General features: G+C 58.9%; 56 protein-coding genes and 1 pseudogene (2 of these 57 cut by a window edge). 30 read left to right on the top strand and 27 right to left on the bottom strand.

From position 1 onward, the window contains the following. The 4 genes from LT42_RS20610 to LT42_RS20595 all read right to left on the bottom strand — a co-directional run. Positions 1-2,031: the 5' portion of a GGDEF domain-containing protein gene (locus tag LT42_RS20610; protein WP_037017099.1), read on the bottom strand. Its footprint begins 63 nt before the window's first position; the window shows 2,031 of its 2,094 coding nt (coding positions 1-2,031); the start codon lies at positions 2,029-2,031; its stop codon lies off the left edge, out of view. After that, positions 2,028-2,909: an endonuclease/exonuclease/phosphatase family protein gene (locus LT42_RS20605; RefSeq protein WP_037017097.1), complete on the bottom strand. Its 882-nt coding sequence runs from the start codon at positions 2,907-2,909 to the stop codon at positions 2,028-2,030. The genes LT42_RS20610 and LT42_RS20605 overlap by 4 nt, the downstream gene beginning before the upstream one ends. Before the next feature lie 9 nt (positions 2,910-2,918). Next, complete coding sequence (locus LT42_RS20600) at positions 2,919-3,560, bottom strand: thiol:disulfide interchange protein DsbA/DsbL (RefSeq protein ID WP_037017094.1); 642 nt, start codon at positions 3,558-3,560, stop codon at positions 2,919-2,921. A 190-nt stretch (positions 3,561-3,750) separates the two neighbouring features. Beyond that, positions 3,751-4,368: a c-type cytochrome gene (locus LT42_RS20595; protein WP_037017091.1), complete on the bottom strand. Its 618-nt coding sequence runs from the start codon at positions 4,366-4,368 to the stop codon at positions 3,751-3,753. Positions 4,369-4,592: 224 nt separating this feature from the next. Between LT42_RS20595 and yihA the strand changes: the two genes are divergently transcribed. Beyond that, on the top strand, positions 4,593-5,228 hold the full coding sequence (yihA, locus tag LT42_RS20590) for a ribosome biogenesis GTP-binding protein YihA/YsxC (RefSeq protein ID WP_037017089.1): 636 nt from the start codon (positions 4,593-4,595) through the stop codon (positions 5,226-5,228). 238 nt (positions 5,229-5,466) lie between these two features. Here yihA and polA read toward each other — a convergent pair whose 3' ends face one another. Beyond that, positions 5,467-8,232: a DNA polymerase I gene (polA, locus tag LT42_RS20585; RefSeq protein WP_037017087.1), complete on the bottom strand. Its 2,766-nt coding sequence runs from the start codon at positions 8,230-8,232 to the stop codon at positions 5,467-5,469. A gap of 74 nt (positions 8,233-8,306) precedes the next feature. Here polA and LT42_RS20580 point away from each other — a divergent pair, with 74 nt between their 5' ends. Then, entirely contained in the window at positions 8,307-8,597 is a 291-nt protein-coding gene (locus LT42_RS20580) for a DUF2782 domain-containing protein (protein WP_037017085.1), read from the top strand. Between the two features lie 34 nt (positions 8,598-8,631). Further along, on the top strand, positions 8,632-9,582 hold the full coding sequence (locus tag LT42_RS20575; protein WP_037017084.1) for a homoserine kinase: 951 nt from the start codon (positions 8,632-8,634) through the stop codon (positions 9,580-9,582). Between the two features lie 93 nt (positions 9,583-9,675). On the opposite strand, the gene znuA is transcribed toward LT42_RS20575, so the two are convergent. Next, entirely contained in the window at positions 9,676-10,599 is a 924-nt protein-coding gene (gene znuA / locus LT42_RS20570; protein ID WP_208855913.1) for a zinc ABC transporter substrate-binding protein ZnuA, read from the bottom strand. 66 nt (positions 10,600-10,665) lie between these two features. On the opposite strand from znuA, the gene LT42_RS20565 reads away from it, so the two are divergent. The 4 genes from LT42_RS20565 to LT42_RS20550 all read left to right on the top strand — a co-directional run bounded on the left by LT42_RS20565 (position 10,666) and on the right by LT42_RS20550 (position 13,592). Beyond that, entirely contained in the window at positions 10,666-11,148 is a 483-nt protein-coding gene (locus LT42_RS20565) for a Fur family transcriptional regulator (protein WP_037017078.1), read from the top strand. Continuing rightward, positions 11,148-11,948: a zinc ABC transporter ATP-binding protein ZnuC gene (znuC, locus tag LT42_RS20560; RefSeq protein ID WP_037017075.1), complete on the top strand. Its 801-nt coding sequence runs from the start codon at positions 11,148-11,150 to the stop codon at positions 11,946-11,948. The genes LT42_RS20565 and znuC overlap by 1 nt, the downstream gene beginning before the upstream one ends. Beyond that, positions 11,941-12,723, top strand: coding sequence for a zinc ABC transporter permease subunit ZnuB (znuB, locus tag LT42_RS20555; protein ID WP_037017072.1), 783 nt, complete (start codon positions 11,941-11,943; stop codon positions 12,721-12,723). Before znuC ends, znuB begins: the two co-directional genes overlap by 8 nt. Positions 12,724-12,878: 155 nt before the next feature. Then, a complete protein-coding gene (locus tag LT42_RS20550) occupies positions 12,879-13,592 on the top strand; it encodes a PA5502 family lipoprotein (RefSeq protein WP_037017069.1) in 714 nt (237 codons plus the stop codon). A gap of 72 nt (positions 13,593-13,664) precedes the next feature. On the opposite strand, the gene katE is transcribed toward LT42_RS20550, so the two are convergent. Beyond that, positions 13,665-15,824 carry a catalase HPII gene (gene katE, locus LT42_RS20545; protein ID WP_037017066.1) on the bottom strand — a complete coding sequence of 720 codons (2,160 nt, stop codon included), beginning with the start codon at positions 15,822-15,824 and terminating at the stop codon, positions 13,665-13,667. A 379-nt stretch (positions 15,825-16,203) separates the two neighbouring features. Between katE and LT42_RS20540 the strand changes: the two genes are divergently transcribed. The 3 genes from LT42_RS20540 to LT42_RS20530 all read left to right on the top strand — a co-directional run bounded on the left by LT42_RS20540 (position 16,204) and on the right by LT42_RS20530 (position 18,723). Beyond that, complete coding sequence (locus LT42_RS20540; RefSeq protein ID WP_037017064.1) at positions 16,204-17,211, top strand: methionine ABC transporter ATP-binding protein; 1,008 nt, start codon at positions 16,204-16,206, stop codon at positions 17,209-17,211. Beyond that, entirely contained in the window at positions 17,211-17,885 is a 675-nt protein-coding gene (locus LT42_RS20535; protein WP_037017061.1) for a methionine ABC transporter permease, read from the top strand. The genes LT42_RS20540 and LT42_RS20535 overlap by 1 nt, the downstream gene beginning before the upstream one ends. A 64-nt stretch (positions 17,886-17,949) precedes the next feature. Beyond that, a complete protein-coding gene (locus tag LT42_RS20530; RefSeq protein WP_037017060.1) occupies positions 17,950-18,723 on the top strand; it encodes a MetQ/NlpA family ABC transporter substrate-binding protein in 774 nt (257 codons plus the stop codon). A gap of 187 nt (positions 18,724-18,910) precedes the next feature. Here the strand turns inward: LT42_RS20530 and LT42_RS20525 are convergent, their stop codons facing one another. Next, positions 18,911-19,543 carry an SCO family protein gene (locus tag LT42_RS20525; protein ID WP_037017059.1) on the bottom strand — a complete coding sequence of 211 codons (633 nt, stop codon included), beginning with the start codon at positions 19,541-19,543 and terminating at the stop codon, positions 18,911-18,913. 149 nt (positions 19,544-19,692) lie between these two features. Here LT42_RS20525 and LT42_RS20520 point away from each other — a divergent pair, with 149 nt between their 5' ends. Next, positions 19,693-20,343, top strand: coding sequence for a hypothetical protein (locus LT42_RS20520; RefSeq protein ID WP_037017056.1), 651 nt, complete (start codon positions 19,693-19,695; stop codon positions 20,341-20,343). Between the two features lie 24 nt (positions 20,344-20,367). On the opposite strand, the gene LT42_RS20515 is transcribed toward LT42_RS20520, so the two are convergent. From LT42_RS20515 to LT42_RS20505, 3 genes are all read right to left on the bottom strand, one after another. Beyond that, on the bottom strand, positions 20,368-21,897 hold the full coding sequence (locus LT42_RS20515; protein WP_037017054.1) for a SulP family inorganic anion transporter: 1,530 nt from the start codon (positions 21,895-21,897) through the stop codon (positions 20,368-20,370). A 131-nt stretch (positions 21,898-22,028) separates the two neighbouring features. Beyond that, positions 22,029-22,694, bottom strand: coding sequence for a carbonic anhydrase (locus tag LT42_RS20510; protein WP_420806914.1), 666 nt, complete (start codon positions 22,692-22,694; stop codon positions 22,029-22,031). Between the two features lie 303 nt (positions 22,695-22,997). Next, on the bottom strand, positions 22,998-24,056 hold the full coding sequence (locus LT42_RS20505; RefSeq protein ID WP_037017048.1) for a PA0069 family radical SAM protein: 1,059 nt from the start codon (positions 24,054-24,056) through the stop codon (positions 22,998-23,000). Between the two features lie 192 nt (positions 24,057-24,248). On the opposite strand from LT42_RS20505, the gene LT42_RS20500 reads away from it, so the two are divergent. From LT42_RS20500 to LT42_RS20490, 3 genes are all read left to right on the top strand, one after another. Next, positions 24,249-24,902: a dual specificity protein phosphatase family protein gene (locus tag LT42_RS20500; protein ID WP_037017045.1), complete on the top strand. Its 654-nt coding sequence runs from the start codon at positions 24,249-24,251 to the stop codon at positions 24,900-24,902. Between the two features lie 192 nt (positions 24,903-25,094). Then, on the top strand, positions 25,095-26,324 hold the full coding sequence (locus tag LT42_RS20495; RefSeq protein ID WP_037017042.1) for a phosphoinositide-specific phospholipase C-related protein: 1,230 nt from the start codon (positions 25,095-25,097) through the stop codon (positions 26,322-26,324). Positions 26,325-26,383: 59 nt separating this feature from the next. After that, positions 26,384-26,734, top strand: coding sequence for a hypothetical protein (locus LT42_RS20490; protein ID WP_037017039.1), 351 nt, complete (start codon positions 26,384-26,386; stop codon positions 26,732-26,734). Positions 26,735-26,798: 64 nt separating this feature from the next. Here LT42_RS20490 and LT42_RS20485 read toward each other — a convergent pair whose 3' ends face one another. Then, the gene (locus tag LT42_RS20485; protein WP_037017037.1) at positions 26,799-27,086 is read right to left on the bottom strand and encodes a YheV family putative zinc ribbon protein; all 288 of its coding nucleotides are present in this window, start codon (positions 27,084-27,086) and stop codon (positions 26,799-26,801) included. Further along, complete coding sequence (gene prlC, locus LT42_RS20480; RefSeq protein ID WP_037017032.1) at positions 27,083-29,134, bottom strand: oligopeptidase A; 2,052 nt, start codon at positions 29,132-29,134, stop codon at positions 27,083-27,085. Before prlC ends, LT42_RS20485 begins: the two co-directional genes overlap by 4 nt. A gap of 90 nt (positions 29,135-29,224) precedes the next feature. Between prlC and LT42_RS20475 the strand changes: the two genes are divergently transcribed. Then, complete coding sequence (locus LT42_RS20475; protein ID WP_037017029.1) at positions 29,225-29,773, top strand: gamma carbonic anhydrase family protein; 549 nt, start codon at positions 29,225-29,227, stop codon at positions 29,771-29,773. Between the two features lie 8 nt (positions 29,774-29,781). Beyond that, positions 29,782-30,450, top strand: a complete 669-nt coding sequence (locus tag LT42_RS20470) for an HAD family hydrolase (protein WP_037017027.1) — start codon at positions 29,782-29,784, stop codon at positions 30,448-30,450. 151 nt (positions 30,451-30,601) lie between these two features. Here LT42_RS20470 and LT42_RS20465 read toward each other — a convergent pair. Further along, a pseudogene (locus LT42_RS20465) lies at positions 30,602-31,651 on the bottom strand (aminopeptidase); the annotation flags it as partial. 104 nt (positions 31,652-31,755) lie between these two features. Here LT42_RS20465 and LT42_RS20460 point away from each other — a divergent pair. Next, the gene (locus tag LT42_RS20460) at positions 31,756-32,172 is read left to right on the top strand and encodes a PA0061/PA0062 family lipoprotein (protein WP_052075343.1); all 417 of its coding nucleotides are present in this window, start codon (positions 31,756-31,758) and stop codon (positions 32,170-32,172) included. Positions 32,173-32,236: 64 nt separating this feature from the next. Here LT42_RS20460 and LT42_RS20455 read toward each other — a convergent pair whose 3' ends face one another. Then, complete coding sequence (locus LT42_RS20455; RefSeq protein WP_037017025.1) at positions 32,237-32,470, bottom strand: DUF1161 domain-containing protein; 234 nt, start codon at positions 32,468-32,470, stop codon at positions 32,237-32,239. Between the two features lie 133 nt (positions 32,471-32,603). Continuing rightward, positions 32,604-33,035 carry an OsmC family protein gene (locus LT42_RS20450; protein WP_037017022.1) on the bottom strand — a complete coding sequence of 144 codons (432 nt, stop codon included), beginning with the start codon at positions 33,033-33,035 and terminating at the stop codon, positions 32,604-32,606. 284 nt (positions 33,036-33,319) lie between these two features. Here LT42_RS20450 and LT42_RS20445 point away from each other — a divergent pair, with 284 nt between their 5' ends. Further along, a complete protein-coding gene (locus LT42_RS20445; RefSeq protein ID WP_037017019.1) occupies positions 33,320-34,321 on the top strand; it encodes an LLM class flavin-dependent oxidoreductase in 1,002 nt (333 codons plus the stop codon). Positions 34,322-34,401: 80 nt separating this feature from the next. Here the strand turns inward: LT42_RS20445 and LT42_RS20440 are convergent, their stop codons facing one another. Further along, on the bottom strand, positions 34,402-34,626 hold the full coding sequence (locus tag LT42_RS20440) for a DUF1161 domain-containing protein (RefSeq protein ID WP_037017012.1): 225 nt from the start codon (positions 34,624-34,626) through the stop codon (positions 34,402-34,404). Between the two features lie 158 nt (positions 34,627-34,784). Then, complete coding sequence (locus LT42_RS20435) at positions 34,785-35,000, bottom strand: dodecin (protein WP_037017010.1); 216 nt, start codon at positions 34,998-35,000, stop codon at positions 34,785-34,787. Between the two features lie 179 nt (positions 35,001-35,179). On the opposite strand from LT42_RS20435, the gene LT42_RS20430 reads away from it, so the two are divergent. Continuing rightward, positions 35,180-35,503, top strand: a complete 324-nt coding sequence (locus tag LT42_RS20430; RefSeq protein WP_037017008.1) for an ElaB/YgaM/YqjD family protein — start codon at positions 35,180-35,182, stop codon at positions 35,501-35,503. Here the strand turns inward: LT42_RS20430 and LT42_RS20425 are convergent, their stop codons facing one another. Continuing rightward, on the bottom strand, positions 35,504-36,403 hold the full coding sequence (locus LT42_RS20425) for a LysR family transcriptional regulator (RefSeq protein ID WP_037017007.1): 900 nt from the start codon (positions 36,401-36,403) through the stop codon (positions 35,504-35,506). Positions 36,404-36,522: 119 nt separating this feature from the next. Between LT42_RS20425 and trpB the strand changes: the two genes are divergently transcribed. The 3 genes from trpB (at position 36,523) to LT42_RS20410 (ending at position 39,201) form a co-directional block, all read left to right on the top strand. Next, a complete protein-coding gene (trpB, locus tag LT42_RS20420) occupies positions 36,523-37,749 on the top strand; it encodes a tryptophan synthase subunit beta (RefSeq protein WP_037017006.1) in 1,227 nt (408 codons plus the stop codon). After that, positions 37,749-38,609, top strand: a complete 861-nt coding sequence (gene trpA, locus LT42_RS20415) for a tryptophan synthase subunit alpha (RefSeq protein WP_052075342.1) — start codon at positions 37,749-37,751, stop codon at positions 38,607-38,609. Before trpB ends, trpA begins: the two co-directional genes overlap by 1 nt. 76 nt (positions 38,610-38,685) lie before the next feature. Continuing rightward, positions 38,686-39,201, top strand: coding sequence for an anti-virulence regulator CigR family protein (locus tag LT42_RS20410; protein WP_037017003.1), 516 nt, complete (start codon positions 38,686-38,688; stop codon positions 39,199-39,201). 158 nt (positions 39,202-39,359) lie between these two features. Here the strand turns inward: LT42_RS20410 and LT42_RS20405 are convergent, their stop codons facing one another. Then, a complete protein-coding gene (locus LT42_RS20405; RefSeq protein WP_037017001.1) occupies positions 39,360-40,310 on the bottom strand; it encodes a choline sulfate utilization transcriptional regulator in 951 nt (316 codons plus the stop codon). A gap of 114 nt (positions 40,311-40,424) precedes the next feature. Between LT42_RS20405 and betC the strand changes: the two genes are divergently transcribed. Together betC and choX are read left to right on the top strand one after the other, a co-directional pair. Then, the gene (betC, locus tag LT42_RS20400; RefSeq protein ID WP_037016998.1) at positions 40,425-41,930 is read left to right on the top strand and encodes a choline-sulfatase; all 1,506 of its coding nucleotides are present in this window, start codon (positions 40,425-40,427) and stop codon (positions 41,928-41,930) included. 37 nt (positions 41,931-41,967) lie between these two features. Continuing rightward, positions 41,968-42,894 carry a choline ABC transporter substrate-binding protein gene (gene choX / locus LT42_RS20395; RefSeq protein ID WP_037016996.1) on the top strand — a complete coding sequence of 309 codons (927 nt, stop codon included), beginning with the start codon at positions 41,968-41,970 and terminating at the stop codon, positions 42,892-42,894. Between the two features lie 168 nt (positions 42,895-43,062). Here choX and aroE read toward each other — a convergent pair whose 3' ends face one another. Both aroE and hemF read right to left on the bottom strand, forming a co-directional pair. Continuing rightward, positions 43,063-43,893: a shikimate dehydrogenase gene (gene aroE / locus LT42_RS20390; RefSeq protein WP_037016994.1), complete on the bottom strand. Its 831-nt coding sequence runs from the start codon at positions 43,891-43,893 to the stop codon at positions 43,063-43,065. Then, positions 43,893-44,813, bottom strand: coding sequence for an oxygen-dependent coproporphyrinogen oxidase (hemF, locus tag LT42_RS20385; RefSeq protein WP_037016991.1), 921 nt, complete (start codon positions 44,811-44,813; stop codon positions 43,893-43,895). Before hemF ends, aroE begins: the two co-directional genes overlap by 1 nt. A gap of 226 nt (positions 44,814-45,039) precedes the next feature. On the opposite strand from hemF, the gene LT42_RS20380 reads away from it, so the two are divergent. Next, positions 45,040-46,017 (top strand): NADPH:quinone reductase, encoded by a 978-nt coding sequence (locus LT42_RS20380; RefSeq protein WP_037016989.1) that lies wholly within the window; start codon positions 45,040-45,042, stop codon positions 46,015-46,017. A 137-nt stretch (positions 46,018-46,154) separates the two neighbouring features. Here LT42_RS20380 and tsaC read toward each other — a convergent pair whose 3' ends face one another. From tsaC to LT42_RS20365, 3 genes are all read right to left on the bottom strand, one after another. After that, entirely contained in the window at positions 46,155-46,712 is a 558-nt protein-coding gene (tsaC, locus tag LT42_RS20375; RefSeq protein WP_037016986.1) for an L-threonylcarbamoyladenylate synthase type 1 TsaC, read from the bottom strand. Positions 46,713-46,751: 39 nt separating this feature from the next. After that, a complete protein-coding gene (gene dprA / locus LT42_RS20370) occupies positions 46,752-47,864 on the bottom strand; it encodes a DNA-processing protein DprA (RefSeq protein ID WP_037016983.1) in 1,113 nt (370 codons plus the stop codon). A 124-nt stretch (positions 47,865-47,988) separates the two neighbouring features. Then, a complete protein-coding gene (locus tag LT42_RS20365; protein WP_037016981.1) occupies positions 47,989-49,014 on the bottom strand; it encodes a LysM peptidoglycan-binding domain-containing protein in 1,026 nt (341 codons plus the stop codon). A 141-nt stretch (positions 49,015-49,155) separates the two neighbouring features. On the opposite strand from LT42_RS20365, the gene def reads away from it, so the two are divergent. From def to trkA, 4 genes are all read left to right on the top strand, one after another. Beyond that, on the top strand, positions 49,156-49,662 hold the full coding sequence (def, locus tag LT42_RS20360) for a peptide deformylase (RefSeq protein ID WP_037016978.1): 507 nt from the start codon (positions 49,156-49,158) through the stop codon (positions 49,660-49,662). A 131-nt stretch (positions 49,663-49,793) separates the two neighbouring features. Next, positions 49,794-50,753 (top strand): methionyl-tRNA formyltransferase, encoded by a 960-nt coding sequence (fmt, locus tag LT42_RS20355; RefSeq protein ID WP_037016975.1) that lies wholly within the window; start codon positions 49,794-49,796, stop codon positions 50,751-50,753. Next, complete coding sequence (gene rsmB / locus LT42_RS20350) at positions 50,750-52,072, top strand: 16S rRNA (cytosine(967)-C(5))-methyltransferase RsmB (RefSeq protein ID WP_037016972.1); 1,323 nt, start codon at positions 50,750-50,752, stop codon at positions 52,070-52,072. The genes fmt and rsmB overlap by 4 nt, the downstream gene beginning before the upstream one ends. Positions 52,073-52,095: 23 nt before the next feature. After that, complete coding sequence (gene trkA, locus LT42_RS20345) at positions 52,096-53,469, top strand: Trk system potassium transporter TrkA (RefSeq protein ID WP_037016970.1); 1,374 nt, start codon at positions 52,096-52,098, stop codon at positions 53,467-53,469. 159 nt (positions 53,470-53,628) lie between these two features. Here the strand turns inward: trkA and LT42_RS20340 are convergent, their stop codons facing one another. Further along, entirely contained in the window at positions 53,629-54,516 is an 888-nt protein-coding gene (locus tag LT42_RS20340) for a lysophospholipid acyltransferase (protein WP_037016967.1), read from the bottom strand. Positions 54,517-54,591: 75 nt separating this feature from the next. After that, positions 54,592-55,146 carry a DNA-3-methyladenine glycosylase I gene (locus tag LT42_RS20335; RefSeq protein ID WP_037016964.1) on the bottom strand — a complete coding sequence of 185 codons (555 nt, stop codon included), beginning with the start codon at positions 55,144-55,146 and terminating at the stop codon, positions 54,592-54,594. A gap of 81 nt (positions 55,147-55,227) precedes the next feature. On the opposite strand from LT42_RS20335, the gene glyQ reads away from it, so the two are divergent. Further along, positions 55,228-55,794, top strand: partial view of a glycine--tRNA ligase subunit alpha gene (gene glyQ / locus LT42_RS20330; RefSeq protein ID WP_037016961.1) — the 5' portion only. It continues 381 nt past the right edge of the window; 567 of the gene's 948 nt are visible here — the first part of the coding sequence; it begins with the start codon at positions 55,228-55,230; the stop codon falls past the right edge of the window.

Here is a 55,794-nt window from a genome sequence, read left to right as displayed (position 1 = left end):
TTTTAGCACCCCGTCGCTGCGCTCACCCGGACGGAATAACGTGATCCCCATCGAGACCGTGACCGTCACTCGCTCGCCTTTGAAGTGAAACGGGCACTGCTCGATGCCCTCACGCAGGCGCTCCAACAGTGCCATTCCCTCATCCATCGGCGTGGTGGGCAATAGCAGTACAAATTCTTCACCGCCGAAGCGCGCAATGAAATCCGAAGCCCGCAAACGTTGTCGCAGCTGGCCAGCAATGATCTTGAGAACTTTATCCCCCGCCAAATGGCCGTAACCATCGTTGATGCGCTTGAAGTGATCCAGATCCAGGATGCCGAGCAATAAGCTTGAGGGCTTTCTCTGCAACTGATCGATTTCATGCTCAAGCCGTTCATTCCAGGCCGCCCGGTTTGGCAGGCCTGTCAACGTGTCGATCAATGCTCTTTGCCGTTGCTCTTCCAGATGAGCACGGAAACCCAGTGCTTCCTGCTCCATCGTCGCAACACGGCTGGCGAGGGATTGAAGGCGCGTTGCGACCTCCTGTTCGCGTCGATCACGCTGCTGCTGATGTTCATCCATGGTGCCGATCAGCCCCTCAAGCCGATTCTCCAGAACCTGCTTCAAACTGGTGAGATCCGCTGCTTGCTGCACGCTGGTTTGCAAGTCGTCTACGTGTTCGCGCAACTGGTGGTCCAGTTGACGCGAGGCAGACTGCTGATCTGCATGGCCTTCGCTGGCGGCCAGCAAGTTGCTCTGAAAAGACTCGAGGCGCTCGTTGAGCTGCTTGAGATAAGCCTCGAATTCATGTTGCCCGCTGTCGGTGATGGCCAGCATCAACACAGCCAGGTCATCAAGAATCGGCAGCAGTTCGTACCAGTTCAGTCCGTGTTCAAGCCGAGCACGCATAGCCTCAGCTTGTGGACGATGATGCTCGGGCAGCGTCAACTCATCGAGCAGGCCCAGGAGCGTTTCTTCGATGTGGGCGGCGACAGAGCTGTAGCTGGGCTCGGGCGACGAGGGCAGTGCATAGGGGCCTTCCTCTTCGGCGGCATTTTCAGGCTCATTGACGTTCAGGTCATCGTCGTCGAGCTGATCGTCACCCGGGTCATCGTCGCCGGCGTCCGTCTCGGCAGTCGCCAGAGCGGGCTCTTCAACCGACGCCGGAACATCCTGCTCTAACGGTTCGCTTGCTTTTTCAGGCGCAGGCTCTGTCGCGGAGGGTTGAGAAGGGCGGTCTTCGGGGCTGTGCCGTGGATCGGGCGCATCGCCTTGAGCGACGCTCTCCTGCATGCTCATGGCCACGGAGGGTATGGCTTCAGCCGGGCTATCGGCGCTGGCAGGCTCGGGGACTTGAGCCGACGAAAGGCCCACCGGCGCGCTGTCGACAACCACGCCAGCGTCCTGGGCGGTCGGGGCTCCCTCAATGACCGAATCAGATACAGCCACGGCGGGCGAAACGAGCGGGACTGGTTCGGTGATGGCAGCAGGTCGTTCAGCGGTGTGTTCATCATCGCCGGTTGGCTCGCGATGACTGCCGAACAATCGCTGCAATAAACCGGGCCGGGACGCCTCGTCAGGGTGGTCGATCTGGGACAGCGCCTGGCCCTGAAGACCGCTCAACTCGCTCAGCAGGAGCGGCAGCTCGCGTGCCTGAGTAATACGATCCTCAAGACTTTTGGCGAACCGCTTGAGTGGTTTGCTGACTTCCTTTGGCAGCGGCAATGCCTGTAGCTGCGCCACTAGAGAGGTCAACGCGGTGCCCATTTGCTCAACACGCTGTTCCCGACGCTGCTCGGAATCCAGCACGGCTTTTTCCAGCCGCGGAATCAGGGCCGCCAACCCTGCGTCCATGTCGTCCTTGCGAACGATTTCGCGCATTTCTTTCATGCACTGATCGACCGCCTTGTCGGCACCTTCGGCCGCCAGGCTGCTGCGCACCAGGCCTCGACGCAGCAAATCGAGCCGCGCGTTCCAGCGCCGCTCCAGTTTGTCTTGCTGCTCGATGCTCTTGAGGTACTTTTCTTTCCAGCGCTGCGCTTCGTCGGTCATTCCACAGGTCCGCGAGGAGATGTGCTTGTTATCGGCAGGGAGTCACCGATTAATGAGGCCGGCAAGCGAATCTCCACCGCGACGGGCAGATGATCGGAGATGGGCTGAGCCAGCACCTGGACCTTTTCAAGGGTCAGAGTGGGGCTCAGAAGAATGTGATCAAGGCACCGCTGCGGGCGCCAGCTTGGAAAGGTCGCTTCGATTTGCGGAGCCAGCAAGCCCAGATCCCGTAGCGGCGAGGTTTCCAGCAAATCAGTGGCATGGGTGTTCATGTCACCCATGAGCACCTGATGCCGGTACCCGCCAATCAGCTCGCGAATGTAAGCCAGCTGCAGCGTTCGGGTCCGGGCGCCGAGCGCGAGGTGCATGACGACCACGACCAAAGCATCAGGACCTTCACCGAAACGAACCAGAATGGCGCCTCGCCCTTTGGGCCCGGGCAACGGGTGATCTTCGATGTCCCAGGGACGCAGTCGGCTGAGCACGCCGTTACTGTGCTGGGCCAGGCGCCCGAGGTTGCGGTTCAGCTGCTGATGCCAGTAGGGAAAGGAGCCGAGTTGAGCGAGGTGTTCGACTTGATTGACGTAGCCTGAGCGGATGCTGCCGCCATCGGCTTCCTGCAACGCGACCAGATCATAATCACGCAGCAGATCGCCGATCTTCTGCAGGTTGCCGGCTCGACCGTTGTGCGGCAGCAAGTGCTGCCAACCCCGGGTCAGGTAGTGCCGATAACGCTCGGTGCTGATGCCGACTTGGATATTGAAGCTGAGCAGGCGAAGCCGGCCGTCCGCCGGCAACCCTGTTTCGAGAAGATGACGCTCATTGATTTTTGCTGCGTGCCGGGCAACGACACGTTCAGTAGTTCCCCAGCGCGCCATGGCCAGCGCTTACTTGGCGGTCAGCGTCGCGCGCTCTTTGGCGATCAATTGATCGGCCACCTGCAGCGCTTGCTCAGGACCACCGGCAGTGCCCAGGTCAAAGCGGTATTTACCATTGACGATCATGGTCGGAACGCCAGTGATCTCGTACTTCTTGGCCAGTTCCTTGTACTGAGCGATCTTGCCCTTCACAGCGAACGAGTTAAACGTTTCGAGGAACTTGGTCTTGTCGACGCCTTGAGTAGCGACGAATTCGGCCATGTCGTTCGGATCGGTCAGACGCTTGCCGCCTTTCTGAATCGCGTCGAACACGGCAGTGTGAACTTTCTTTTCCACACCCATGGTGTCGAGGGTAATGAAGAGCTGACCGTGGGCGTCCCAAGGGCCACCAAACATGGCAGGAACGCGGATGAAGTGGACGTCAGCGGGAAGTTTTTCGGCCCATGGATTGATGACTGGCTCGAATGCGTAGCAGTGCGGGCAGCCGTACCAGAACATCTCGACAACTTCGATTTTGCCTGGCTCGGAAACAGGAACAGCGCTTTTCAGCTCGACGTACTGTTTGCCGGCTTCGATAGGCTCTGCTGCTTGAGCGGTCAGACCGAACAGGCTGGTAAAAATCAGAGCGGCGCTGAGAATCAGATTACGCATGCTTAACTCCTGGGCATGGAAGGTCACCTCGGTGGACGCAGTTCGACCGGCCGAGGCGATACGAGGTCGCAAGTGTAACGCCTGCGGCCATAAAAAAGAGCAGCCGTTCGCTACCCTTTTTGGCCCGTCCGGGCAGGACTGAGTGGGATTATGTGACAAACCGTGTGCGCAAGACCCGTTGCTCGACCGGTCATTCAAGACCCTGAATAAAAGCTGCCAAGGCTTCGATGTCTCCGTTGCTCAGCTTGGAGGCAATGGTGCGCATAACCTGAGTCTCGCCATCATTGGAGCGCTCTCCATCCCGAAAGGCCGTGAGCTGTTTTTTGATGTACGCGGAATGCTGGCCGCTCAACTGGGGAAACCCCGCGCTCGGGATGCCTGCTCCGCGTGGGGAATGACAGCCGATGCAAGCCGGCATGCCCTGCCCAAGCATGCCGCCGCGAAAAAGCGCCTCGCCTTGCGCAGCGAGATCGGGGTCAGCCTCGAGGCGCTTTGCCTTCTGACCAGCGTAGTAAGCGGCAATGTCAGCAAGGTCACGTTCCGTAAGCGAAACAAGCAGGCCGGTCATCTCCGGTACGACACGCTTGCCGTCCCGGATTTCGTGCAGCTGCTTGAGCAAATAGCGCTCACCCTGGCCTGCGAGGTTCGGGAAAACAGGCACCAAACTGTTGCCGTCGGGACCATGACAGGCGCCACATACGACTGTTTTAGACTGCCCGGCAACGGGGTCAGCCGTTACAGACTCACCTGCCTGCACGAATCCGCTCATGCACAGAATCAACAGCAGGCTCGAAAGAGGTAAGTTCATGGGCTGATCCGATGCGACCAAAGGCGCCGCCTTCGTGACTGCTTGTCGCGAGCGGCTTTTCGGTGAAGGTTTTGATGCAAATGCCGGACGCGGTTCGCTTCAGCAGCACCTTTGCGGGGGTGACGAGGCATACATGAAATCTGCGGCATTATATACTCGCGTCCATTGAACGGAAAACGACACCCCGTTGCCGCGCACGCCGCAACGCCCTCACCGGATATCCCATGCAACTCAAAAACCCAATTCTTGGCCTGTGCCAACAAGCCAAGTTCATGCTCAGCGCTGCCAAAGTCGATCAATGCCCGGACGACGAAGGCTTTGAAGTCGCCTTCGCCGGCCGCTCCAACGCGGGCAAGTCCAGCGCGCTGAACACCCTGACTCACGCCAGTCTCGCGCGAACCTCAAAGACACCAGGGCGTACTCAGCTGCTGAATTTCTTCAGCCTGGACGATGACCGCCGTTTGGTCGATTTGCCGGGTTATGGTTACGCAAAGGTGCCTATTCCGCTCAAGCAGCATTGGCAGCGCCACCTCGAAGCGTATCTGGGCAGCCGCGAGAGTCTGAAGGGGTTGATCCTGATGATGGACATTCGCCACCCGATGACCGACTTCGACCTGCTGATGCTCGACTGGGCCATCGCCAGCGGCATGCCGATGCACATTCTGCTGACCAAGGCGGACAAACTGACTTTTGGTGCCGCTAAAAATACGCTGCTCAAGGTCCAGTCGGAGATCCATCGTGGCTGGGGCGACGCCGTCACCATTCAGCTGTTTTCCGCGCCCAAGCGCATGGGGCTCGAAGAGGCCTACACCGTGCTGGCGGACTGGATGGAGCTGGAAGACAAGGCGCCCGCGGCTTGAATCGCGGGCAAAAAAAACCCCGGACTTCATGTGGGGAGGGGAAGTTCGGGGTCTAAGTCCAGCCCCCTCGGAAGGGTTCCGGATATCTGCCAACACTTAACACAACATAGGAGCTTGAATGGCTGCTTCAGCCATTCGCAACCTCAGACCGGGATTAGTCCCCCGAAGTTCAAAACCGGCGGAAATTTAGTGCCTGGCGCAGTTCCGATTCCGCGAAGAATCGGAACGACAAGCCGTTCTAGTGGGCCTCATCCCAATTATTGCCTACGCCCACTTCGACCAACAGCGGCACGTCCAGCTCGGCCGCGCCGCTCATGTGTACGCGGATGTCCTGGCTGATCTGCTCGACCAGATCCTCGCGCACCTCCAGAACCAATTCGTCGTGCACTTGCAGAATGACCCGCGCATCCAGACCTGAAGCGTCCAGCCATCCGTTCACGGCGACCATTGCGCGCTTGATGATGTCGGCCGCCGTGCCTTGCATTGGTGCGTTGATTGCCATGCGCTCGGCACCTTTGCGCAACGCCTGGTTCTTGGCATTGATGTCCGGCAAGTACAAGCGGCGACCGAAGATGGTCTCGACATAACCTTGCTCGGCAGCCTGAGTCCGCGTGCGCTCCATGTAATTCAATACGCCGGGGTAGCGCGCGAAATAGCGATCCACATACGCCTGCGATTGCTTGCGATCGACGCCGATCTGCTTGGCCAGCCCGAATGCGCTCATGCCATAGATAAGGCCGAAGTTGATCGCCTTGGCGCTGCGGCGCATGTCGTTGGTCACGTCAGGTAACTCGACGCCGAAGACCTCGCCCGCCGTCGCACGGTGTACGTCCAGGTCGTTGCGGAAGGCATGCAGCAAACCTTCGTCCTTGGCCAGATGCGCCATGATCCGCAACTCGATCTGCGAGTAGTCCGCTGCCAGCAGCTTGTAGCCCGCCGGGGCAACGAATGCCTGCCGAATGCGGCGGCCTTCGGCCGTGCGAATCGGGATGTTTTGCAGGTTTGGGTCGCTGGACGACAGACGCCCGGTGACCGCCACCGCCTGATGATAGGAGGTGTGGATTCGGCCGGTGCGCGGGTTGATCTGTTCCGGCAGTCGATCGGTGTAGGTGCTTTTCAGTTTGCTCATCGAGCGGTACTGCATCAGCACCTTGGGCAGCGGATAATCCTGCTCGGCCAGTTCCGCGAGCACCGCTTCAGCCGTTGACGGCTGGCCGGTGGCGGTTTTACTGATGATCGGCATGCCAAGCTTTTCGTAAAGAATCACACCGAGTTGCTTGGGCGAGCCGAGGTTGAATTCCTCACCGGCGATGGCAAACGCTTCGCGCTCAAGCTCGGTCATCTTGTTGCCCAGCTCGACGCTTTGGTTGCCCAGCAGGTTGGCGTCGACCAGCGCGCCTTGCCGTTCTATACGCGCCAGCACAGGCATGAGCGGCATTTCGATATCGTCGAGCACCGGCGCCAGAGTCGGCGTCTTGGCCAGCTTCTCTTGCAGCACCTCGTGCAAACGCAGCGTCAGGTCCACCTCTTCAGCTGCGTAGGTGCCGGCCTGCTCCAGTGCGATCTGGTCGAAACTCAGCTGTTTCGCGCCTTTGCCTGCGATGTCCTGGAAGTTGACCGGCGTGTGAGCCAGGTACTTGGCAACGAGGCTGTCACGGTCATGGCGCGTCGCCGTAGAGTCGAGCACGTAGGATTCGAGCATCGTGTCGAATTTGACGCCCTGGACGTCGATGCCCTGGCTCTGGTCGCCGTCGATGGCGCAGTTGGCCAAAAGGTTGATGGCAAACTTGGCGTGCTGCCCGACTTTGATCTTGCTCGCGTCTTCCAACATTGGCTTGACGGCTTTGAGCACCTCATCACGATCGAGCTGTTGCTGCACACCCATATAAGAATGGGTGAGCGGGATGTAACACGCCTCGTGGGTTTTGATCGCGAAGGACAGCCCGACGATTTGAGCGCGCTGTGCATCTACCCCATTGCTCTGCACCACGAAAGCGAACAACTGCGCCGCCTCAAGCTTCATCAACCAGTCGTCAAACTGCGTCTGCTCAAGAATGAGTTCGTATTTGGCCTCGATGATCGGCGCCGGCTCGGCAGCAGGCACAATTTCGGCGCCTTCTTCTCGCGCTTCACGCTGCAGGTCGGTGATCCAGCTTTTGAATTCGAGCTCGGTATACAGCGCCATCAACGCTTCCCGATCAGGCTCGCCGCAATGCAGAGCGTCGAGCTCGATGTCCAGCGGCACGTCAATCTTGATGGTCGCCAGCTGGTAGGAGAGGAAGGCCATCTCCCGATGCTCTTCCAGCTTGGCGGGCAACGACTTGGCCCCCCGAAGCGGCAATGCCGGAATCTTGTCGAGGTTGTCGTAGAGCTCTTTCAAACCTCCATTGATGCCGACCAGCAGGCCCGCCGCGGTTTTCTCACCCACGCCGGGAACGCCAGGAATGTTGTCGACCTTGTCGCCCATCAATGCCAGGTAATCGATGATGTGCTCGGGCCCGACGCCGAATTTCTCTTTCACTCCGGCAACGTCCAGCACGCTGCCGGTCATGGTATTGACGAGCGTGATGTGGCCGTCGACCAATTGCGCCATGTCCTTGTCGCCGGTCGAGATCACCACCGGTCGATCCGCCGCCGCACTACTGCGCGCCAGTGTGCCGATCACATCGTCGGCCTCAACACCTTCAACGCATAACAGCGGATAGCCCAGGCCTCTGACGCAGTTGTGCAGGAAGTCGATCTGCACGCGCATGTCATCCGGCATGCTCGGGCGGTTGGCTTTGTACTCGCCGTACAGCTCATCGCGGAACGTTCCGCCCTTGGCGTCAAAGACCACGGCAAACGGACTGTCAGGATATTGCCTGCGCAAGCTCTTGAGCATGTTGAGCACGCCCTTGACCGCACCGGTTGGCAGGCCCTTGGAGGTCGTGAGCGGCGGCAGCGCGTGGAAAGCGCGGTACAGGTAAGAAGAACCGTCCACCAGGACGAGGGGCGCGAGACTCATGTGCAAGATCAACCTTTTCGGCGGGGTCGGCGCTAGAATGCGTGGACCGTTAACGACAAAGGCACAAGGTTATCATGCGCGCGCTCAATCGCCTGTTACTGGTCGGCGGGTTGCTCGCCTGCTCGTCGCTGGCGCTTGCCGCAGATGACGAGGCGCCCTCGGCCGAGCCAGACGTCACCATTCGTCAGAGCGGCGATGATTTTGTTCAAGAGTACCGCGCGAACGGATTCGTTTACGCGGTGAAGATCACGCCAAAGCACGGCAAGCCTTATTATCTGGTGCGTGCCGACGGTACAAGCGGTCAATTCATACGTTCGGATCAGCCGGACATGCTGATACCCCAGTGGGTAATATTCAGCTGGTAACGCCTTACATTCACTCTCTTGCTGGCAGTCTTCTATGTCCGTTTTTACTCCTCTGGCTCGCCCCGAGCTGGAAGCTTTTCTTGCCCCTTACGGGCTTGGCGCCCTGCGGGATTTTCAGGGCATCGCCGCTGGAAGTGAAAACACCAATTTCTTCATCAGCCTGGAGCAGGGCGAGTTTGTACTGACGCTGGTCGAACGCGGGCCGGTTCAGGAAATGCCCTTCTTCATCGAGCTGCTGGATGTCTTGCACGATGCCAAGCTGCCCGTCCCCTACGCGCTGCGCACCACCGAGGGCAAGGCCCTGCGCGAGCTGAAAGGCAAACCCGCATTGCTTCAACCGCGCCTGTCCGGCAAACACCCTGCCGAGCCCAACACTCAGCACTGCGTGCAAATCGGTGAGTTCATGGCGCATATGCACCTAGCGACTCGCACTCAAACCATCGAGCGCAAAACCGACCGCGGCCTGGACTGGATGCTGGAGGAGGGCAGTAACTTCATCTCGCATCTGGACTCGGCACAGGGCGCGCTGCTGACCAAGGCGCTCGAAGAGATACAGCGTCGCAAGCCGGCCATCATGGCGCTGCCAAGGGCCAACCTGCATGCCGACCTGTTCCGCGACAACACGTTGTTTGAAGGCACCCACCTGACGGGAGTGATCGATTTCTACAATGCCTGCTCCGGCCCGATGCTCTATGACATCGCCATTGCCGTGAATGACTGGTGTTCGTTTGAAAACGGGACCATAGACGCGCCGCGAGCGCGGGCTTTTCTTGGGGCTTATGCCGCACTGAGGCCATTCACTGCCGCCGAAGCCGAGCTGTGGTCGACCATGTTGAGAGTCGGCTGCGTGCGCTTCTGGCTGTCGCGGTTGATTGCGGCGGAGACCTTCGCCGGCCAGGACGTTTTGATTCACGATCCCGACGAATTGCGCAAACGCCTGGAGCAGCGCCAGGAAACGCACATTCCGTTGCCGTTTGCGTTGTAAGGGTCTTAAAAGCCTCGTGAGCAAGTTCACTCCCACAGGGTCAATGCTTCAACTGTGGCAGAGAGCTGGCTCGCCAAGGCGTTGGCCCAGAAGTCAAAGACTCTCCAGGCACCCCGCCAGGTCATCCGCCAACTTGCTCAGCAACTGCTCGTAACCCTGCGCAGTGGCGGGGGTGTAGCCGCCTAAACCGTCCAGCTCGGCCAGTTTCACCGGCAGGCCGGCACTCAATGTGTCGGCAAGACGAGGACGCAGGGGCGGCTCGCTGAACACGCAGGTTTTACCAAACTCCGTCAGACGCGCACGCATGGCAGCAACGTGCTGAGCGCCCGGTTGAACCTCGCTGCTCACTGCAAACACACCTGCATGTTTGAGCCCATAAGCCTCTTCGAAATAATCGAATGCTTCATGGAACACGAAATATTGCTTGCCCGAGATACCTGCAACCCGCTGTTTGATCTGGGCATCCACTGTATCAAGGCGTGCATCAAACGCTTTTACATTGCTCTCGTAACGGGCCGCATTGACGGGGTCCGCTTCGCTCAAGTCAGCCGCCATCTTCGCAGCGATCACTCGCGCATTGGCGGAAGACAACCACAAGTGCGCATCGACGCTACCCGGCTTGTGGTCGTGGTCATGCTCGTCACCTTCGTCATCATGGTGATGATCATCGCTGGCCGTGAAATGCCGCAGATGCATGCCCGTCAGCGACTCGACCGGAACGGAAGGCTTGCTGCGCCCGGTCAGGACGCGAGGCAGGAAGGTCTCCATATTCGGGCCAATCCAGTAGAGCAAATCAGCGTCTTGTACCCGCCGTACGTCGGAAGGGCGCAGCGCGTAATTATGCGGGGAGGCGCCCGGCGGAAGCAGGACTTCAGGGACTGCAATGCCATCCTGCACTGCAGCAGCGATCAGCTGCAGCGGTTTGATACTGGTCAGCACGCGGACATCAGCCTGGGCGGGGGCGATGGAGGCGAAACCGGTAATAAATACGACAAAAAGTAAAAAAAGTCGGGACACGATAACCACTCATGGGGGCAGGAACGGGTAACATAATAACGTCTCTCTCAAAAGCCGTCGCCGCTCATGTCTAAAACACCCCTGGCCAGTCGCCCCCATGATCACTCTCACTGCGTGCACAGTGCACTCACTGAAGCCGACTCGCTGTGCGCGGGCAAAGGCTTGCGCCTGACCGCCTTGCGCCGTCGCGTATTGGAGCTGGTCTGGCAAAGCCACAAGCCTTTGGGCGCCTACGACATCCTTGCCGTGCTCAGCGAAGAAGATGGCCGTCGCGCTGCGCCGCCTACGGTGTACCGCGCGCTGGACTTCCTTCTGGAAAACGGCTTGGTGCACCGCATTGCGTCATTGAACGCGTTCGCCGGCTGCAACCACCCGACCCATGCCCATCAGGGGCAATTTTTGATTTGCCGCGAATGCCATGCCGCTATCGAGCTGCAACACGGCGCCATCAGTTCGGCCATTGTGGACGCTGCCAACGAGGTCGGGTTTGACGTCGAGGCTCAGACTGTCGAAGTCGTCGGCGTTTGCGCCGGGTGCAAGGCCGCCTGATGAGCGACGCGTTGATCCGCCTGAAAGACGTCAGCGTGAGTCGCGCCGGTCAGAGCGTGCTTGAAAATATCCAGCTGAGTGTCAGTTCCGGCGAAATAGTCACGCTGATCGGTCCTAACGGCGCAGGCAAAACCACGCTGGTGCGTGCAGTTCTCAGTCTGCTCAAACCCGACTCGGGCGAGATCTGGCGCAAGCCTAAATTGCGCATCGGCTACATGCCGCAGAAGCTGCACATCGACGCCACTCTGCCGTTGTCAGTCCTGCGCTTCCTGCGACTGGTGCCCGGCGTCGATCGGGACACCGCACGGGCGGCGCTGATCGAGGTGGGCGCAGAACGGGTCATCGACAGTCCGCTGCAAGGCATTTCGGGCGGCGAGATGCAGCGCGTCTTGCTGGCGCGAGCGCTGCTGCGAAAGCCGGAACTGTTGGTGCTCGATGAGCCCGTACAGGGTGTGGATGTCGCCGGGCAGGCCGAGTTGTATGCCCTGATCACTCAGTTGCGTAACCGTCATCGGTGTGGCGTGCTGATGGTGTCCCATGATTTGCATCTGGTCATGAGCACTACCGATCAGGTGGTCTGCCTCAATCGCCACGTTTGCTGCTCCGGGCATCCCGAGCAGGTCAGTAACGATCCGGCATTCGTTGAGCTGTTCGGCCACCATGCGCCCAGCCTGGCGATTTATCACCATCATCACGATCACGCGCACGACCTGCATGGCGAAGTCTGCCAACCCGCTACGACTCACGATCACGTTCATAACCATAATCACGATCACGGGGACAGCTGCAAGCATGGCTGATTTTCTTCTTTACGCCTTGCTCGCAGGCCTCGCGCTGGCCGTAGTAGCCGGCCCTCTGGGGTCGTTCGTGGTGTGGCGACGCATGGCTTATTTCGGCGACACGCTGTCCCATGCCGCTTTGCTCGGCGTGGCACTGGGCTTTTTGCTGGACGTCAGCCCGACAATCGCCGTGACTGCGGGTTGCCTGCTGCTGGCGGTCTTGCTGGTCACCCTGCAGCAGCGTCAGCCGCTTGCTTCGGACACGCTGCTGGGCATTTTGGCGCCCAGCACCTTGTCATTGGGGCTGGTGGTCCTGAGCTTCATGCGTGATGTGCGGATTGACTTGATGGGTTATCTGTTCGGCGACCTGCTGGCCATCAGTCCAAATGATCTGGCGTGGATTCTGGCAGGCAGCGCCTTGGTCCTGATTCTGATCTGTGCGCTTTGGCGCCCCTTGCTGGCAATCACCGTGCATGAGGAGTTGGCGACAGTCGAAGGGCTCCCGGTAGCCGCTCTGCGCATGACATTGATGCTGCTGATCGCCGTGGTCATCGCAGTGGCCATGAAAATCGTCGGCGTGCTGTTGATCACCTCGCTGCTGATCATTCCCGCTGCTGCGGCACAACGTCACGCCCGCTCTCCCGAGCAGATGGCGCTGGGGGCGAGCCTCATCGGGGTGGTCGCAGTGTGCGCCGGACTGGCATTGTCCTGGTTCAAGGACACACCGGCGGGCCCGTCTATCGTGGTTTCGGCAGCTACGCTGTTTCTGCTTAGCTTCCTTTTGCCCAAGCGGTAGAACCTTGGGTGGCAAGCAGAGTCATACTCCGCAATAATCGAATAGCGGCAATGTGCAATGACGCTTGCCCAGCCCCGGTGCTGATCAGTTATTTTCGGTGCAGGTCACTTATGTGTAGACTTGCTCGTTTTTTGCGCAAATAGAGAATCGCAGGAATGAAGCCGTACGCATCCCGTTATCTGCTGCTTGCTGCATTTTCCATCCTGATGAGCGCTTGCCAGAGCAAGCCTGTGGAGCAGCCTGCACCTGTGGCTGCGCCCGACGCCTATCAGCAGCTGGAACAAAATATCGCAAGCAGCGAACTGGCGACTGCCGAAGATCAGTTGGCCGCGCTGCAAAGTAAATCCCCGGATGATCCTCGACTCGAGCAATACCAGCGTCAGCTGGCCGAGGCGTATCTGAGCCGCAGTCAGATCGTGCTGCAGAAAGGCGACATGAACGCCGCCGCCACTGCACTGAGCCGTGCTCGAGCATTGATGCCCAAAGCGCCCGCGCTGACCAGCGGCGTCAACGGCGCTATCGCCAATGCACGCAAGGCCGAGCTTGAAAAGGCAGAAGCCGAGCTGCGGGCAGCGGAGGCGAAACGCAAAGCCCGGGTGATCGACCCGAGCGCGGAGAGCACCACCATCGATCTGAAGATCAACGACATGAAGCAGTTGCGCCGGCAGCTCAGCGACATTGCCGAAGATGTCACTGCGTTCAACTGCGCCGTTACAGTGCAGGTACCTCGAACGGACGATTACCCGTGGTTGGCTACGTTATTGACCAAGCGCGTCGGGAAGATCAACCCGGATTTCGAGCTGCAAATGCAACGTGTAATCGAGCGCACCGAGCCGGCGAAGATTGTCTTGAAGCCCGCTCAGCTCTGATCGATTTTTGATCAAAAGAAAGGCGTTGCCCTCGCGGGCAACGCCTTTTTTGTTACTCGCTACTCCTGCAAGTTACGCAGGAATGGCCTTCGCTTTTGGCTCACGAGCCCACACCCGGTGTTGCTGGATGGCTGTGAAAAACGCTTTGAACGAAGCGCTGTCAGAAACGGCCAGCAAGCCGGCATCAGCTTCCAGGCGCAGCAGGTCAATCAGCTTCTGTGCGTCACCTGCGTAAGCAATGGCTTTGAGGTGCTTGTAGGCCTCAAGGACATAGTGCAGCGCTACGCCGTCGCCGCTCAGGGCCTGAATCGATGCATCGCCACCCGGGATGAACACCGCGTCAAACGCGACAGATGGCAAACCTTCCATGGAAGCATCAACCGCCAACGGAGCGCCGCTCGCCGTTTTGACCGGTGCGGACGTCGGGCCGAGGACCTTGGCGTGTGCGCCTTCGGCTTCCAGAGCCGCCTTCATGGTAGCTACGGCTTTATCGTCCACACCATTGGCAACCAGGATGGCCACTTTGCGCGAAGCAATGTCGGCGGGCAGCAGATTCGCCTGACTCAGGAGTGGCGACTTGTCGACAGTCAGTTTGCCCGTGCTTTGCGCTTGTACGGTCGGTGCCGATGGCGCTGGCAGACCAAGGTTCGCAGCGACGCGTTGAGCCAGGGTAAGGTCGATATTCGCGAGAATCTCGTTCACCTGACGGGCACGAATGTACTCACGCTCCACCTTGCCCAACTCGAAGCTATAGGCCGCGATGATGTGCTCTTTCTCGTGCTCGCTCATGCTGTTGAAGAACAGCGTGGCTTGGGAGAAGTGGTCGCCAAAGGAAGGACTGCGCTCACGCACTTTGTGCGCCTCTACGCGCTCCGGATACGTCTCAAAGCCACCATCCTGCGGACCGGCAGGGGTTTCTTTCGGCCAGCCGCCGTCAATCGAGTTGGGCTCGTAGGAAGCACGACCTTTATCGATGGTGGTGCGGTGCTGCGCATCACGCTGGTTGTTGTGGTTCGGCGACACCGGACGGTTGATCGGGATCTCGTGGAAGTTCGGCCCACCCAGTCGGCTGATCTGCGTATCGGTGTACGAAAACAGACGCCCTTGCAGCAATGGGTCGTTAGAGAAGTCGATACCCGGCACGACGTGGCCTGGGCAGAAAGCGACCTGCTCAGTCTCGGCGAAGTAGTTGTCCGGGTTGCGATTGAGCACCATTTTGCCCAGCGGCGTTACCGGGACCAGCTCTTCCGGGATGATCTTGGTAGGGTCCAGAAGGTCGAAGTCGAACTTATGTTCGTCTTCCTCGGCGACGATCTGCACGCCCAGTTCCCATTCCGGGTAGTCGCCCATCTCGATGGACTCCCACAGATCGCGGCGATGGAAGTCGGTATCTTTACCGGCAAGCTTCTGCGCTTCGTCCCACACCAAAGAGCAAGTGCCGTACTTGGGCTTCCAGTGGAATTTGACGAACGAGGATTTACCTTCGGTGTTGATCATGCGGAAGGTGTGGATGCCGAAGCCCTGCATGGAGCGCAGGCTTTTCGGAATTGCACGGTCAGACATTGTCCACAGCACCATGTGCGCGGATTCAGGTACCAGCGAGACGAAATCCCAGAACGTGTCGTGCGCCGAACCACCAGTAGGAATTTCGTTGTGGGGCTCAGGCTTCACGGCGTGTACGAAATCAGGAAACTTGATCGCGTCCTGAATGAAAAACACTGGCATGTTGTTGCCGACCAGGTCGTAGTTACCTTCGCCGGTGTAGAACTTGACCGCGAAACCGCGTACGTCACGCACTGTATCGCCAGAGCCGCGTGGGCCCTGAACAGTGGAAAACCGGACGAACACCGGGGTTTTCTTGCCCGGATCGCGCAGGAATTCGGCTTTTGACAGCGCAGAATGGTTCTCGTAGGTCTGGAAGTAACCGTGAGCCGCAGTACCGCGTGCGTGAACAATGCGCTCAGGGATGCGCTCATGGTCAAAATGCGTGATTTTCTCGCGCATGATGAAGTCTTCGAGCAGCGATGGGCCGCGCGATCCGACTTTCAGGGTGTTCTGGTTGTCGGAGATCTTTACGCCCTGATTGGTGCGCAGAGCCTCGCCGGTCGCATCAGAGCGAAACGTCTCAAGGCTTTCGACCTTGGCGTTGGTATTGCCGCGGTCCAGCGTGTCGGTGCCGGCCAGCTCACTTTTGGCATTCGGGCTGACAGGGGGATTGGTGTTGTTACTCATCAGGCAAAGCTCCTCGGTTCAGGCGGCTCCTTTTTCGCCTCCAGGCGGAGGCAACAGGAGCTCGTTGACGGAAATGCCTGACGTACATAAGCCAGGCGAAATTCACGCGCTATGTAAGTGACTGACGATGAAAACAGCCGTTCCGTTTGTTTTCCCGATTCCATGATTTACGCCTTCAAACTGACAGTCGGCCATCGATATGACCGTTCGGCAGGTGCAGTGTGAAATAAATGCTAAGAAGGCTGGGCCCAATCAGGATTCCACAGGCTAAAATGCGCGCCCGGTTTACCCAGCCGAAGCCGAAATGGCATCGCTCAGCAGCGTGATGAGTGCATGAATTCCACGCTGATCTTTCAACGCGCCCCACAAGGTTCGCTCCGTGATCGAGTTCCAAAACGTTCATAAGACCTATCGGGTCGCCAACCGGGAAATTCCCGCGTTACACCCCACCAGCTTGCGCATCGAAAACGGCCAGGTGTTCGGTCTGATTGGCCATTCCGGCGCGGGCAAAAGCACCCTGTTGCGCCTGATCAACCGCCTTGAAGCGCCCAGCGGCGGCAAGATTCTGGTGGATGATGTGGACGTCACCGCCCTGGAGGCCGACGGTCTTCGTGGCTTTCGCCGTCAGGTCGGGATGATCTTCCAGCATTTCAATCTACTGTCCTCCAAGACCGTGGCCGACAACGTGGCCATGCCGCTGACCCTGGCCGGGGACATGTCTCGGGCACAGATTGATCAGCGTGTGGCCGAGTTGCTCGCGCGCGTGGGCCTTTCGGACCACGCCAGAAAATACCCCGCGCAACTGTCCGGCGGACAAAAGCAACGCGTCGGCATCGCACGCGCGCTGGCGACCAAGCCGAAAATTCTGCTCTGTGACGAGGCCACCAGTGCTCTCGACCCGCAGACCACTGCGTCGGTGCTGCAACTGCTGGCCGAAATCAACCGCGAATTGAAGCTGACCATCGTCTTGATCACCCACGAAATGGATGTGATTCGTCGCGTCTGTGACCAAGTGGCGGTGATGGACGCTGGCGTGATCGTCGAGCAGGGCGCTGTGGCCGATGTGTTTCTGCACCCCAGCCATCCGACCACACGCCGCTTCGTTCAGGAAGACGAGCAGGTCGACGAGAACGAGCAGAACAGCGATTTTGCCCACGTCCAGGGCCGCATCGTGCGCCTCACCTTTCAGGGTGAAGCCACTTACGCGCCGTTGCTTGGTACCGTCGCACGCGAGACCGGCGTGGACTACAGCATCCTGGCGGGTCGAATCGACCGCATCAAAGACACGCCTTACGGGCAACTGACGCTCGCCATTACCGGCGGTGACATGGACGCTGCGTTTGCACGTTTCACCGCAGCTGACGTTCACATGGAGATCCTGCGCTGATGGATACCCTAAGCACCCTGTTTTCAAACGTCGACTGGTATGAAATCTGGCTCGCAACAGGCGACACCCTGACCATGCTTGGCGTCTCGCTGGCATTCACGATCCTCTTGGGTTTGCCGCTTGGCGTACTGATGTTTCTCACCTCGCCGCGACAGTTGCTTGAGAACAAGCCGGTCTACGCGACCGTAGGCTTGATCGTGAACATGCTGCGGGCGCTGCCGTTTATCATCCTGCTGATTGTCATGATGCCGCTCACGGAAATCATCACCGGCACTTCACTGGGTATCCTTGGTACCTTGCCGCCGCTGATCGCGGGCGCTACACCGTTCTTCGCACGGCTCGTGGAAACAGCACTGCGTGAGGTAGATAGAGGCATCATCGAGGCCATTCAGGCCATGGGCGCCACCACCCGACAAATTGTGATCAAAGCGCTGTTGCCCGAAGCACGTCCCGGCATCCTCGCCGCCATCACTGTTACGGCGATTGCGCTGGTGTCGTTTACCGCCATGGCAGGCGCGGTCGGTGCAGGAGGCCTTGGCGATCTGGCGATTCGCTACGGTTATCAGCGTTTCCAGAACGATGTGATGTTTGTGACGGTCGTACTGCTGCTGGTCCTGGTGCAGATCCTGCAAACCGTCGGCGACAGACTGGTCGCGCATTTCTCACACCGTTAACCGAATTCGCCGGTCGCTGGCCGGCAGATGCATGCGCCTACGCATGCATTCAGGAGCAAAAAAGATGAAGAAGTTACTGGCTGTATTCGCTGCTGTAGCGGCCCTCTCTGCCCACGCTGATGAGAGCCTGACCGTTGCGGCCACTGCCGTGCCTCACGCCGAGATCCTCGAGTTCGTGAAGCCGATGCTGGCCAAAGAAGGTGTGACACTGAACGTGAAGGTCTTCAATGACTACATTCAGCCGAACGTGCAGGTTGATCAGAAGCGCATGGACGCAAACTTCTTCCAGCATCAGCCGTATCTGGATGAGTTCAACAAGGGCAAGGGGACGCACCTGGTCAGCGTCGCCAAGGTTCACATCGAGCCGTTTGGCGCGTACTCGGACAAATTGAAAAGTCTGGCCGAGCTGCCGGATGGCGCTAACGTCGCCATCCCGAATGACGCCACCAATGAGGGCCGGGCGCTGTTGCTGCTGGTCAAGGCCGGTTTGATTACTCTTAAAGATCCAACCAGCATCACCGCCAAGCCAAGCGACGTGCAGCAGAACCCGAAAAACCTGAAATTCCGCGAGCTGGAAGCGGCGACCCTGCCGCGCGTACTCACGCAAGTGGACCTGGCGCTGATCAACACCAACTACGCTCTGACCGCCAAGCTTGATCCGACCAAAGATGCGCTGATCATCGAAGGGGCGGAATCTCCATACGCCAACATCCTGGTGACCCGCGAAGACAACCAGGATGCACCGGCTATCCAGAAACTGGTCGCCGCGCTGCACAGCCCGGAAACCAAAGCGTTCATCGTTGAGAAGTACAAAGGCGCCGTAGTTCCGGCGTTCTGATCGGGCCATTTAGGCAGGTGAAGCCAGATACCGCGTAAGACTCGACCCCTCATCCGCCACACCTCCCTGTAGGAGCGCGCTTGCCCGCGAAGACTCAGGTACAGACGATAGACACATATCGCATGTACTGATCACTTCGCAAGCGCGCTCCTACAACGATCGAACCCGGCACTCACGTCGGTCGCTGCTACTTCCTTTCAACCAGCCCCGGCAACTGCGCCACCAGTTTCTGGCTGTTCAGCGGCGCGCGGATAAAACCGCGCTGAGTTCCGTCCGGGCCGAGCAGGGCGAGGTTGCCGCTGTGGTCGACGGTGTAGTTGGGCTTGCTGGTGTCCGCGGGGAAGTAAGGGATGCTCACGGCATTCGCCAGCTTCTGCAGCGTATCGACTGGCGCCCTCAGACCAACGAACTGCTTGTCGAAATAACCCAGGTATTGCTTGAGCTGTTGCGAGGTGTCGCGATCAGGATCGACGCTGATCAGCACAATGCGCAGATTCGCGACGGCGTCAGCGGGCAGTTCGCTTTTGATCTGACGCAACTGCGCCAGGGTGATTGGGCAAATGTCCGGGCAAAAGGTGTAGCCGAAGAACAGCAAAGTCCATTTGCCCTTCAATTGGCTCAATGAAAGGGGCTGACTGTCCTGATCGGTGAATGACAGATCCGGCACAGCGCGGCTTTGCGGAAGCAGGATTATCCCTGCATCAACGAACGCGGTCTGGTCGCCCTGATCCGTTCCGGACAGCGTGCGGTAGACGATGAAGCCAAGCGCCAGCGCCACAATGGCGACCAGGATGAAAACGGTTTTTTGGGTTCGAGTCATGGCTGAGCGCATGTGATGTTCTGGGGAGTGGCAATTATGCACTTAAGCATGAGCCTGTTATGACAATTACGTCTTAGCGTCACTCGTGCGCAAGCTAACGTATGACTTCTCTATAATGACCGTTTGGTTTCACTGCCTATGGAGCACCCATGAACACTGCCGCATTGCGCGAGCAAATCAGCCGAGCTCAGAAACACGAAAACCAGTCGGGCCAGCTATCACGCCAGCTCGAGTCGCAACTTCCTCATCTTCATCCCTCCATTCATGTCCCGGAAGTAGACGCACGAGGCGTGCTGACGCGCTTCGTCATTGCCTACATCAGCCAAGTGCCGGATTTGCTGGACGCCGCCCATGACGTCGCATTACAGGCCGGGATCGAAAGCCAGATCAAGCCGGTGCTGAAAATTGCCGAACAGTTTTTCAGTGCGCCGCCGGCCATTATGGTCGGCCATGAAGGCCTCGACGGTCTGCTGGACGAGGCGTACCTGGCCCACCGTCTGGTGGAAGAAGTAAATGATCTCTACATCAAGCATCTGGGTCAGCCGTTGATCCCGGTGAACACCACCGTGGCCAGCGTCATTGCTCATCAGTTGATCGGCGAATCGTTCGCCAACCAGCTGGACGAAGTGGTGCATCACGCTATCGATGAAATGTTTAACGAGGAGAGTTTCTCGCTGGAATCAGTGGAAGCCTACCGCGAGCGCCTTGCCAGCCGGGATACCGAAGCAGCCTGGAAGCGCTGGCCCAGCCTGTCCCGGCAACTGGGTGTCGGACTGGAGCTGGAGTGCGGGAACGACTAGCCCCGCACTCTCTGCGCTGCGTCCTCAATGCAACGCGGCGCCTCCAATGGAAGTGCGGATCCGTCCTTCTACGCGACGCTTGAGCAATCGCTGCTCCAACAGCAAACGCGAACCCTGTGCCGCATTGGCCCGCCCCCATTCTTCCAGCAACTCCAGGCAGGAATGGTCAATGTAGGTCAGATTGCCCAGCGGCACGTGCAATGTGGTGCCAGGTGGTACGGTTTCCAGCGTCTGCGTGAGCGCCGGGACCTTGAGGAAGGTTGCCGACCCGTTCAGGCGCAGCTCCATCTCACCGTCTTCCGGCAGGTCCACGAGATTGATTTTCAAGCGCGATGCATTCAGTGCCAGCTTGACCAAGGTGAGGCCGAAGCCGATCAGTACGCCGGTCAGCAGGTCTGTCAGGACAATCGCGCTGGCCGTCGCGCCATAGATGAACATCGGCATCCGGCCGTAGCGTCCCAGCCCCTTGAGCGCTTGAATGTTGACCAGCTTCACGCCGGTATAAACAAGCACGCCGGCCAGGCTCGCCACTGGAATACTCTGCAGCACGCTGGACAGCAACAGCACGAACGCCAGCAGCCACAGACCATGGAACATCGCAGACAGACGAGTCTTCGCACCCGCCTGGACATTGGCCGAGCTGCGCACGATAACCCCAGTCATTGGCAATGCACCTACAAGACCGCACAGCATGTTGCCCACGCCTTGCGCGCTGAGCTCCTTGTCGAAGTCCGAACGTTGGCCATCGTGCATGCGATCTACCGCTGCTGCCGACAGAAGCGTCTCGGCGCTGGCGATAAAGGCCACGGCAATCGCAGCGATCAGAATCGCCGGATCCGTCAGGTTCATCAGATCAGCCGGGCGCAGCCAGTCAATGGCTTCGGCGAGGTTGGCCGGAACTTCGACGCGCTTGACTTGCAAGCTCATCACCAGACTCACCACCGTTGCGATGCCGACGCCAAGCAACGCGCCCGGCACAAACCGCAGCGCGTGGGGACGGCGCTTTTCCCACAGCCACATGATCGCGATGGTACCCAATCCCAACAAGCCCGCCTGCATGCCGCTGCCCGCGCCGATAGCACCGAGCAGGGTCTGCGGGAACGCCACCAGGTTGTCCAGCCCCGAGGGCTTGGGGCCACTGTCGAACATGACATGGACTTGGGAAAGCACAATCAGCACGCCGATGCCCGCCAGCATGCCGTAGACCACCGCCGGCGCCGTGACACGAAACCAGCAACCGAGCTTCAAGCGCCCCGCCAGTAACTGCAATGCACCGGCAAGCAGCAAAATAGGCCCCAACATCGCCATCCCGTGCTCACGCACCAATTCGAACACCAGCACTGCCAGACCTGCTGCCGGGCCACTGACCTGCAACGGCGAACCCGCCAACCAACCCACCACCAGACCGCCAATAATACCGGTGATCAATCCCTTGGACGGTGGCATGCCGGAAGCGATGGCGATGCCCATGCACAGCGGCAGGGCCACGAGAAAAACCACCACGGAAGCCAGCAGCTCCCGTGGTAACAACGCTTTCAGATCAGTAGTAGCCATGACGACTCTCCGGAATTCAGACGTGACAACGCCCGGCGGCACGCGCAATGCGCGGCCGCTACGAGCTTGTATGAGGGTGGAACCGTCAGGGCCGACGCCGCTGCGCTCAGGCGCAGCGGGTCAGCCAGCGATCAATATCGCCCGCGGGGGATCGACGCCATGGGCACCGGATGGTCGCCATCCAGCGGCAGGAAGCAGTCCTGCTCGGCATCGTATGCGCGGATTTCGCTGGTTTCGATGTCGTAGACCCAGCCATGGATGAACAGCTGACCGCTGGCCAGTTTGGACGCCACGGAAGGGTGTGTGCGCAGATGCTGCAACTGCGCGATGACGTTTTCTTCGGTCAGGACGTGCATGGTTTCATGCTCGCCGGTGCAATTGCAGTTGTCTTGCACCACCGTCTTGGCCACCTCGGCGTGGCGCAGCCAGGCCTTGACCGTCGGCATTTTTTCCAGCGTATCGGGGTTGAGAACAGCGCGCATGGCACCGCAATCGGAGTGGCCACAAACGATGATGTGCTGCACACCCAAGGCCAGGACAGCGTATTCAATAGCCGTCGATACGCCGCCATTCATTGGGCCATAAGGCGGGACGACGTTGCCCACGTTACGGGTGACGAACAGGTCGCCCGGCGAGCTTTGGGTGATGAGTTCCGGGACGATGCGCGAGTCGGCGCAGGTGATGAACATGGCCCGGGGATGTTGGGCGGTGGCGAGTTTCTTGAACAGCTCTTCCTGCTGAGGGAAGACGTCATGGCGGAAATGCTTGAAGCCATCGACGATGTGCTGCAGCGCCATTTCGGCGGTTTCCACCTGAGGCGTTACGCCTGCGGTTGCAGCCTTTGGCTGCTTATCCTGGTCACTCATGTTTCATCCTCTCTGACGGATTGAAGTGGACTGTCCGGCGAATCCTGTGGATGACCCACTTTACGGCCTTCGTGCGAAACTTTTCCTACGAGACCAATCGGTCACTTCCGACACACCTTAACGACGCAAACTTAATTGAAACTGAATGCGTGGCTCTAGCTCGCGGGTCTCGCGCGGGATGTTCCGACGGGACCCTTTCAGCGTCGGCTCGATGGCGATGAGACGCCTCGCGAGTCACAGCAGCGACATCTGACCGCCGGGCGGGCAAAAGGCGCTGCAGTCCAGCTGAAAGCTCTCTCTGCGGTTCAGACCATACTTCTTGATCGCCAGGCTGTATCGCTGCGCCAGCAACTCCGCAAAGACCCCTTCGCCGCGCATCCGTGAACCGAAACGGCTGTCATAGACTTCGCCGCCACGGCTCTGCCGGACAAGGCTCATTACGTGTTCGGCCCTTTGCGGATAATGCGCCTGTAGCCACTCTTCGAACAACGGGGCAACTTCCAGTGGTAACCGCAGCATCACGTAGCTTGCACTCAACGCACCAGCGGCCTTGGCCTCGGCCATCAGTTTTTCCAGCTCCATGTCATTGATCATCGGAATCATCGGTGCAAGCAGGACACCCACGGGCACGCCCGCTCCGCGCAAGACGCTGATTGCCCGCAGCCTAGCCTTTGGCGCGGCGGCGCGAGGTTCGAGAATGCGCTTGAGTTCATCGTCCAGGGTCGTGAGACTGATGAACACCGACACCAGCCTCGACTTAGCGAGCTCCGCCAGCAGGTCAAGATCACGAAGAATCAGCGAGCCTTTGGTGATGATCGTCACTGGATGGCGGTAACGCAGCAATACCTCCAGCGTCGCTCGGCTGAGCGCGTACTCGCGCTCTATGGGCTGATACGGATCGGTATTCGCACCCAAAGTAATGGGCGCCACGCTATACCCGGGCTTGGATAGCTGTTGCTCCAACAAGGCTGCCGCATTGGTTTTCGCGATCAGCTTTGTCTCGAAGTCCAACCCTGGCGACATGTCCCAATACGCATGGCTTGGCCGGGCGTAACAATAGATACAGCCATGCTCGCAGCCTCGGTAGGGATTGATCGAGCGATCAAAGGGGATGTCGGGCGAGGAATTGCGCGCGATGATGCTTTTGGCGGTTTCCAGCGTAACGGTCGTGCCTTGAGTCAACGGCGCTTCCTGATACCAGCCGTCGTCTTCAGCCACTGACCGATTGGGTGCGAACCGGTTATGCGGATTGGTCGCGGTGCCACGCCCGCGTGGAGGCAATTGAATAGACATGCTGGCTCCCGATAACTGTTTAAACATACAGTATCGCGAAACGCCGGGTGCCTTCACGCACAGGCCCCGAAAAATATCCTGGTCCCGATCAACGGCTTTCACCAACTTTTGACGTACGTCTCACAGCGCATTGACTGTGAGGGGACAAAACTCGGCGTGCCGATATTGGCTGGTTTCGACGGTAGTCTCCCCATGCGTCTCCGCCCGTTTGCTGCTCAGTTGTTGGTTCTGCTTACTACGTTGGTGACACCCCTTGCACACGCTGAAGAAGCTGCCCCTGTGCTATCGACGCGTCCTGACCAATGGGCCCAACTGGTCGATCGTCACTACAACCTCTACAGAATCACCCCAACGCTGTACCGAAGCCGTCAGCCCGACGCCGCTGCCCAGCCGATTTTGCAACAACTGGGCGTGCACACCGTGATCAATTTTCTCAAGGACAGTGACAGCAAATGGCTGTCCGACCCTTCCATCGCCAAGGTGCAGATCCCGTTGCAAGTCGTACACATCGATGACGCAGACGTGATTGAAAGCCTGCGTGCTATCCAGAGCGCGCAAGAAAACGGTCCAGTGTTGATCCATTGCAAGCACGGTTTGGACCGCACCGGGCTGGTGGCGGCGATGTATCGCATCGTCGCTCAAGGCTGGAGCAAACAGGCCGCGCTGGATGAAATGGAGCATGGAGGTTACGGCGACGAAGACAGCCTCAAGCGCGGGATCGACTACATCAACAGAGTTGATGTAGCAGCCTTGAAGTTGGCGATGGACACTGGCGCGTGCAGTACAAGCGTATTTGCCCTTTGTTCTATCAAAGACTGGTCGCACAAGGTTCGGGTTATCAATTAAAAGCATCGGCTTCCAAGTTTCCGATGCCAATCAAATTAACCGCAGAGTTCCAACCACCGCTCGCATCTTGCAACACACCCATTCGGAGAACAGGTGGCGCTGACACAAAACACAACTACTACTAAGCAGGTGCCGAGCTAGGCATGAATGAGCTAACCCCGTACCTGAAACATATCGAAAAGGATTTCGACAATGACTCTGAAATATCCAATGTGCTTGCTGGCGACGCTTTTAAGCGCCACCACACTAAAAGCAAATGCGACAGTGCTCGATTCGCGAGACAAACCATTTAATGAGTACAGTTGGGTCACCACTCACAACTCTTATGAAAAGATCAATCAAAATCTGAAGGAAATGCCAGCGCAACTCAACGATGGCGTGCGCGGGTTTATGCTGGATCTTTACGTCGAGCATGCAAACCCTCGCCCCGAAGCACGTATCAAAGTCTGCCATAAGCAAATTGCCTGCTATGGACCGTTTGCTGCCCAATTGAAAAACGAGTTTTTGCCGTTCTTGCAACGGAATCCAGGCGAAGTGATCACCTTGTTCCTCGAAACCTACGTCGGGCGCGACGATCTTCAGAAAGTTTTCAACACCTTGCCGGAACTGGGGGATGTGTCGTTTGACCCCGCTCATTTCGCGGCTGATCAATGGCCGACGATCAATCAAATGGCGGCCCGTAATAATCGCCTGATCATGTTAGCGGACAAACGCGAGGTTGCCGGCGACTACTGGGTTCGGGGCAAAAAAATCACGGTGCTGTTTGACCAGGACTGGATTGTGCAGAACCACTGGGCGACCTTGGGCAATGCTGCCAGCAGCATAGAAAGAGAGCATGACTGGTCATGCCCCACTCGATGGGGCAATTTACCGCTCAGTACAAAAGCGGTTGCCACATCCACGGGCAAGCAATGGAAACGGCTGTTCCTTATGAACCAATTTCACCCGGGCACCTCCACCATTTTTGACTCAGCCGCTTACGACAATAATCTCACCTACCTGAAGCGCCGCGAAGACAACTGTGGTGTGAAGCCTAACTACGTGGGGATCAACAACTACAAAAGCGGTGAAACCGAGCGCTACACCAACGCACTGAACAATGGCGGCATTTATTTGCATGAAGGCCCGAATGCGACCAAGACACAAGATCTCGTTTGCGTCATTCCGGTGCGTCCGGGCGTGGTCAATCTGAGCGCGAATGGCTGTGAAAATGATGAAGCGCGATCAATGTCCCTCTCGGGTGTAGCAAAGGGCACACGCATCCAGTTATATGACAACGCCTCGGGCAACACTCAGGACGACCACATGACCGTCGATATCATGCGGGATATAGGCATTCACGAGCGGGTCGTGCTCCCAAGCTTTGAAGCAGACGTCAGCAACACTCATTACAAGCGGTTTACAACCGAAACAATGGGCTAAACGGCAAGGTCTCACGAGTTGTCATCGGAAAAACGCCCACGGACTTCTCCGACGCAACTGTGGCGTTCTATGAAGGAAACAACGCCTCCCAGAACCTCGATTGCGTCATACCCTTTAGCGCCAGCTACACCCTGAAGATGAAGAGCAACAGCTATGGTTGCTCCAACGATGAAATCAAGTCGGCCCGCATCATCAAAGCCAAAGCGGGTACATCTTTCATGCTCACCGGCCATCCCGACGGGGATTTCAAAGAGGGGCGGACGACTGTCGAGATTCTGCGCGACATTACCCTTCCCGTGGTCATCCCGAGCTTCAACAGCAGCTACATAAACAGCGACGTCAAAGTGACCAATTACACCAGGGCCGTCGGTGGCAAAATCTCTTTCGCCGATGTCAAAGGCGCACGGTAATCCGCAGACGCCAGGAAAAAAGGGATACCCAAAACGGGTATCCCTTCCTTTATACGAGATCACGTCAACTCGGATCAATCGGCTTCTTCAACTTGGGATTCGGGAAGAACTGCACGCCCTGCACCTTTGGATCGGCCGGCTTCACAGCAGGTTTGTTTACCCGCGTGCCAAGCTCCTTCGGAATTGACTGCCCCTGTGCATTGAGCGTGTCGGAATAACCGCAGTGCACGCATTCACGGTGCGGCACGTCGTCTTCGTTCCACATCATCAATTTGTCAGGCTCGCTGCACGCCGGGCATACAGCCCCGGCGATGAAGCGTTTTTTGGTAATCAGCTGCGGTGTTTCGGTCATGCTGCGGCATCCTCACTCAAGCCGGAATGGCGCAAGAGTGCGTCAATCGAAGGCTCGCGTCCGCGGAAGTCGACGAACAGCACCATCGGCGCCTGCGAACCACCGCGCGCCAGAATGGCCTCACGGAATGCACGACCCGTCTGCTCGTTGAACACGCCCTCTTCCTCGAACTTCGAGAACGCATCGGCAGACAACACTTCGGCCCACTTGTAGCTGTAATAGCCGGCCGCATAGCCGCCTGCGAAGATGTGCGCGAAGCTGTTCGGGAAGCGGTTGTACGCAGGCGGACGCATCACCGACACCTCGTCACGCACGCCTTCGAGTACTTGCAGCGTGGTGCGGCCGTCGCCATGGGTGGCATGCAGCTCGAAGTCGAACAGCGAAAACTCCAACTGACGAACCATCATCAGGCCGGACTGGAAGTTTTTCGCTGCCAGCATCTTTTCAAGCAAGTCCTGAGGCAGCGGCTCGCCGGTCTCGTAATGGCCGGAAATGAGCGCCAGGCCTTCCGGCTCCCAGCACCAGTTTTCCATGAACTGGCTCGGCAGTTCGACTGCATCCCAGGCCACGCCATTGATGCCCGACGCACCTGCGTGCTCGACGCGGGTGAGCAGGTGATGCAGGCCATGGCCAAATTCGTGGAACAAGGTGGTGACTTCATCGTGGGTCAGCAGCGCAGGCTTGCCGCTGTCCGCAGGTGTGAAGTTACAGACCAGATTGGCCACTGGGCTTTGCAGGGTGCCTTCGGCGGTGCGACGACGATCACGGGCACCGTCCATCCAGGCGCCACCGCGCTTGTTGGCACGTGCATAGAGATCGAAAAAGAAGCGTCCGACGTGCTGGCCGTTTTCCTTGATTTCGAACAAGCGGACGTCCGGGTGCCACGTATCGAAGCCCTTCTGCTCGGCTATTTCGATGCCGTACAGTTTTTGCACGATCGCGAACAGGCCGGTCAGCACTTTGTCGACCGGGAAGTACGCACGCAGCGCCTCTTGGGAAACGCTATAGCGCTGTTCGCGCAGCTTCTCGCCGTAGAAACCGCTGTCCCAGCTTTGCAGGTCCGGGCAACCTTGTTCGGCGGCATAGGCTTTCAGCTGCTGCAGATCCTGAACAGCAAACGGCTTGCTGCGTTTGGCCAGATCACGCAGGAAGCTGAGAACCTGATCGCTGGACTCGGCCATTTTGGTAGCCAGGCTCAGCTCGGAGAAGCTGGCAAAACCCAGCAGCTTGGCCAGCTCCTGACGCAAATCGAGAATCTGCTCCATGATCGGGCCGTTGTCGTTTTTGCCAGCGTTCGGGCCCTGGTCAGACGCACGGGTGCAGTACGCGGCGTAAACCTCTTCACGCAGCGCGCGGTCTTGCGCATAGGTCATGACGGCGTAATAGCTCGGGAACTCGAGCGTGATGAGGTAGCCTTCGAGGTCTTTCGCTTGAGCTGCGGCGGCCATTTGCGCCTTGGCCGAATCGGTCAGACCTGCGAGGGCAGCTTCGTCAGTGATGTGCTTGCTCCACGCTTGGGTGGCGTCCAACAGCTGGTTGGAGAACTGGCTCCCCAGCTCGGACAACTTGCTCTGTACCTCGGCGTAGCGTTTCTGCTGCTCCGGCGGCAGATCAATGCCTGACAAGCGGAAGTCGCGCAGAGACTGTTCCAGAATGGTCTTCTGGGCAACGTCGAAATGTGCTGCCTCCGGGCTGCTGGCCAAGGCTTCGAAGGCCTGGAACAGCTCGCGGTTCTGGCCCATCTCGGTCGAGTACGCGCTTAATGCCGGAAGGCATGATTCATAAGCCTCACGCAGTTCCGGACTGTTGCACACGGCATTCAGATGACTCACCGGGCTCCAGGCGGCGCCGAGGCGATCATTGAGTTCGTCCATCGCCAGCACCAGGCCAGCCCATGTAGGCTGCGAACCTTGTTTAGCAAGAATGTCTGCGATCGCAGCGCGGTTGTCGGCGAGAATCTGTTCGATGGCAGGTTTTACATGCTCGGCGCGAATCGCCGAGAAAGGTGGCAGGTCGTAGGATTGCAACAGAGGGTTGTTCGCGCTCACGGTTTGGCACCTTGGCTAAAAGAAACACCCACGCATCTTAATTACAATCGTCGCCGACCGCAGCTATCGGCGCCAGAGAAGGAGGCTATCGTGGCCATTCGAACGTTCCAGAATCACACCCCGGCCCTTGGCGAAGGGGTATTCGTTGACCATTCGGCGGTTGTGATCGGAGATGTGGAAATCGGTGCCGACAGCTCGGTCTGGCCGTTGACGGTTATCCGCGGCGACATGCACCGCATCCGTATCGGCGCGCGCACCAGCGTGCAGGACGGCAGCGTGTTGCACATCACCCACGCCGGGCCGTTCAACCCCGACGGGTTCCCGCTGTTGATCGGCGATGAAGTGACCATCGGTCACAAGGTCATGCTGCACGGCTGCGCGGTCGGCAATCGTATTCTGATCGGCATGGGCACTACGATCATGGACGGCGCAGTGGTGGAGGATGAAGTGATCATTGGCGCAGGGAGCCTGGTGCCCCCGGGTAAACGTCTCGAAAGCGGATTCTTGTATGTGGGTCGCCCAGTGAAGCAGGTGCGTCCGCTCACCGAAAAAGAAATCGCGTTTTTCCCCTACAGCGCCACCAACTACGTGAAGTTGAAAGACCAACACCTGGCTGAAGGCTTCGACAAACCCTGCTGAGAGTACCCATGCATTACCAGAATATTTTGTTCGACCTGGACGGTACGCTCACCGATCCACGCGAAGGCATCACCCGTTCCATTCAGTTTGCACTGACCAGGCTGGGCATCGATGAGCCTGATATCACGCAGCTTGAGCACTTCATCGGGCCGCCGTTGTTGCAACAGTTCATGCGGACTTACGCCTTCGACGAAGCCAAGGCCTGGGAAGCTGTGGGCTTTTACCGCGAGCGCTTCAAGGTGACGGGTCTCTACGAGAATCTGGTGTTCGACGGCATTTTCGAATTGCTGGACACACTCTCGGATCAGGGCCGTACGCTGTTCATCGCCACATCCAAGCCCTGGGTGTTCGCCCATGAGATCGCCCGGCACTTTGATTTCGCGCGCCATTTCAAACTGATCTACGGCAGCGAGCTGGACGGCACCCGCACCGACAAAGTCGAGTTGATTCGGCATTTGCTGGATGAGGAACAGCTGGATCCGAAGCAAACGCTAATGATCGGCGATCGTAAACATGACCTGATCGGTGGCAAGCGTAACGGTCTGGACGTGGCGGCGGTGGGGTACGGGTTTGGCAGCCGTGACGAGCTGGAGGCCGAGGCGCCGACGTATCATTTTGATTCGGTGAGCGCGCTGCATCAGGCGTTTCTCGAAAGCTCAGCGCATTCAATCGTGTAAGAAATGATCACATCAAACGCTATGCACTTCTCCTTGTAGGGGCGCGCTTGCCCGCGAATGCGTTTTGTCCATTTACCAACCTCGTAGCCGACATGACGCGTTCGCGGGCAAGCGCGCTCCTACAGTCCCGGGATGACAGAGACTTATTGGCCAGCCGCTGCAACGCTGCTTTGCGCTCTATGAGGGGAAGTTTGCCCAGCTTTTCCACAGCCGAATAGAACGCAGGCCAATTCCCGTTCACCTGCCGGAACAACGCTTCGAATGCCGGGACCCACTGGTCGTACAAGCCGATGGGCAGGAGGCGTGCGTTGTTCATCGGCGCGTACACCCAGTTGTCGAAACGCTTGTCACCGCCCCACTGGCTATCACGCAATTGTCGATAATCGCTGCGCAAGCGCTCGAACTCGGCGGCTTTGCGTTCGCGCATGACTTGTGGGCTCAATGGCTGAGCGTACAGCGCCTTCAAACGGTCGCGGGTGTCGAGGGCCAGTTGCATTAGTTGGTCACGCCGCTGAGCCTCCGCCGCTCCATCCTGCGCAGGCAGGCCGCGCGCGGCACGCCATCGGCGCGTGCCTTCCTGCTCCACGAAAGAGGCGTAGGACTCATTGAATTCGGTGTCGTCTTTCACGTAAAACCGCTGATGGGCCAATTCGTGAAAGATCAACGTGGCCAGGCGCTCGTCGCCCCAGTTCATCATCGAGCTGATGATCGGGTCATCGAACCAGCCTAACGTCGAGTATGCCTCCACGCCGCTGACATAGACGTCCATGCCCGCGCGTTTCTGCAGGGCCGCGTCCCCTCGTGCGGCGCCCTGGCTGTAATAGCCGCGATAAGCCACGCATCCGGCGATGGGGAAACAATGAGTGACGGGATCAAGAGAGAATTCGCCCGTTGCGAAGACATTCCAGACGACATAGGGCCGGTGGATGTCTGCATACAGGCGATAACTGCGGTTGTCTGGCAGGTACAAGTGCTCGCTCGCAAACAGCCGTGCCTGCTGTGACCTGAGCAGATGCTCGCGCAGTTGGGGACTGCGCTGGGGGTCGGCAAGGACCTTGGCGACCGGCTCACGAGCCCGCAGCAGGGACAGTTGGCCGCTGGCCAGTTGCGAGTAATAGGACAGACTGGAACAGCCGCCGAGCAGGAGTATCGTCAGCAACGGCAGGCCAAGCGAAAGCCAGTGCTTTTTTAATCGAATCATGCAGCGGCCTTAGCGTCGATATTGAACATCAGCAACGATCAGCGTTATGCCGGACAACCCGCCTCTGACGCAACCACCATCGTTAATCACCCAAGGAGTTCGTCATGCGCTTGCCACTGTCCCTCGTCGCCCTGGGTTTTCTGGCTGGTTGCGCAGGGCCATTGCCCGCCGTCGATCCCCAGCAAGCCTGGGTCGATCTGCATACATTCACTGGTAAAACGCTGATGGCCGACAAGCTCGATGGGGTGCGTACCTACGACGGTCGCTTTTTTCAGGTAACCCCAGGCAAACACAAGCTCGAAGTGCGTTACGACTATGAGTACGCGCCCGGCGCATTGGGCCTGTCCATGGATATCTACAACGAGCGTACCTGTTACGTGACGATTAATTACGACCATTTTGAGGCGGGTCGCCGTTATCGCCTGGATGTTCGACACATCACCAACAGCATCGACGCGCAGCTGAGAGACGAGCAGCGCAACGTCCTGGCGGAGGAGGGCGAGATCTTCTGCATCCCATGACGCGGGTGAAACCTGGGCACTCGGATTCCGTGCTCACCGGATCACGTTCATAACGCGCCGCCAGCTATCGATCGTTGTTTTGGTAAATGATTTTTTTCGTGCCGTTCTCGCAGGTGCCTACAACCATATTCTGGTCATGAACGTCCTCGTTGGTCACGACTTCCAACGTGTAAGAGCTGACGTTCTGTGCCTGGATCTTGGCTTCGATTTCGTCCTTGAGCTCCTCGCATGGCTTGGGCGCTGCGAACGCGCTGGAGGTCAACCCGGTGAGAATGAGCAATGCGGCGATACGTTTCATGTTCGACTCCTTCGACACCGTGCGATGCGCATCGGGCCTTTCATGTGACACTCAGGCGATACTCAGGTTCTGAGCGTGCAAAACGACGATGGCCCGCAATTGCGGGCCATCGAGTGGAACAGCTTTCGAAAAATCAGCTGACCAGCGTGGCATCCAGCGTGATTTTGGCGTTCAGCACTTTCGAAACCGGGCAGCCTTCTTTGGCATCGTTGGTCAGTTTTTCAAACTGTTCCTGAGTGGCCCCGGGAATCTTGGCTTTCAACGTCAGGTGAACTGCAGTGATCGCGAATCCGCCATCGACCTGATCCAGTGTGACGTCAGCGGTAGTGTCAATGCTGTCGGCTTTCAGGTTTGCGTTGCCGAGGATCATCGACAGGGCCATCGAGAAGCAGCCGGCATGTGCCGCGCCGATCAGTTCTTCAGGGTTGGTACCTTTGCCGCCTTCAAAGCGGGCTTTGAAGCCGTAAGGCGCTTCACGCAGCACGCCGGTTTCAGTAGAGATGCTGCCGATACCCGACTTCAGGTCACCTTCCCAGTGGGCGGATGCTTTCTTGACGATGCTCATGGTGTCTCCTCATGAAAAGTGCGATTTCGCTCGCACGCGGACCAAAGTTCTGAGGAGTGTAGGCAAGAGTTAGTTCAACGCCTGTGTCACATGTGCTTATTTGCCGGGAGGCCAATCGCTAAATCCGACCAAATTAGTAGGAAATTTTACATTGCCCATTGCAACTCAGAAATCCGGCCTTATCCTATGGCTTAACGCAAATATTTAGTCTTAATGCCGGTTTGTCCAGGCGACGCTCCTTCCGGGAACGCGCCGATCAAGCCGAAGAGGATCAACAACGGCCTATGAAACGACTAGCTGATGTGAAGATTTCGACGCTCGATCTGGTGCCCGTCCGCGAAGACCAAGGCCCGGCCCAATCGCTGCGTAACGCTCTGGACCTTGCCCAACATGTCGAGAAATGGGGCTACAACCGTTTCTGGGTCGCTGAGCACCACAATATGGATGGCATCGCCAGTTCGGCAACCTCTGTGCTGCTGGCATACCTGGCAGGCGGGACATCGACCATTCGCGTGGGATCAGGCGGCATCATGCTGCCCAATCATGCGCCACTGGTGATCGCCGAACAGTTTGGCACCCTGGCGAGCTTGTACCCTGGCCGTATCGATCTGGGCCTTGGCCGCGCGCCGGGTTCTGACCAGATGACCGCACGTGCACTGCGTCGCGAGCGATCAGGCAGCGCAGATGACTTCCCGGATGACGTCACCGAACTGGTCAACTACCTAGGGCCACGTCAGCCTCACCAGCGTGTGATCGCCGTGCCGGGCACCAACACCAACGTGCCGATCTGGCTACTGGGTTCGAGTCTGTTCAGTGCGCAACTGGCCGGTGAGCGCGGCCTGCCGTATGCGTTCGCGTCGCACTTTGCGCCTCGCTTCATGCACGAAGCCATTCGCGTATACCGCAATCACTTCCAGCCTTCTGAGGTACTCGACAAGCCCTACGTGATGCTGGGTGTACCGTTGGCCGCTGCCGACACCGACGAGCAGGCGGAATATCTGGTGACCTCGGTTTACCAGCGCATTCTGAGCCTGATGCGTGGGCAGAGTCTCATGCAGAAACCTCCCGTCGACAGCATGAACGGCCTGTGGTTGCCGCATGAGCGCGACGCAGTCATGGATTTCCTGGGGCTGGCTGTGGTCGGCGGCCCTGAGAAAATCCGCGCGAAACTGGACGTGCTGCTGGAACAGACCGATGCAGACGAGCTGATTTTCACGTGCGACATGTACGAGCACGCTGATCGTCTGCGCTCTTACGAAGTTCTGGCGCAAGCTGCCAGGGGCTAACCCACCCGCGTCAGCTTTTCAGTGCCCCATAAAAAAACCGACGCCAGGTGCGTCGGTTTTTTTGTCACCGCATGCTTGCATCAGCCGCGTTTGTACACGATTTCCTTACTGCCGCCTTCGCAGGTGCCAACCACCTTGGCGTCCGCAGCGCTGCCTTTCTCGACAGCTTCCAACGTGTAGTTGGCTACGCCTTTGGCTTGGATCTTGGCGTCGATGTCGGCTTTTACGTCATCGCACGATTTGCCAGCCGCCATAGTGGTGCCGGCAATACTCAACAGGCCAATGGCCAACAGAACTTTTTTCATCGGTATATCCCTCGTCAGGCGCATTTTCTGGAACAACAAGGCCGCTTCAAAAAGCGGCCCGACTACATGAACCTGCGTCATGAACCTGCGTCGATTCACGACTGCGCGGTAGGTATAGCGAAGGTTGTGGCACTCGGCCACTGCAAAAGTTCAGCAGCTCAGCTGTTGTCGATGCGGAAACCCACTTTGAGGGTCACCTGGAAATGGCCGACTTTACCGTCTTCGATATGACCGCGTGTTTCCAGGACTTCGAACCATTCCATGAGCTTTACAGACTTGGCAGCCTGAGCAATTGCATTCTGAATCGCGTCGTCAATGCTCACGGTCGATGAGCCGACCAGCTCCAGCATTTTGTAAGTGTGGTGATCAGTCATGGCAGTTCTCCTGAGGGCCCTTGCTCGGTGGCAGCGCCTAATGGTGTGTTCCCTATCTCTGTGCCGAAAAGCCGGCTAAAAGTTCAGAAGAAACGGCAGTTTGTAAGACGCACTGCACTTTCCGAGAACCTTGTAGTCGGAACAACACACGCCACTCATCACAGCAGGAGAGTCATACCATGGCATTCACGTCATCCCGTAAAGCGTCGTTGCAAAGCATGGAAGCCGAGATCGAGAGTCTGCTCAAGTCGCTGGAAGGCTTGAAGTCCGACGCTTCCGACGAGTCGCGCAAGACCCTGAAAAACCTGAAAGCCAATGCTGAAAGTGCGCTGAGCCACTCGCGCAGCCTGTTGAGCGATGTTTACGAAGACGTCAAAGTGAAAACCCGCGAAACCAGCGTTGCCACTCGTGACTACGCACAGGAGCACCCTTGGACTACCGCAGGCGTTGCCGTTGGCGCAATCGGCCTGCTGGCTGCCTACCTGCTGTGCAAGCGCGGCTGATCAAGCCCGCCCCGATCGCTCAAGTTCCTGCTTGAGCCATCGAGCCAGGTCCTGAGCACGTCCATCTGCAGCGCGCTTGGGTACCCATAACGCCAGCTGCGCCGGGGTTTCACTGAAGCCCCATGGCGCAGCCAGGCGTTCGGCTTTCAAATCCTCAGCCACTAACGGCTCCGGCGCGATCGCCACCCCCAAGCCTGCAACCGCCGCCTCCAGCAAATAATACAGATGCTCGAAATCCTGACCGTAATTCAGTTCATGCGGATCGATGCCATTCTCTTTGGCCCACGTTGGCCAGGCCTGTAACCTTGATGTCGTTTGCAACAGCGGCTCGTCAAGCAGCCGTTGCACCGGCGCCCGCCGGAGCTGTTCAAACTGTGCGTAACGCGGGCTCATGACCGGCCCGATACGCTCCCTGGCGAGCTCAAACACCTGCATGTCCGCCGGCCAGGGCGGCTCGGCAAATATCAGCAGTGCATCGAGCCCGGGCCGTCGGGGATCCAGGTCGCCTTCGCCCGCCGACAGGTGCAGGCGCAGGTCTGGGAGGTCTGCGTTCAAGCGTCCGAGTCTGGGAATGAACCAGCGTGCCAGCAGGCTCCCGGAGCAGCCCAGCACGAAAGGCGCATCTTCGCTGCCATGGCTAAGCTCAGCGCAAACACCGCGCAGGCGATCAAGCGCGTCGGCGCTGACATCGCGCAGCCGTATGCCGGCATCTGTGAGTTTCAGGCCGCGGCCATCCTTGACAAAAAGGGCAACGCCCAGATGTTCTTCGAGGACTTTCAACTGACGGCTTACCGCACCATGGGTTACGTTCAATTGCTCTGCCGCCAAGCTGACGCTGTTCAATCGGGCGGTGGCTTCGAAGGCACGTACGGCATTAAGCGGAGGCAGATCGCGGCTCATGATATGTGTGAGTTTTCCTGACAGGTTGCAGCGATCTTATCGGTTTTAATCTTGCTTGGCGCTGGTTAAAGTGTGATCACTGCCTGACGGCTAACCTAATTCGCATCCCGGAGGTCCCCATGACCCAGACTCAAACTGCATACCGCGAAGGCCCGGATGACCGGGGCATGTTCGGCGCCTTTGGCGGCCGCTACGTTGCCGAAACCCTGATGCCGCTCATTCTCGACCTGAACCGCGAGTACGAAATCGCCAAGAACGATCCTTCGTTCTTGAAGGATCTGGCTTATTTTCAGCGCGATTACGTCGGCCGTCCCAACCCGCTCTATTTTGCCGAGCGCCTGACCGAGTACTGCGGCGGGGCGAAGATTTACCTGAAGCGCGAAGAGCTCAATCACACCGGCGCGCACAAGATCAACAACTGCATCGGCCAGATCCTGCTGGCGCGACGCATGGGCAAAAAACGCATCATCGCCGAGACCGGCGCCGGTATGCACGGTGTTGCAACGGCAACCGTTGCAGCGCGTTTCGGTCTGGAGTGCGTGATTTACATGGGCACTACTGACATCGAACGTCAGCAGGCGAACGTGTTCCGCATGAAGCTACTGGGCGCGACGATCATTCCAGTGGTCGCAGGCACAGGTACGCTGAAAGACGCGATGAACGAGGCGCTGCGTGACTGGGTGACGAATGTCGACAGCACCTTTTACCTGATCGGCACCGTCGCAGGCCCGCACCCATATCCAGCGATGGTCCGCGATTTTCAATCGGTCATCGGCAAGGAGACCCGCGTGCAGATGCAGGAGCAGGAAGGTCGCCTGCCGGACAGCCTGGTGGCATGCATCGGTGGTGGCTCCAACGCGATGGGCTTGTTCCATCCGTTCCTGGACGACACTTCGGTGCGCATCATTGGCGTGGAAGCGGCCGGCCACGGCATCGAAACCGGCAAGCACGCTGCCAGCCTGAACGGCGGCGTACCCGGTGTCCTGCACGGCAACCGGACCTTCCTGCTGCAGGACGACGACGGTCAGATCATCGACGCCCATTCGATTTCCGCTGGCCTCGACTATCCAGGCATCGGCCCGGAGCACGCCTGGTTGCATGACATCGGCCGCGTCGAATACACCTCGGTGACGGACGATGAAGCACTGGCGGCTTTCCATAAATGCTGCCGTCTGGAAGGCATCATCCCGGCGCTGGAAACTGCCCACGCGTTGGCCGAGGTCTTCAAACGCGCGCCCTCGCTGCCCAAGGATCACCTGATGGTGGTCAACCTGTCCGGTCGTGGCGACAAAGACATGCAAACCGTGATGCACCATCTGGATCTGTCCCAGCAGGAGAAACATTGATGAGCCGTCTGCAAACGCGTTTTGCCGAGCTGAAAGAACAAAACCGCGCAGCGTTGGTGACCTTCATCACTGCGGGCGACCCGGGCTATGACACCTCGCTGGCCATTCTCAAGGGCCTCCCTAAAGCCGGTGCTGATGTCATCGAGCTGGGCATGCCGTTCACTGATCCCATGGCGGACGGCCCGGCCATCCAGCTGGCCAACATTCGCGCGCTGAACGCCAAACAGAACCTGGCGAAAACGCTGCAGATGGTTCGTGAGTTTCGTGAGGAAGACAGCGCAACGCCTCTGGTGCTGATGGGTTACTACAACCCGATTCACAATTACGGGATTGAGCGCTTCATCTCGCAAGCGCACGCCTGCGGGGTCGATGGCCTGATCGTGGTGGACTTGCCACCGGAGCACAACGCAGAGCTGTGCGACCCTGCACAAAGTGCCGGGCTGGACTTCATCCGCCTGACCACGCCGACCACCGACGACGTTCGTTTGCCGACCGTGCTCAACGGCAGCTCCGGCTTCGTTTACTACGTGTCGGTAGCAGGTGTCACGGGCGCGGGTTCGGCGACGATTGATCACGTTAAAGACGCCGTGCAACGCCTGCGCCGCCATACCGATCTGCCGATCAGCGTCGGCTTCGGGATTCGCACGGCTGAGCAAGCCGCCGCCATTGCGCGTGTTGCTGACGGCGTGGTTGTCGGCTCGGCATTGATTGACCAGATCGCCAGCGCGACTTCGGCTGAGCAAGCAGTCAGCGGTGTACTCGGCTTGTGTTCACAGCTTTCTGAAGGTGTACGTAAAGCCCGCGTAGCGGAAGGTAAAGTTCTTGATACAGAGGAATCTCAGGCTCTGGCAGCACACTAAGCCGTACAGCGAAGGGGTTCAGGACCACGTCCTGAACCCCTTTTTGCTGCCCCGTATTTGCTCAGGAGTGCGCCACATGAAGGTCTCGAATCGTTTGATCGCAGGGTTGGGCGTGTTGGTGCTCAGCGCCAGCACGCTGGTGCAGGCTGCACCGCCTGATCAGCGAGGCGGCGATGACAACGGCCCTGGGCAGCATCAGGATCATGGCCAGCAGGCAGGTCCACAGGGCGCTCACGGCAATGGCAATGGCAATAACAACGGTAATGGCAACGACCATCGCAATGAACCGCGTGCCGACAGCCGCGGCAATAATCAGCGCGGTGGTCGTCCTCCTGCTGATTTCGGCGATGTACGCCGGACCATCAGCGAGCACCGGGAAATAATCGGTCGCGGTCAGCCGCTGCCCCCTGGCGTCCACATCGTCAAGGGCCACCCGCTGCCCCGCGGTTATGGCCGTCGACTGGACCAACGCTCCCTGCAATACCTGCCGCAGTACGATGGCTACGAATGGCGCCGCCTTGGTCCGGACGTCGTGCTGATCGCAATCGGCAGTGGGATCGTCTACGAAATCCTGGATGGCGTGCTGAACTAACGGGTTTTCGAAATGGCATCCACTCAGGTGATGTGGGGTGGACGCTAATCCTGTAGGAGCGCGCTTGCCCGCGAAATGCGATCCTCGTTACACAGAAACGTCAGCTGGCACACCAATTCGCGGGCAAGCACGCCCCTACAAGCTGCGCGTGCCAGGCTTTAAACCGCAATCGACGGCAGCGCCTTGCCCTTCAGCAAATCCCCACTCACCGCCTGCTCACTTCTTAACCAGTCCACAAATCTCTGCACGATCTGCACCCGCCGTTTGCGTTGCGGCAGGACGATGTAATAACCGTATCCAGAGACGGCGCTGGCTTCGATCGGGCGACACAACAAACCTTGCTCCAGCAAATCGTCCACCAGGTGCCGCCAGCCGATAGCCACGCCCTGGCCGCCGATTGCCGCCTGAATCAATAGCGTGTAGTTGTCGAATCGCAGCTGCCCTGGGGCAGGTGCCTGCGCAATATTCAGAGCGCGGAACACCCCACTCCAGTCAAACCAGTTGTTGCTGCCTTCGCCGCGAAGATGCAGCAGCGCAAATTCTTTCAGCGCCACAGTGGGCAACGGTAAGTCGCGGCCTTTCAGCAATTGCGGACTGCAGACCGGGAACACTTCCTCGCTGAACAGCCAATGGCTTTCCCCCTGCTTGAAACGCCCGTCACCGAACAACACGGCCACATCGATATCCGCACGCAACATGCTGTGACTCCGCTCGCTGGTAACCAGGCTGACGTCGACGTCGGGGTTGTCCTCATGGAAACGATGCAGACGCGGCATCAGCCAATAGGCAGCGAAGGCGAAGTCAGTTGCGACTTGCAGCACCTCGTGCTGATGCTGATCGGTGATTGCGTTGAGACCAGCGTCCATCGACTCCAGCCCTGTCTGTACGTAACTGAACAGGATGAGCCCCGCTTCGGTCAGCTCAATGCCGCGGTAGATACGATCAAAGAGCCGGGTCGCCAGTTGCTCTTCCAGTCGCTTGATTTGCTGGCTGATAGCCGGCTGAGTGGTGCCGAGCTCTATGGCCGCAGCGGTGAAACTGCGCAACCGTGCGGCGGCTTCAAAGCCGCGAAGCAAATCCAGTGACATGGCACCAAGGGCTTCAAACATAAGCTGCACTTATCCTAGTCATTGCCTGTCATGGGCTTTACCGCAGATGGCATGAGCCCCATCCTCGGTCGGAGCACTTTCGCATAAATCATGACTATGGGATGCCGCGAATACATGAAGCGCAAAAACATTCTTTTTATCATGGCCGATCAGATGGCCGCGCCCATGTTGCCGATGTACGCCTCTTCTCCCGTCAAGATGCCGCATTTGAGTCGCCTCGCCGCTGAAGGCGTGGTATTCGACGCCGCCTACTGCAACAGTCCCCTGTGCGCGCCGTCGCGTTTCACGCTGGTCAGCGGTCAGCTGCCGAGCAAGATCGGCGCCTACGACAACGCCGCAGACTTTCCGGCTGACGTCCCAACCTACGCCCACTACCTGCGCCGTCTCGGCTACCGCACGGCGCTGTCCGGCAAGATGCATTTCTGTGGCCCCGATCAACTGCACGGCTACGAAGAGCGCCTGACCAGCGACATCTATCCAGCCGATTACGGTTGGGCCGTGAACTGGGACGAACCGGATGTGCGCCCCACGTGGTACCACAACATGTCATCGGTGCTGCAAGCCGGGCCTTGCGTGCGCACCAACCAACTGGATTTCGATGAAGAAGTGGTCTTCAAGGCCCAGCAGTATCTGTTCGATCATGTGCGGGAGGAGGGCGATCAGCCGTTTTGCCTGACCGTATCGATGACTCATCCGCACGACCCGTACACCATTCCCAAGTCCTATTGGAATCTGTACAGCGATGACGACATCCCGATGCCCCACGCGCCGTTGGCCCAGTCCGAACTGGACCCGCATTCCCAGCGACTGCTGAAGGTGTATGACCTCTGGGACAAGCCACTGCCGGCGAACAAGATTCGCGACGCGCGACGCGCCTATTTCGGCGCGTGCAGCTACATTGATGACAACGTCGGCAAACTGCTCCAGACACTGGAGGACACAGGGCTGGCAGAGGACACCATCATCGTGTTCTCCGGCGATCATGGCGACATGCTCGGGGAGCGCGGGCTCTGGTACAAAATGCACTGGTTTGAGATGTCGGCGCGGGTACCGCTGCTGGTGTACGCTCCAGGCCAGTTCAAAGCCCGCCGTGTAAAGGATGCGGTGTCTACCGCCGACTTGCTGCCGACCTTCGTCGCCTTGGCGCAGGGGCAGCTTGATGCCGGTTTACCGCTGGACGGCCGCTCACTCTTGCCGCATCTGCAGGGCGAGGGCGGTCACGACGAAGTGTTCGGCGAGTACATGGCTGAAGGCACCAACAGTCCACTGATGATGATTCGGCGCGGCGCGTACAAATTCATTTATTCGGAACGGGACCCATGTCTGCTCTATGACTTGCACAACGATCCGAAAGAGCAGGAGGAGCTGAGTCAATCCCTCGCTCATCAGGACCTGTTTACTGCGTTCCTGGCCGAAGCCAGGGCCAAATGGGACATTCCGGCGATACACCACCAGGTGCTCGCCAGCCAGCGTCGTCGGCGTTTCGTCGCCGAGTCGCTGGCCATCGGCAAGCTGAAGAGTTGGGATCACCAGCCGCTGGTTGACGCCAGTCAGCAATACATGCGCAACCACATTGATCTGGACGATCTGGAGCGCAAGGCCCGTTATCCACAACCTTGACCCTGCCAACACCTAGAAAACCAAAAAGGGGCACACCATGAATAAGCTGTTCACAACGCTGGCGGTTGGGGTCTTGAGTATGAGCAGCGTGGCGGCCTTCGCCGCTGACGCTAGCTGTAACACGGTGCGGATGGCCGACCCGGGCTGGAGCGATATCGCCGCCACCAACGCTACCGCAGGTTTTTTGCTGGACAGTCTGGGCTACAAAGCCAAGATCGACACCTTGGCGGTGCCGATCGCCTACGGCGGCCTTAAAGACGGGCAACTCGACGTTTTTCTGGGCAACTGGATGCCAGCGCAACAGGGTTTCTACGACAAGTTCATCGCCACCGGCGACGTTACCCAATACGCGAAGAACCTCGAAGGCACCGAATTCACCCTTGCCGTTCCGGATTACGTTTACGACGCCGGTGTGCATAACTTTGCCGATCTTCAGAAATTCGCCGACAAGTTTCACAAGAAGATTTACGGCATCGGTTCGGGCGCACCGGCCAATGCCTCTATTCAGGAGATCATCAAAAAGAATGAGTTTGATCTGGGCGACTGGAAGCTGGTCGAGTCCAGTGAGCAGGCAATGCTGGCTGAAGTGCAGCGCAACGTGAAGAAGAAGGAGTTCGTCGTGTTCCTCGGCTGGACCCCGCACCCCATGAACGTGCAGATCAAGGGCATGCACTACTTGAAGGGCGGTGAGAAGTACTTCGGGGACACTGGCAGTGTTTACACCGTGACGCGCAAAGGCTATGCCGACGCTTGTCCGAATGTGGCCAAGCTGCTCTCCAACCTGGTGTTCACTCAGGACATGGAAAACTCGGTCATGCAGACCGTCGTGGATCAAAAGGTCAGCAACACCCAGGCGGTTAAGACCTGGCTGAAGGCTAACCCTGCGGTGCTGGACAAATGGCTGGACGGCGTGAAGACCGTTGACGACAAAGATGCGCTACCGGCGGTTAAGGCCAAGTTGTAAGCACAGACGAGAAGTATCGCGAGCAAGCTCACTCTTACAGGGCCCATATCCGCGTTTGGGAGTGAGCTCGCTCGCGAGAAGTCGGTACATTCGCTAGATGTTCAGCGGTTGGAATGGCGTCTTCGCGGGCAAGCTCGCTCCCACAGGGGGATAAGTATGCAGAGAGCCTTATCCGTTCTGAGCCATCAACCGCCGCAGTTCCGCCAACACGGGCGCTGATTCCGGCCGCACGCCGCGCCACAGATAAAACGCCTCGGCTGCCTGCTCGACCAACATCCCCAATCCATCAACCGCCTGACCGGCGTCGTGCTGCACAGCCCAGCGGCAGAACGCGGTTGGCTCCTTGCTGTACATCATGTCGTAGCAGAAGGTTTCACCGGGCTTAATCAGGCCAGGCGCAATAGGCGGCATTTCGCCGGAAAGGCTCGCCGACGTCGCGTTGATAATGAGGTCCACCGGCTCTTCCAGCCAGTCATAGCCTGCGGGCAACACCGGGCCAATGTCAGCGAATTCCTGGGCCAGCTTTTCAGCCTTTTCAACCGTGCGATTGGCAACCACCAGCACGTAGGGATCTTCCGCCAGTAGGGGTTCGAGCGCACCGCGCACCGCACCGCCAGCCCCCAGCACCAGAATGCGTCTGTCCTTGAGCGTGACGCCATGATTGACCTTAAGGTCCCGAACCAGGCCTGCGCCGTCAGTGTTGTCGCCCAGCAAGCTGCCATCTGCTTGCACGGCCAGGGTATTGACCGCCCCCGCACGGCGGCCGCGCTCTGTCAACTGATCGGCCAGCCGGTACGCTTGTTCCTTGAAGGGCACAGTGACGTTGGCGCCACGGCCTGTCTCGAAAAACGCCTTGGCGAAGGCAGTGAAGCCGTCCAGCGGCGCCAGCGATGTCTGGTAATCCAGCGACTGCCCCGTCTGCTCGGCGAACAGGCGATGGATCAATGGCGATTTGCTGTGCGCGATGGGGTTGCCGAAAACGACGTATTGATCAGTCATCACTGCCCGGCCTCGGCGAGCCAGTCGCGATCCTGGAGGAAGTACTCCGTCAGGCGCGCTTCCTCGCTGCCCGGCTCGGCTTTCCAGTCGTAGCCCCAGCGCACTTGCGGCGGAAGCGACATCAGAATTGATTCAGTGCGGCCACCCGATTGCAGCCCGAACAACGTGCCTCGGTCGTACACCAGATTGAATTCAACATAACGGCCGCGCCGGAATTCCTGAAATTCACGCTGTTGCGGGGTGTAGGGCGTGTCTTTGCGGCGCTGAACGATAGGCAGGTACGCCTCGACGAACGCATCGCCGATGGCACGGATGAAGGCAAAGCTGGTGTCGAAATCCCACTCATTGAGGTCATCGAAAAACAGCCCACCCACGCCGCGCGGTTCATTGCGATGCTTGATGTGGAAGTAGCGGTCGCACCATGCCTTGTAGCGCGGATACACATCCGCCCCAAAAGGCGCGCAAGCCTGCTCGGCGACGCGATGCCAATGGATGCAGTCTTCCTCCACACCGTAGTAGGGCGTCAGATCGAAGCCGCCGCCGAACCACCAGACCGGTTCTTCGCCTTCTTTTTCGGCGATAAAGAAACGCACGTTGGCGTGAGCGGTCGGCACATGCGGGTTGTGCGGATGCATCACCAGCGAGACGCCCAGCGCCTCAAATCCCCGCCCCGCCAGTTCCGGACGATGGGCGCTGGCGGAGGGAGGCAGGCCGGCACCGAAGACGTGGGAAAAGTTGACCCCGCCCTTTTCAAGGATGTGGCCGTTCTCGATCACCCGAGTCCGTCCGCCACCACCCGCAGGTCGCTCCCAGGCGTCTTCGACGAAACGTGCGCTGCCATCTTCGGTTTCCAGCGCGGCGCAGATCCGGTCTTGAAGATCGAGCAAGTAGGCTTTGACGGCATCGGTGCGAAAAGACATGGCGGTACCTGAGTTGACTGAGACGTGCGTGGCAAGCGGGCACTGAGCGATCGCGACGATCAAGCCGTCACCCTCGCAGAGCAAACCCGACTGCGAAATCCGGGCGGTAGCATATCACCGGCATGGCGGATGCCGCAGTTGACGCAGCGCGAGCGAAGGAGTCCGATAGACCCCTTTGGCATCGACAGTGATCCCCTGCAGTTCCGATCAACGACGGAGTAAGCAAATGGCAAAACGTATCCAGTTCGACCAATACGGCGGCCCGGAAGTGCTCAACTATGTTGACTTCGAGCCCCCTGCGCCAGGCCCCAAAGACGTGCGCGTGCGTAACAAGGCGATTGGCGTGAATTTCATCGAGACCTACTTTCGCAGCGGACTCTATCCGGCGCCCTCGTTCCCGTCGGGGCTAGGCAACGAAGGCGCCGGCATTGTGGAAGCGGTGGGCAGCGAAGTGACTCACGTCAAAGTTGGCGACCGCGTGGTCTATGGCACCGGCCCCTTGGGTGCGTATGCGAATGTCCATGTAACGCCGGGGGCGAACGTAGCCAAGCTGCCTGACGACATCAGCTTCGAGCAGGGCGCCGCCGTCATGCTCAAGGGTTTGACCGTCCAGTACCTGTTCCGCCAGACCTACGAAATTCGTCCCGAAGAAACCATCCTGTTTCATGCCGCTGCCGGTGGCGTCGGTTCGATCGCCTGCCAGTGGGCTAGCGCGCTGGGCGTGAAACTCATCGGTACGGTGAGCTCGGCCGAAAAGGCCGCGCATGCCAAAGCGCTGGGTGCGTGGGAAGTAATCGATTACAGCAAGGAGGATGTCGTTCAGCGCGTGAAGGAATTGACGAACGGCAAGAAGGTGCCAGTAGTCTACGACGGCGTAGGCAAAGACACTTGGGAGACGTCACTTGATTGCCTGGAGTTGCGAGGCCTATTGGTCAGCTTCGGCAACGCATCTGGAGCCGTAACCGGCGTGAACCTCGGGGTCCTCGCCCAAAAAGGCTCGCTCTACGTCACCCGTCCGACGCTGGGGTCATACGCAAACGGGCCGCAAGCCCTGCAGGCAATGGCGGATGAAGTGTTCGAGATGGTGGCCAGCGGGAAGGTCAAAGTCGACAACATCCAGCAGTTCGCGCTCAAGGATGCAGCGCTGGCGCACACCGAATTGGCCGGGCGCAGAACGATGGGGTCGATCATTCTGGTGCCTTGATTCCGCCTTTCTCTTTGTAGGAGCGCGCTTGCCCGCGAAGGCGGTGTGTCAGTCACTTAATGCTTACCAGACATATCGCTTTCGCGGGCAAGCGCGCTCCTACAGAGGTTGCGGCGTAGCGCTAGACCGGGCAGACGTTATCCAGCCCGTACCACCTCAGCCGTCACCAGATCCCTGATGACACTTGGGTTGCGGCGACCGCCCAGACTGCCGCCCAGCACCATGTCCAACTGCTCGTGAAAATACTGCTCGACCCGCAGCCGCGAACGCGCCGCGGGTCGGCCTGCCGGGTTTGCGGAAGTCGACACCAGCGGACCGGTCAACGCGCAAAGATCGCGAACGGTCGGATGATCGCTAACGCGCAGAGCAACGGTGTCGTGCTGCCCGGTTATCCACTGAGGCAATAACCCTTGATGGGGCACCAGCCAGGTGTTTGGTCCGGGCCATGTGCTGGCCATTCGATCAATCCAAAGCTCGGGGAAGTCTTCGAAGAGGAAGTCGAACTGACGGATGTTATCGGCAATCAGGATCAAGCCTTTTTCCACAGGCCGTGCCTTGATCGCCAGCAGGCGATAAACCGCCTCCGCGTCCCAAGGGTCACAGCCCAAACCCCACACGGCTTCGGTTGGGTAGGCAATCACCGCTCCGGCTCGAATCTCTCGTGCGGCTTGCTGCACTCGCCAACTGCTGACCATCGCTTGTTCTCCCAAATTACGCTGGCGGGCAGTTTAACCTCAGCGTGCCCGGGCAAACCATCTTCCGGCTTCACAGGCCACGCTGCTGTCGAGCTCAAGTTCAGTCAAGGCGGCCAGCACTTTAGGCAAGGGCCAACCGCTGTTATGGGCCAGTGCTTCGCCCGTTTGAGGCGCGGCGTGCAGTAGCGCCAAAAGCGGATGCAGTGCCGCCTGAGGCTGTGCGGCTGTGACATCAGCTGGACCGACATTCTTCCATCCTTGCAGCGCTTCAAGAATGTGATCAATGGTCTCCACGAGCACAGCGCCCTCGCGAATGAGCTGATGACAACCCCTGGCGCCTGGATGATGGATCGAACCGGGTATGGCGTAGACCTCGCGACCCTGCTCGGCGGCAAGACGCGCCGTGATAAGTGACCCGCTGGCCACGCTGGCCTCGACCACCAACACTCCAAGGGACAAGCCGCTGATGATTCGGTTGCGCCGAGGGAAGTTGCTGGCATGAGGTGCGGCGTCCAGCGGCAGCTCGGAAATGACAGCGCCTCCATTGGCCACCATGTTCGCCGCAAGCTGACGATGCCGCTGTGGATAAAGTTTTTCGATCCCGGTGCCGAGCACACCGATCGTCCCGCCTTTTACGTCCAAAGCGCCCTGATGCGCCGCGCCGTCAATGCCAAGCGCCAGCCCGCTGGTTATGACAAATCCTGCCCCGGCCAAACTGCGCGCGAAGGCTGCGGCGGTGTCCAGTCCTGGCCTTGAGGCCCGTCTGCTGCCGACCATTCCCAGCTGCGGACGGTCAAGCAATGAGCGGTCGCCGGCGATGAATAGCATAGGCGGCGGATCAGGAATTTCAGCCAGCAGCGCAGGGTAGTCAGGGTCGTCCCACATCAGTAAATGCTGGCCGGAACGCTCTAACCAGGCCAATGCAACGCTTGCGCCGTCGCGCACCTCCGCGCTGCGGCGAGCATCCGCACAGGCCGCTGGCAGGCGTAATGATCGCCACGCCGAAGCGGGCGCACTCAGTGCAGCAGAAGCGCTGCCGAAGGCATCAATGAGGGTGTGAAAACGTTTTGGGCCTATCTCTGGAAGCCGGTGCAAGCGCAAGCGGGCTTCCAGTTCGGCAGGTGACTGACCGGACTTTTCGAACAACGGCATGCGATCTTCCTTGATCCATGGTTCACCTCAAACGGTGCACCAACCTGTGGATAACTCTGTTAACAACAATTTGATAAGTGAAGCACGCCGGTGGAGAAAAGTGATTTACACCTGATACATAGCATTACGGGTTACGCACTTTGTCCTGAACCGCCAAAGATCGGGAGGCGTGCAATACCATCGCGTAGCTCAGTCGCTCGTAGGTACGGAAGACCATCAACAGCCCGGATCGCTCGTCGGGAATTTTGACCTGGTCACCACTGACCCGGTCACGGACCGTCTCGCCAGTCTTGTAAATGGCCAGCACGTTTCCTTCGGCCAGGCCATCCAGACGACCTCGATCAAGGGTCACTACGTCAAACTCGCCAATCTGAGTCACACCCCTTGGCACGTCGATGATGGTGCCATCCACTGCCTGCTGCGGCTCACTGGGTACAAATGTCGAATTGATTCCGCGCTCTTCACTGACGAAAAGGCGGTCGCCCAGACGCACTTCCTGAGTCGAGCGCTGCATCTGCAGCGTCGCAACGTCGCCTTCACTAGCTACGATCTCCCCGCTGCCGATGTCATCGGCATTGATCCCCAGCACCACACCTGTCACTGGATCGACGTACGTCTTGCCCTTGCGATAGATGCCATACGCAACGTGCGTCGGCTCAAAGCGGCCTCGCGCATAGATGCGATCGCCGGCACCACTGAGCACTCGTTCGCCATTGCCCGCCACCACATAGGGGGCGACCTCAAATTGATGGGCGTTGTCGATGATCCTGTTATTCAGCAGAAACGCATTGATTGCACCCAGCGGAATCGTGGGAATCGCCTCTGCAATCGGCGTGCTGCGCACCCTCGGGGACAATTTGATAGTGCCTCGAGACTCGCCACGGTTGACCGTGATTCGCGGCTGACCGTCGACATAGGTGAGCGTTAGCGTGTCCCCGGGGTAGATCAGATCAGGGTCGTGAACCTGTGGATTGGCGCGCCACAGTTGCGGCCACTTCCACGGCTGGTTCAGAAATTTTCCGGATATGTCCCAAAGCGTGTCACCGGCGACAACGGTGTAACTCTCTGGATGGCCATCCCTGAGCTGTACTTGCGCCTGGACAAGGCCTGTCGCGGCCAACAGCAGCAGGGCGAGTAGTGATTTCCTCATGCAGTGAATCCCTTTATCATGTGGCTTCGCGTGAAACGCCGAGTCTTGCAAGACTTCCGCTTTTACAAGGGCTGCGCGCTTGTGACGTCCCAAGCCTAGCAGCCGATTTTGACTTTACCCTACAGTGCATCCCTTACGTATATGGCCATACTAAACATCCTCGAATTTCCCGATTCGCGCCTGCGCACCATCGCCAAGCCGGTGGTTGAAGTGGACGACGGCATTCGCCAGTTGGTCGACGACATGTTTGAAACCATGTACGAAGCGCCTGGCATCGGTCTGGCCGCAACGCAGGTTAACGTACACAAGCGCGTGGTAGTGATGGATCTCTCCGAAGATCGCAGCGAGCCCCGGGTGTTCATCAACCCCGAGATCGAGCCGCTCACCGAAGAGATGGATCAGTACCAGGAAGGGTGCCTGTCTGTTCCAGGTTTTTACGAAAACGTGGATCGCCCGCAACGCGTCAAGGTCAAGGCGCTGGGTCGTGATGGCCAGCCCTACGAAATGATCGCCGAGGGCCTGCTCGCCGTGTGCATTCAGCATGAGTGCGACCACCTGAACGGCAAGCTTTTCGTCGACTACCTGTCCAACCTCAAGCGCGACCGGATCAAGAAAAAGCTGGAAAAACTTCACAAGCAAAACGCCTGATCCAGCCATCTCCTTTCTGCTGCAGGAGCGCATTAGCCTGCAATGGGGCGCCAGCCGATAGTGTCGTTGCCGCCCCATGGCGCTATTCAGCCAAGTGCCCTTCTGCCGCCATATCCTTCAAAGAGAAGCCCATGACTGAGCCAATGCGCATCGTGTTCGCCGGCACCCCTGAGTTCGCCGCCGAGCACCTGAAAGCCCTGCTCGACAGTCCCTATGACGTCATTGCGGTCTACACCCAGCCAGATCGCCCGGCCGGTCGTGGTCAGAAGCTGATGCCAAGCCCGGTCAAGCAGCTTGCCCTTCAGCACGGTATTCCAGTCCTGCAGCCGCCCACATTGCGCGCGCCGGAAGCTCAGGCCGAGTTGGCCGCACTGAGGCCTGATCTGCTGGTGGTGGTCGCTTACGGTCTGATCCTGCCGCAAGCAGTGCTGGATATTCCACGCCTGGGCTGCATCAACAGTCACGCATCACTTCTGCCACGCTGGCGGGGTGCCGCGCCCATTCAACGCGCAGTGCAAGCTGGCGATGCGCAAAGCGGCGTGACTGTGATGCGTATGGAAGCGGGCCTGGACACGGGCCCGATGCTGCTCAAGGTAAAGACACCGATCACGGCCGACGACACCGGCGGCACACTGCATGACCGCCTTGCTGCTCTGGGCCCGACGGCGGTGATTCAAGCCATCGCAGGACTGGCTGAAGGCACGCTGGTCGGCGAGGTGCAGGACGACAGTCTCGCAACGTATGCGCACAAACTGAATAAAGACGAAGCACGCATCGACTGGGCCCGCCCGGCCGTCGAGCTGGAGCGGCTGGTGCGCGCCTTCAATCCCTGGCCTATCTGCCACACAACGCTCAATGGCGAAGCGCTCAAGGTTCTGGAAGCGCGGATCGCGGAGGGAGCGGGCACACCCGGCACCGTTCTTGAAGCCAGCAAAGCAGGTCTATTGGTTGCGTGTGCGGACGGCGCGCTGCTTCTTACTCGCGTGCAGTTACCGGGCGGCAAACCCCTGGGCTTCGCTGACCTGTTCAACAGTCGCCGGGAGAAATTCTCCGCCGGCACTGTGCTCGGCTTGACGGTAGATGCGCAATGAACCCGCGTCTGGCTGCTGCCAAGGCCCTCGCGGCTGTATTGAGTGGCAAAGCGTCCTTGAACAGCTCGTTGCCGACGCAGCTGGACAAGGTTGAGGACCGCGACCGGGGGCTGACCCAGGATCTGGCATTTGGCACCGCGCGCTGGGAGCCAAGGCTGTCCGCGTTGGCAGCCAAACTGCTGCAGAAACCCTTCAAAGCCGCTGATAACGATGTTCAGGCCTTACTGCTGGTGGGCCTGTATCAGCTCTTTTACTCTCGCGTACCGGCCCACGCCGCCATCGGCGAAACCGTGGGCTGTGCTGACAAACTGAAAAAACCCTGGGCGAAAGCATTGCTCAACGCCGTGTTACGTCGGGCCCAACGTGAGGGCGAGGCTTTGCTGGTGGAGCTGGAGCACGATCCAGTAGTGCGCACTGCCCACCCGCGCTGGCTGCAAAAAGCATTGAAAGCTGCGTGGCCTGAGCAATGGGAAGCCATTTGTGCGGCCAACAACGCTCACCCACCCATGATTTTGCGGGTCAACCGCCGGCACAAAACGCGCGAGGAGTACCTCCGGCTGCTGGTGGACGCAGGCATCGGCGCGACGCCCTGCACGTTCAGCCAAGACGGGATCGTACTGGCTGAACCGGGCGATGTGCGCTCACTGCCGGGCTTTGCCGACGGTTGGATCAGTGTTCAGGACGAGGCCGCCCAACTGGCCGCCGACCTGCTGGAGCTGGCCCCGGGTCAGCGTGTGCTTGACGCCTGCTGCGCGCCGGGTGGCAAAACCTGCCATCTGCTGGAAGTACAATCCGGCCTGGCCGGGGTCGTCGCGGTGGACCTGGAAGCCAAGCGCATGGTGCGGGTCAAAGAAAACCTTGACCGTCTGGGCCTCAGTGCCGAACTCATCGCCGCCGATGCCCGCGCCACGGATCAATGGTGGGACGGCAAGCCCTTCCAGCGCATTCTGCTCGATGCCCCGTGTTCGGCAACCGGCGTTATTCGCCGCCACCCTGACATCAAGCTGACCCGTCAGGCGGATGACATTGCCGCACTCGCCACCCTGCAGGGCGAATTGCTGGATGCGCTTTGGTCAACGCTGGAGGTCGGCGGCATCTTGCTGTACGCGACATGCTCGACCCTGCCGACCGAAAACACCGAAGTCATCGCTGCATTCCTGACACGCACGCCGGGCGCGCGGGAACTGGACATTGCCGGACAACAAGGCAATCCGCCTCCAGGCCTGAAACAACCTCATGGCCGACAACTGCTGGCGCAAGAGGGCGGGCATGACGGCTTTTATTACGCCAAACTGATCAAGATCGCTGCGGTCGCCTGATCATCAATTCAAGGAGAGACTGATTGAAGATCATCATTCTCGGCGCAGGGCAGGTCGGCGGTACGCTGGCCGAGCACCTGGCCAGCGAAGCCAACGACATTACTGTCGTTGATACCGATCAGGACCGTCTACGTGCATTGGGCGATCGCCTTGATATCCGCACCGTGCATGGTCGTGGCTCGTTCCCGACCGTGCTGCGTCAGGCCGGCGCGGACGACGCGGACATGCTGGTGGCCGTCACCAGCAGCGACGAGACCAACATGGTTGCCTGCCAGGTCGCGTACACGCTGTTTCAAACCCCGACCAAGATCGCGCGCGTTCGCGAGTCCGCTTATCTCACCCGCTCCGGCTTGTTCGCCAACGCCGCCATCCCGGTGGACGTGCTGATCAGCCCCGAACAAGTCGTGACCCATTACATCAAGCGCCTGATCGAATACCCGAGCGCGCTGCAAGTTATCGATTTCGCGGGCGGAAAGGTCCAGATGGTGGCGGTCAAGGCGTACTACGGCGGCCCCCTTGTAGGGCAGCAGCTGCGCCAACTGCGTACGCACATGCCAAACGTCGACACTCGTGTCGCTGCTATTTTCCGCCGTGATCGTCCGATCATTCCTCAGGGCGATACGGTGATAGAAGCAGACGACGAGGTCTTCTTCATCGCTGCCAAGGCCGATATTCGCGCCGTGATGGGCGAAATGCGTCGGCTGGACGAGAGCTACAAGCGCATCGTGATTGCAGGCGGCGGGCAAATCGGTGAGCGGTTGGCGGAGGCCATCGAGAACCGCTACCAGGTCAAGATCATCGAGATGAATCCCGCCCGATGCCGACACCTTTCCGACACGCTGAACAACACGGTCATTCTTCAGGGGAGCTCGTCCGATCGAGACCTGCTCATGGAAGAAAACATCGATAACGCAGACCTTTTCCTCGCACTGACCAACGATGATGAAGCGAACATCATGTCCTCGTTGCTGGCTAAACGGCTGGGCGCGAAGAAAGTCATGACCCTCATCAATAACCCTGCTTATGTCGACCTGGTGCAGGGCGGGGAAATCGATGTTGCGGTCAGCCCTCAACTCGCGACTATCGGGACGTTACTGGCGCACGTGAGGCGCGGCGACATTGTCAGTGTGCACTCATTGCGGCGGGGCGCGGCCGAGGCCATCGAAATTGTCGCCCATGGCGATGCGAAGTCCAGCAAGGTGATTGGCAAGGCGATCATGCACATCAACCTTCCGCCCGGCACGACCATCGGTGCGATTACACGCGCTGACCAGGTGCTCATCGCCCATGACAGCACGGTGATCGAATCCGGTGACCACGTGATCATGTTCCTTGTGGATAAGAAGTACATCCGGGACGTGGAAAGGCTATTTCAGGTGGGCTTGAGCTTTTTCTGATTCGAACCAGGCGCGCTGACTGGAGGAGCGCGCTTGCTCGCGAGGGGTTTCCCTGGAATGGATGTGGTGACCGCCACATCGCATTCGCGGCCAAGCGCGCGCCTACAAGTGCTTCAACGTATCGGGCAGTGGTGGAAGAGGCTGGCATTGCGCCGGTGATCAATACCAGCGCTTTTCGCCTTCGGGGCGTTTTTTGAAGCGCTTCATGGTCCACATGTACTGGCTTGGGTAGGCCCGCACGTACCTCTCGACTACTTTGCTCATGGCCGCCGCCGACGTTTCGGTGTCGGTGCTGTACATGTCATCGGGCGCCGCTTCGAGCACCACTTTGTAACCCGAGCCATCCTCCAGGCGCATCGCGTGAAGAAACACGCCTACCGCTTTGCCACCTGCCAGCATGTTCGGCACAAACTTACTGGTGAGCGCAATCGTTCCGCAAAACGGGACGAAAATGCCGGCTGACTCGGCAGGCTCAGGATCTGCAGGGATGCCAACCGAGCCACCTTTGCGCACCTCTTTGATCACACTGAGAATGCCTTCCTTGGTAGAAGCCGCCACGCGATTACCCAATTGCACGCGCTGTTTGCGCAGCAGGTCATCCACGGCCTTCAGTTTGGGCGGCCGGTAAAAAATGATCGGTTTGCACTGACTGCAGTAAAAGTGGTTGAGCACTTCCCAGTTGCCAAGATGACTCGTGATACCCACAACGCCCTTGCCCGATGCCAGCGCGTCCTTAAGTACCTGGAGCCCTTCGACCTCACGCACCAGGTTGATCGACTTCTGCGCCGGCCAGATCCAGGCGCAAGCGCTCTCGGTCAGCGTCTTGCCTATGTCCATCAAACTGCAGCCGACCAACGCTTCAAGCTCGGGCGGACTCAGCTCGGGAAAGCATTTGGAAAGGTTTATCCGCGCAACATCGCGAGAGCGATTGGGCAATTTCCACATCAGCCAGCCGATACAGGTGCCGACCCATTGGACCGCGCGCCATGGCAACAAGGCAAATAGCCGCAATGCCCCAACCATCAAGGCGCCTTTGAACTTATCCACAGATCACTCCCGAATACATGAGGCGGTCATTGTAACCACCGCGCGAATCAATCGCCCGCTCATCCTGCTTTATGGTCAGGCACCGGCCAGTTCCGCATACCGGTCGCAATCCACTGTGTGGTCCATGACCATCCCTGTCGCCTGCATATAGGCATAACAGATGGTCGGACCTACGAAAGTGAATCCGGCTTTTTTAAGCGCTTTACTCATGGCTTCGGCTTCCGGCGTGATGGCCGGGACTTCACTACGGTCCTTGAAATGGTTGATCTTCGGGCTGCCGCCAACAAAAGACCAAAGGAGGGCAACCGGATCATCCAGCCGGAGCCAGGCCTGGGCGTTCTCGCGGGCGGCATTGAGCTTGAGACGATTACGCACGATGCCCGGCTCCAGCATCAGCGCCTCTATCTGCGCATCGGTCATCGCGGCAATGCGCTGGACGTCGAACCCGAACATCACTTCGCGGTAGCGCTCGCGCTTTTTGAGGATGGTGATCCATGACAGTCCAGCCTGGAACCCTTCGAGCAACAGGAACTCGAACAGCATCTGCGCATCGCGCAACGGCACACCCCACTCTTGATCGTGGTAGTCCATGTAAAGCGGGTCTTCGTTGCACCAAAAGCAGCGTGGCATAGGGCTCCAAGGGTGGAGGCGCGGCCGAATCGGGTATACTCCCGCTCTTTAAATCGCAGCCCCCCAGTACAGGTGAATTTCGTGAGCCAGCCTACGCCAGCCGTGCGTACCTTCCAAGACTTGATCCTCGCCCTCCAGCAATACTGGGCTGAGCAAGGTTGTGTGGTACTTCAGCCCTACGATATGGAAGTGGGCGCCGGCACTTTCCACACCGCAACGTTTCTGCGCGCCATCGGCCCGGAAACCTGGAACGCCGCCTACGTACAACCGAGCCGTCGTCCTACCGATGGCCGTTATGGCGAGAACCCGAATCGCCTGCAGCACTATTACCAGTTTCAGGTCGTACTCAAGCCCAACCCGGACAACTTCCAGGAGCTGTACCTCGGCTCGCTGAAGCATGTCGGCCTGGATCCGCTGGTGCACGACGTTCGCTTTGTCGAAGATAACTGGGAATCACCCACCCTCGGCGCCTGGGGCCTGGGCTGGGAGATCTGGTTGAACGGCATGGAAGTGTCGCAATTCACTTATTTCCAGCAAGTTGGCGGCATCGAGTGCTATCCCGTAACGGGCGAGATTACTTATGGCCTTGAGCGTCTGGCGATGTACCTGCAGGGCGTTGAGTCAGTCTATGACCTGGTCTGGACCGAC

Source organism: Pseudomonas lutea (genome assembly GCF_000759445.1).
In the GTDB taxonomy this organism is placed as follows: Bacteria; Pseudomonadota; Gammaproteobacteria; order Pseudomonadales; family Pseudomonadaceae; genus Aquipseudomonas; species Aquipseudomonas lutea.
Note: the sequence above shows the minus strand (reverse complement) of the source record. Positions and strands in the feature narration are given on the sequence as shown.

Coding starts and splice junctions, on each gene's coding strand:
- LT42_RS20515 (WP_037017054.1), bottom strand. CDS start 21,897: ATGGCTACTACTGATCTGAAAGCGTTGTTACCACGGGAGCTGCTGGCT.
- LT42_RS20580 (WP_037017085.1), top strand. CDS start 8,307: ATGCGCGCGCTCAATCGCCTGTTACTGGTCGGCGGGTTGCTCGCCTGC.
- LT42_RS20470 (WP_037017027.1), top strand. CDS start 29,782: ATGCATTACCAGAATATTTTGTTCGACCTGGACGGTACGCTCACCGAT.
- LT42_RS20510 (WP_420806914.1), bottom strand. CDS start 22,694: ATGGCGCTGCAGCACATCGTCGATGGCTTCAAGCATTTCCGCCATGAC.
- betC (WP_037016998.1), top strand. CDS start 40,425: ATGAAGCGCAAAAACATTCTTTTTATCATGGCCGATCAGATGGCCGCG.
- LT42_RS20485 (WP_037017037.1), bottom strand. CDS start 27,086: ATGACCGAAACACCGCAGCTGATTACCAAAAAACGCTTCATCGCCGGG.
- LT42_RS20425 (WP_037017007.1), bottom strand. CDS start 36,403: ATGAGCCGCGATCTGCCTCCGCTTAATGCCGTACGTGCCTTCGAAGCC.
- LT42_RS20380 (WP_037016989.1), top strand. CDS start 45,040: ATGGCAAAACGTATCCAGTTCGACCAATACGGCGGCCCGGAAGTGCTC.
- LT42_RS20500 (WP_037017045.1), top strand. CDS start 24,249: ATGCGTCTCCGCCCGTTTGCTGCTCAGTTGTTGGTTCTGCTTACTACG.
- fmt (WP_037016975.1), top strand. CDS start 49,794: ATGACTGAGCCAATGCGCATCGTGTTCGCCGGCACCCCTGAGTTCGCC.
- LT42_RS20550 (WP_037017069.1), top strand. CDS start 12,879: ATGAAGCCGTACGCATCCCGTTATCTGCTGCTTGCTGCATTTTCCATC.
- LT42_RS20600 (WP_037017094.1), bottom strand. CDS start 3,560: ATGCGTAATCTGATTCTCAGCGCCGCTCTGATTTTTACCAGCCTGTTC.
- polA (WP_037017087.1), bottom strand. CDS start 8,232: ATGAGTCTCGCGCCCCTCGTCCTGGTGGACGGTTCTTCTTACCTGTAC.
- tsaC (WP_037016986.1), bottom strand. CDS start 46,712: ATGGTCAGCAGTTGGCGAGTGCAGCAAGCCGCACGAGAGATTCGAGCC.
- LT42_RS20520 (WP_037017056.1), top strand. CDS start 19,693: ATGAACACTGCCGCATTGCGCGAGCAAATCAGCCGAGCTCAGAAACAC.
- LT42_RS20335 (WP_037016964.1), bottom strand. CDS start 55,146: ATGCCACGCTGCTTTTGGTGCAACGAAGACCCGCTTTACATGGACTAC.
- LT42_RS20440 (WP_037017012.1), bottom strand. CDS start 34,626: ATGAAAAAAGTTCTGTTGGCCATTGGCCTGTTGAGTATTGCCGGCACC.
- trpA (WP_052075342.1), top strand. CDS start 37,749: ATGAGCCGTCTGCAAACGCGTTTTGCCGAGCTGAAAGAACAAAACCGC.
- katE (WP_037017066.1), bottom strand. CDS start 15,824: ATGAGTAACAACACCAATCCCCCTGTCAGCCCGAATGCCAAAAGTGAG.
- dprA (WP_037016983.1), bottom strand. CDS start 47,864: ATGCCGTTGTTCGAAAAGTCCGGTCAGTCACCTGCCGAACTGGAAGCC.
- trpB (WP_037017006.1), top strand. CDS start 36,523: ATGACCCAGACTCAAACTGCATACCGCGAAGGCCCGGATGACCGGGGC.
- znuC (WP_037017075.1), top strand. CDS start 11,148: ATGAGCGACGCGTTGATCCGCCTGAAAGACGTCAGCGTGAGTCGCGCC.
- LT42_RS20450 (WP_037017022.1), bottom strand. CDS start 33,035: ATGAGCATCGTCAAGAAAGCATCCGCCCACTGGGAAGGTGACCTGAAG.
- LT42_RS20435 (WP_037017010.1), bottom strand. CDS start 35,000: ATGACTGATCACCACACTTACAAAATGCTGGAGCTGGTCGGCTCATCG.
- LT42_RS20455 (WP_037017025.1), bottom strand. CDS start 32,470: ATGAAACGTATCGCCGCATTGCTCATTCTCACCGGGTTGACCTCCAGC.
- LT42_RS20410 (WP_037017003.1), top strand. CDS start 38,686: ATGAAGGTCTCGAATCGTTTGATCGCAGGGTTGGGCGTGTTGGTGCTC.
- hemF (WP_037016991.1), bottom strand. CDS start 44,813: ATGTCTTTTCGCACCGATGCCGTCAAAGCCTACTTGCTCGATCTTCAA.
- znuB (WP_037017072.1), top strand. CDS start 11,941: ATGGCTGATTTTCTTCTTTACGCCTTGCTCGCAGGCCTCGCGCTGGCC.
- LT42_RS20525 (WP_037017059.1), bottom strand. CDS start 19,543: ATGACTCGAACCCAAAAAACCGTTTTCATCCTGGTCGCCATTGTGGCG.
- LT42_RS20365 (WP_037016981.1), bottom strand. CDS start 49,014: ATGAGGAAATCACTACTCGCCCTGCTGCTGTTGGCCGCGACAGGCCTT.
- LT42_RS20405 (WP_037017001.1), bottom strand. CDS start 40,310: ATGTTTGAAGCCCTTGGTGCCATGTCACTGGATTTGCTTCGCGGCTTT.
- LT42_RS20430 (WP_037017008.1), top strand. CDS start 35,180: ATGGCATTCACGTCATCCCGTAAAGCGTCGTTGCAAAGCATGGAAGCC.
- LT42_RS20495 (WP_037017042.1), top strand. CDS start 25,095: ATGACTCTGAAATATCCAATGTGCTTGCTGGCGACGCTTTTAAGCGCC.
- LT42_RS20505 (WP_037017048.1), bottom strand. CDS start 24,056: ATGTCTATTCAATTGCCTCCACGCGGGCGTGGCACCGCGACCAATCCG.
- LT42_RS20565 (WP_037017078.1), top strand. CDS start 10,666: ATGTCTAAAACACCCCTGGCCAGTCGCCCCCATGATCACTCTCACTGC.
- aroE (WP_037016994.1), bottom strand. CDS start 43,893: ATGACTGATCAATACGTCGTTTTCGGCAACCCCATCGCGCACAGCAAA.
- LT42_RS20460 (WP_052075343.1), top strand. CDS start 31,756: ATGCGCTTGCCACTGTCCCTCGTCGCCCTGGGTTTTCTGGCTGGTTGC.
- LT42_RS20530 (WP_037017060.1), top strand. CDS start 17,950: ATGAAGAAGTTACTGGCTGTATTCGCTGCTGTAGCGGCCCTCTCTGCC.
- def (WP_037016978.1), top strand. CDS start 49,156: ATGGCCATACTAAACATCCTCGAATTTCCCGATTCGCGCCTGCGCACC.
- LT42_RS20605 (WP_037017097.1), bottom strand. CDS start 2,909: ATGGCGCGCTGGGGAACTACTGAACGTGTCGTTGCCCGGCACGCAGCA.
- LT42_RS20575 (WP_037017084.1), top strand. CDS start 8,632: ATGTCCGTTTTTACTCCTCTGGCTCGCCCCGAGCTGGAAGCTTTTCTT.
- LT42_RS20535 (WP_037017061.1), top strand. CDS start 17,211: ATGGATACCCTAAGCACCCTGTTTTCAAACGTCGACTGGTATGAAATC.
- choX (WP_037016996.1), top strand. CDS start 41,968: ATGAATAAGCTGTTCACAACGCTGGCGGTTGGGGTCTTGAGTATGAGC.
- rsmB (WP_037016972.1), top strand. CDS start 50,750: ATGAACCCGCGTCTGGCTGCTGCCAAGGCCCTCGCGGCTGTATTGAGT.
- yihA (WP_037017089.1), top strand. CDS start 4,593: ATGCAACTCAAAAACCCAATTCTTGGCCTGTGCCAACAAGCCAAGTTC.
- LT42_RS20445 (WP_037017019.1), top strand. CDS start 33,320: ATGAAACGACTAGCTGATGTGAAGATTTCGACGCTCGATCTGGTGCCC.
- LT42_RS20595 (WP_037017091.1), bottom strand. CDS start 4,368: ATGAACTTACCTCTTTCGAGCCTGCTGTTGATTCTGTGCATGAGCGGA.